At 64.1% G+C, this 57,671-nt stretch carries 41 protein-coding genes and 2 tRNA genes (1 of these 43 running past the window's edge); 20 read left to right on the forward strand and 23 right to left on the reverse strand.

Annotation, left to right across the window (positions count from 1 at the left end; translation table 11 throughout):
- Positions 1-100 precede the first annotated feature (100 nt).
- The 8 genes from POM99_RS13965 to yghU form a co-directional block, all read right to left on the reverse strand.
- Positions 101-262, reverse strand: a complete 162-nt coding sequence (locus POM99_RS13965) for a hypothetical protein (RefSeq protein ID WP_277278866.1) — start codon at positions 260-262, stop codon at positions 101-103.
- A 114-nt stretch (positions 263-376) separates the two neighbouring features.
- The gene (locus POM99_RS13970) at positions 377-949 is read right to left on the reverse strand and encodes a TetR/AcrR family transcriptional regulator (protein ID WP_277278868.1); all 573 of its coding nucleotides are present in this window, start codon (positions 947-949) and stop codon (positions 377-379) included.
- Between the two features lie 45 nt (positions 950-994).
- The gene (locus POM99_RS13975) at positions 995-2,188 is read right to left on the reverse strand and encodes a cytochrome P450 (RefSeq protein WP_277278870.1); all 1,194 of its coding nucleotides are present in this window, start codon (positions 2,186-2,188) and stop codon (positions 995-997) included.
- A 115-nt stretch (positions 2,189-2,303) separates the two neighbouring features.
- Positions 2,304-4,673: a TonB-dependent receptor gene (locus tag POM99_RS13980; protein ID WP_277278872.1), complete on the reverse strand. Its 2,370-nt coding sequence runs from the start codon at positions 4,671-4,673 to the stop codon at positions 2,304-2,306.
- A gap of 166 nt (positions 4,674-4,839) precedes the next feature.
- Positions 4,840-5,007, reverse strand: coding sequence for a hypothetical protein (locus tag POM99_RS13985; RefSeq protein WP_277278874.1), 168 nt, complete (start codon positions 5,005-5,007; stop codon positions 4,840-4,842).
- A complete protein-coding gene (locus POM99_RS13990; protein ID WP_277278876.1) occupies positions 5,004-5,453 on the reverse strand; it encodes a hypothetical protein in 450 nt (149 codons plus the stop codon). The genes POM99_RS13985 and POM99_RS13990 overlap by 4 nt, the downstream gene beginning before the upstream one ends.
- Positions 5,454-5,803: 350 nt before the next feature.
- A tRNA-Gln gene (locus tag POM99_RS13995) sits at positions 5,804-5,878 on the reverse strand.
- Positions 5,879-5,957: 79 nt separating this feature from the next.
- Positions 5,958-6,836, reverse strand: coding sequence for a glutathione-dependent disulfide-bond oxidoreductase (gene yghU / locus POM99_RS14000; RefSeq protein WP_277278878.1), 879 nt, complete (start codon positions 6,834-6,836; stop codon positions 5,958-5,960).
- Positions 6,837-6,927: 91 nt separating this feature from the next.
- Between yghU and POM99_RS14005 the strand changes: the two genes are divergently transcribed.
- On the forward strand, positions 6,928-7,965 hold the full coding sequence (locus tag POM99_RS14005) for a DNA topoisomerase IB (RefSeq protein ID WP_277278880.1): 1,038 nt from the start codon (positions 6,928-6,930) through the stop codon (positions 7,963-7,965).
- Here the strand turns inward: POM99_RS14005 and POM99_RS14010 are convergent.
- Entirely contained in the window at positions 7,962-8,633 is a 672-nt protein-coding gene (locus POM99_RS14010) for an HAD family hydrolase (protein ID WP_277278882.1), read from the reverse strand. The two genes, POM99_RS14005 and POM99_RS14010, sit on opposite strands and share 4 nt — an antisense overlap.
- A 61-nt stretch (positions 8,634-8,694) precedes the next feature.
- On the opposite strand from POM99_RS14010, the gene glmU reads away from it, so the two are divergent.
- The 3 genes from glmU to POM99_RS14025 are packed head-to-tail and all read left to right on the forward strand — an operon-like array spanning position 8,695 to position 10,962.
- Positions 8,695-10,068, forward strand: coding sequence for a bifunctional UDP-N-acetylglucosamine diphosphorylase/glucosamine-1-phosphate N-acetyltransferase GlmU (gene glmU, locus POM99_RS14015; protein ID WP_277278884.1), 1,374 nt, complete (start codon positions 8,695-8,697; stop codon positions 10,066-10,068).
- The gene (aac(6'), locus tag POM99_RS14020; RefSeq protein ID WP_277278886.1) at positions 10,065-10,508 is read left to right on the forward strand and encodes an aminoglycoside 6'-N-acetyltransferase; all 444 of its coding nucleotides are present in this window, start codon (positions 10,065-10,067) and stop codon (positions 10,506-10,508) included. The genes glmU and aac(6') overlap by 4 nt, the downstream gene beginning before the upstream one ends.
- A 4-nt stretch (positions 10,509-10,512) precedes the next feature.
- A complete protein-coding gene (locus POM99_RS14025; RefSeq protein WP_277278888.1) occupies positions 10,513-10,962 on the forward strand; it encodes a DUF3291 domain-containing protein in 450 nt (149 codons plus the stop codon).
- Positions 10,963-10,971: 9 nt separating this feature from the next.
- On the opposite strand, the gene POM99_RS14030 is transcribed toward POM99_RS14025, so the two are convergent.
- Positions 10,972-11,625: a tetratricopeptide repeat protein gene (locus tag POM99_RS14030; protein WP_277278889.1), complete on the reverse strand. Its 654-nt coding sequence runs from the start codon at positions 11,623-11,625 to the stop codon at positions 10,972-10,974.
- A gap of 164 nt (positions 11,626-11,789) precedes the next feature.
- Here POM99_RS14030 and POM99_RS14035 point away from each other — a divergent pair, with 164 nt between their 5' ends.
- The 3 genes from POM99_RS14035 to glmS are packed head-to-tail and all read left to right on the forward strand — an operon-like array spanning position 11,790 to position 14,245.
- Positions 11,790-12,038 (forward strand): ribbon-helix-helix domain-containing protein, encoded by a 249-nt coding sequence (locus tag POM99_RS14035; protein ID WP_277278891.1) that lies wholly within the window; start codon positions 11,790-11,792, stop codon positions 12,036-12,038.
- Positions 12,038-12,403 (forward strand): type II toxin-antitoxin system VapC family toxin, encoded by a 366-nt coding sequence (locus POM99_RS14040; RefSeq protein ID WP_277278893.1) that lies wholly within the window; start codon positions 12,038-12,040, stop codon positions 12,401-12,403. Before POM99_RS14035 ends, POM99_RS14040 begins: the two co-directional genes overlap by 1 nt.
- A gap of 18 nt (positions 12,404-12,421) precedes the next feature.
- A complete protein-coding gene (gene glmS / locus POM99_RS14045; RefSeq protein ID WP_277278895.1) occupies positions 12,422-14,245 on the forward strand; it encodes a glutamine--fructose-6-phosphate transaminase (isomerizing) in 1,824 nt (607 codons plus the stop codon).
- Positions 14,246-14,292: 47 nt separating this feature from the next.
- Here the strand turns inward: glmS and POM99_RS14050 are convergent, their stop codons facing one another.
- From POM99_RS14050 to traA, 3 genes are all read right to left on the reverse strand, one after another.
- The gene (locus POM99_RS14050; protein WP_277278897.1) at positions 14,293-20,982 is read right to left on the reverse strand and encodes a calcium-binding protein; all 6,690 of its coding nucleotides are present in this window, start codon (positions 20,980-20,982) and stop codon (positions 14,293-14,295) included.
- 901 nt (positions 20,983-21,883) lie between these two features.
- Positions 21,884-22,642: a DUF6118 family protein gene (locus tag POM99_RS14055; RefSeq protein ID WP_277278899.1), complete on the reverse strand. Its 759-nt coding sequence runs from the start codon at positions 22,640-22,642 to the stop codon at positions 21,884-21,886.
- Positions 22,643-22,653: 11 nt separating this feature from the next.
- Positions 22,654-25,548 carry a Ti-type conjugative transfer relaxase TraA gene (traA, locus tag POM99_RS14060; RefSeq protein WP_277278901.1) on the reverse strand — a complete coding sequence of 965 codons (2,895 nt, stop codon included), beginning with the start codon at positions 25,546-25,548 and terminating at the stop codon, positions 22,654-22,656.
- Between the two features lie 173 nt (positions 25,549-25,721).
- Here traA and POM99_RS14065 point away from each other — a divergent pair, with 173 nt between their 5' ends.
- Together POM99_RS14065 and POM99_RS14070 are read left to right on the forward strand one after the other, a co-directional pair.
- Complete coding sequence (locus POM99_RS14065) at positions 25,722-26,024, forward strand: conjugal transfer protein TraD (protein WP_277278903.1); 303 nt, start codon at positions 25,722-25,724, stop codon at positions 26,022-26,024.
- 22 nt (positions 26,025-26,046) lie between these two features.
- Positions 26,047-26,319 (forward strand): conjugal transfer protein TraD, encoded by a 273-nt coding sequence (locus POM99_RS14070; protein WP_277278906.1) that lies wholly within the window; start codon positions 26,047-26,049, stop codon positions 26,317-26,319.
- Between the two features lie 7 nt (positions 26,320-26,326).
- Here the strand turns inward: POM99_RS14070 and POM99_RS14075 are convergent, their stop codons facing one another.
- From POM99_RS14075 to gabT, 5 genes are all read right to left on the reverse strand, one after another.
- The gene (locus POM99_RS14075) at positions 26,327-26,695 is read right to left on the reverse strand and encodes a single-stranded DNA-binding protein (RefSeq protein WP_277278908.1); all 369 of its coding nucleotides are present in this window, start codon (positions 26,693-26,695) and stop codon (positions 26,327-26,329) included.
- Between the two features lie 378 nt (positions 26,696-27,073).
- Positions 27,074-28,510, reverse strand: a complete 1,437-nt coding sequence (locus POM99_RS14080; protein WP_277278910.1) for an aldehyde dehydrogenase family protein — start codon at positions 28,508-28,510, stop codon at positions 27,074-27,076.
- Positions 28,507-29,688, reverse strand: coding sequence for a CaiB/BaiF CoA transferase family protein (locus POM99_RS14085; RefSeq protein WP_277278912.1), 1,182 nt, complete (start codon positions 29,686-29,688; stop codon positions 28,507-28,509). The genes POM99_RS14080 and POM99_RS14085 overlap by 4 nt, the downstream gene beginning before the upstream one ends.
- Positions 29,688-30,890, reverse strand: coding sequence for an acyl-CoA dehydrogenase (locus POM99_RS14090; protein WP_277278914.1), 1,203 nt, complete (start codon positions 30,888-30,890; stop codon positions 29,688-29,690). Before POM99_RS14090 ends, POM99_RS14085 begins: the two co-directional genes overlap by 1 nt.
- 20 nt (positions 30,891-30,910) lie before the next feature.
- The gene (gene gabT / locus POM99_RS14095) at positions 30,911-32,200 is read right to left on the reverse strand and encodes a 4-aminobutyrate--2-oxoglutarate transaminase (protein ID WP_277278916.1); all 1,290 of its coding nucleotides are present in this window, start codon (positions 32,198-32,200) and stop codon (positions 30,911-30,913) included.
- Positions 32,201-32,347: 147 nt separating this feature from the next.
- On the opposite strand from gabT, the gene POM99_RS14100 reads away from it, so the two are divergent.
- From POM99_RS14100 to POM99_RS14130, 7 genes are all read left to right on the forward strand, one after another.
- On the forward strand, positions 32,348-32,797 hold the full coding sequence (locus POM99_RS14100; protein WP_277278918.1) for a helix-turn-helix domain-containing protein: 450 nt from the start codon (positions 32,348-32,350) through the stop codon (positions 32,795-32,797).
- 20 nt (positions 32,798-32,817) lie between these two features.
- Positions 32,818-32,931, forward strand: a complete 114-nt coding sequence (locus POM99_RS22575; RefSeq protein ID WP_277279085.1) for a cupin domain-containing protein — start codon at positions 32,818-32,820, stop codon at positions 32,929-32,931.
- Positions 32,932-32,959: 28 nt separating this feature from the next.
- Positions 32,960-34,027, forward strand: coding sequence for an AraC-like ligand-binding domain-containing protein (locus tag POM99_RS14110; RefSeq protein WP_277278920.1), 1,068 nt, complete (start codon positions 32,960-32,962; stop codon positions 34,025-34,027).
- Between the two features lie 132 nt (positions 34,028-34,159).
- Positions 34,160-35,917 (forward strand): caprolactamase subunit beta, encoded by a 1,758-nt coding sequence (capB, locus tag POM99_RS14115; protein WP_277278922.1) that lies wholly within the window; start codon positions 34,160-34,162, stop codon positions 35,915-35,917.
- The gene (gene capA, locus POM99_RS14120) at positions 35,914-38,010 is read left to right on the forward strand and encodes a caprolactamase subunit alpha (RefSeq protein WP_277278924.1); all 2,097 of its coding nucleotides are present in this window, start codon (positions 35,914-35,916) and stop codon (positions 38,008-38,010) included. Before capB ends, capA begins: the two co-directional genes overlap by 4 nt.
- Before the next feature lie 200 nt (positions 38,011-38,210).
- Positions 38,211-40,574 carry a TonB-dependent receptor gene (locus POM99_RS14125; RefSeq protein ID WP_277278926.1) on the forward strand — a complete coding sequence of 788 codons (2,364 nt, stop codon included), beginning with the start codon at positions 38,211-38,213 and terminating at the stop codon, positions 40,572-40,574.
- Between the two features lie 357 nt (positions 40,575-40,931).
- Positions 40,932-41,162, forward strand: a complete 231-nt coding sequence (locus tag POM99_RS14130; RefSeq protein WP_277278927.1) for a helix-turn-helix transcriptional regulator — start codon at positions 40,932-40,934, stop codon at positions 41,160-41,162.
- On the opposite strand, the gene POM99_RS14135 is transcribed toward POM99_RS14130, so the two are convergent.
- From POM99_RS14135 to POM99_RS14145, 3 genes are all read right to left on the reverse strand, one after another.
- Positions 41,143-42,387 carry a tyrosine-type recombinase/integrase gene (locus POM99_RS14135; RefSeq protein ID WP_277278929.1) on the reverse strand — a complete coding sequence of 415 codons (1,245 nt, stop codon included), beginning with the start codon at positions 42,385-42,387 and terminating at the stop codon, positions 41,143-41,145. The genes POM99_RS14130 and POM99_RS14135 overlap by 20 nt on opposite strands.
- A 172-nt stretch (positions 42,388-42,559) precedes the next feature.
- Positions 42,560-42,636 (reverse strand) — tRNA-Pro (locus tag POM99_RS14140).
- A gap of 89 nt (positions 42,637-42,725) precedes the next feature.
- Complete coding sequence (locus POM99_RS14145; RefSeq protein WP_277278931.1) at positions 42,726-44,822, reverse strand: penicillin acylase family protein; 2,097 nt, start codon at positions 44,820-44,822, stop codon at positions 42,726-42,728.
- Positions 44,823-45,063: 241 nt separating this feature from the next.
- Here POM99_RS14145 and POM99_RS14150 point away from each other — a divergent pair, with 241 nt between their 5' ends.
- From POM99_RS14150 to POM99_RS14160, 3 genes are read left to right on the forward strand one after another with little or no spacing between them, the layout of a single operon-like run.
- Positions 45,064-47,502: a CHAT domain-containing protein gene (locus POM99_RS14150; protein ID WP_277278932.1), complete on the forward strand. Its 2,439-nt coding sequence runs from the start codon at positions 45,064-45,066 to the stop codon at positions 47,500-47,502.
- On the forward strand, positions 47,502-49,367 hold the full coding sequence (locus POM99_RS14155) for a ShlB/FhaC/HecB family hemolysin secretion/activation protein (protein WP_277278934.1): 1,866 nt from the start codon (positions 47,502-47,504) through the stop codon (positions 49,365-49,367). The genes POM99_RS14150 and POM99_RS14155 overlap by 1 nt, the downstream gene beginning before the upstream one ends.
- A gap of 3 nt (positions 49,368-49,370) precedes the next feature.
- A complete protein-coding gene (locus tag POM99_RS14160; RefSeq protein ID WP_277278935.1) occupies positions 49,371-52,733 on the forward strand; it encodes a beta strand repeat-containing protein in 3,363 nt (1,120 codons plus the stop codon).
- 151 nt (positions 52,734-52,884) lie between these two features.
- Here POM99_RS14160 and POM99_RS14165 read toward each other — a convergent pair whose 3' ends face one another.
- The gene (locus tag POM99_RS14165) at positions 52,885-54,612 is read right to left on the reverse strand and encodes a flavin-containing monooxygenase (protein WP_277278937.1); all 1,728 of its coding nucleotides are present in this window, start codon (positions 54,610-54,612) and stop codon (positions 52,885-52,887) included.
- Positions 54,613-54,662: 50 nt separating this feature from the next.
- On the reverse strand, positions 54,663-56,855 hold the full coding sequence (locus POM99_RS14170; protein WP_277278939.1) for a TonB-dependent receptor: 2,193 nt from the start codon (positions 56,853-56,855) through the stop codon (positions 54,663-54,665).
- 247 nt (positions 56,856-57,102) lie between these two features.
- Here POM99_RS14170 and POM99_RS14175 point away from each other — a divergent pair, with 247 nt between their 5' ends.
- A protein-coding gene (locus POM99_RS14175) for a TetR/AcrR family transcriptional regulator (RefSeq protein WP_277278941.1) crosses the window boundary here: on the forward strand, positions 57,103-57,671 show its 5' portion. The gene runs 109 nt beyond the window's last position; 569 of the gene's 678 nt are visible here — the first part of the coding sequence; the start codon lies at positions 57,103-57,105; its stop codon lies off the right edge, out of view.

The following is a 57,671-nucleotide window of genomic DNA, read 5'->3' on the forward strand; positions in this document are numbered from 1 at the left end:
TGACGGCGCGCGACGGCATGCGCGGGCCCCTCCCATGGACTACCGGGATAACCGCCTGCCAGACCGATAGGGGGGTCAGTTTTACGCGCCGATCAGGGGGTCAACTTTGAACGCCGATTGACAACGCCTCGGCTTTGGCGATGGCTGCTTCCATGCCTTCCTGTTCGGGCTCAGGCCGCATCGCGGCATCGGTTGCAAGACTGCGAAGCCCGATGGGTCTGGCCATGAGGGCTGGATCGCGCGTCGCCATCAGCATGGCCATGATCGCCCGGCCTTCGGGCGTAATCGTGGCGTCGCCGAGCCAGTCTCCTTCGTCTGACTGCGATTGGGTCTTTGGCTGATTCCAAGACCCGTTATCAGCCTTAGGCAATCGCGCTCACCAAGCGGATTGTAAGAGGCCTTCCATCATCGGGGCGGCCGTCTCGATCGATGGCTGCAGCCCGGCTTCGATCCATGCCAGCAAAAATCCGCTGATCGCGCTGGCGATAAGAGCGATGCGCAGAGGTTCGGGTGCTCTCCGGGCGTTGTCCGATGGCGCCGGTAGCAGCGTTATAAGGCGAGAGATCTGGGCTCGGAAGATCGTTACAGCGTTCGTGCCGCCCGAACCGTCCAGCAGTGCGGCATAGAGCTTAGGCCGCGCCGCAATCGCTTCCAGCGAGTAGATCGTTGCTGCGCGCATCACGCCAATACTCGGTCCGTGGATGCGCCAGTGCGCCTCGGCGAGTTCGAACTGCCGATCGAAATCGATCGCCATGCGATCGGCGAGCAGACCAGACACATCGTCATAAAGACGATAGAATACCGGTCGTCCGACACCCGCCTCGCGAGCGATCTCACTGACGGTGATATCCTGTAGCCGGGTCGTTTCGAGCAGCCTTTCGAGTGCGGCATGGAGCGCATCGCGGCTACGCGATTGCCGTAGATCGAGGGTGTCTGCGTCGACGGCCATACTCTGTTCTTAGTCGACGCGGACGCGCGCCGACAAGCCGCATCGTCACGCGACCGACGCGAAGGAGCAGCGCACCGGCAGGCCGCGCAGGCCTGTGACGAATGTCGCCTGCGTGTAGGCTGGCGCGCCATCTGCCTCAATCCGATCGACCCGCCGGACGAGTGCGCGGAAGAACGCTTCGATCTCCATCTTGGCGAGAAACTGGCCGAGGCATTGGTGCGGGCCATAGCCGAAGGCGAGATGATTGTTCGGCGTACGATCAATACGGAACGTCTGCGCATCGGGGAACACGGCTTCATCGCGGGTCGCCGCGCCATAATGCAGCATGATGTGGTCGCCCGGCCGGAACGTCACGTCGCCCAGAGTGTACTCGGCGGTGACGTTGCGGAAAAAGTGCTTCACCGGTGCGCAAAAGCGGATCGCCTCGTTGGCGAAGCTCTTTACCAGCGCCGGGTCCTCGCGCAGCGCAGCGATGAAATCCGGCTGATCGATGAGCGCCTGGATGCCGGCGGCTATGGAGGCGGCGGTGGTATCATGGCCGGCGGTCGCGACGATGACGTAATAGCCGAGCCGCTCTTCCGGACTGAGGTCATGCTCGTTGGGCAGCCCGCGGGCGATGATCGTCGAGACGTCGTCGCGCGGGTTGGCACGGCGGTCCTGCGTGATTTCGTCGAAGAAGGCGATATAATCACGTTTTACAGCAATCGAATGCTCGACAAGCGACATGCCGGGACGGCGCACTGCGGGATCGGACGCGCCGAACAACTCGTGCGTAAGCTTGAGCATCCGCGCTTCGTTGGCTTCGTCGATCCCGAGCACCGTCATCGCGACGCGCAGCGGATACCAGAAGACGATGTCGGCGGCGATGTCGCACCGGCCGCCCGTGGCCATGAGCCGATCGACGAACGCGGCTGCGAGATTGTCCACCATCCCTTCGAGCCGGCGGACGTTCTTCGGCAGGAAATAGTCCTGCGTCATCTGCCGGAGTTCGTAGTGTCGCTCGCCATCGAGCACTACCAGCGTCTCGAAGCCGGCTTCCACGCCGAACAGCGCCATGTTCGCCTCCTCGGCGGCGATCGGCAATAGGGTGTTGCGCGGGCCAGCGTTGAAAATGGCCGGCTGACGTTCGATCTCGCGGATGTCCGCGTGGCGGGTCACGACCCAGAACGGCCGATATCCCTCGGCTTCCACACGTGCAATCGGATGCTCGGCGCGCAGCCAAGTGAAGAACGCCTGCATCTGTGCCTGATCGCCGTAGAGAGTTGGGTCAACGATCTGTTCGGCGCGAAAATCGGACATGGGCAATGCTCTACATGATGGGAGGGGGCACCGATCTCGGCTGCCCCCAGTTCGATCAGAAAGTGGCGCGAAGGCGCAGGCCGTAAGTCCGCGGCGCGCCAAGATAGCCGTTCTCGTCGCCCGTCTGGAGCGGGGTGGCGAACGTCTGGGTGAAGTACGTTCTGTTGAACAAGTTCTGCACCCACCCCTCGACTGTCAGGTTCGACGATGGCACCTTAAAGCCGAGGTTGGCATTGACAAGGCTAACCGCTCCCTGCCGAGAGGTGGTGGCGGTGTTGATCAGCTGGGTGCTGGTGTATTGATATTGCACGCGTCCGGTAAGGTTCACATCGGGTGACACCGATTTATCGAGATTCAGCGCGATGTTGCCGCTCAGCTTCGGCGCGAAGCGAAAGCGTGAGCCGGACAAGGCTGCGTCGATGTTTGGATCGGCGGCGTATTTGGCGTGCGGAATGTAGGTGCCGTCAATCGCCAGCGTCAGTCCATCAGTCAGCTCGAACAGGTTTTCTATCTCGACGCCGTAGTCCTTCGCCGCCCGCGCGTTGAGCACTGTGAAGCGCAGCCCAACGAACTGCGCGATCTGAAGGTTCGACAGATCGTAATAGAAGAAGGCAATGTTGGTGCGTGCGCGGCGACCCAGATATTGGAACTTGCCGCCAAGCTCGAACGCATTGACCGTTTCCGGCTTATAGATCGGGCTGAGTGGCGCCTGTGCGGTAGCGTTGCCGAAGAAGCCAGCCCGGATCGCCGCGGGCAGTGCGTTGTAAGCCGCAGCATTATTGATCAGCGTACCAGCGCCGTTCGCGTCGATGTTGACGCCGCCTGCCTTGAAGCCGCGGTTGTATGTCGCATACAGCATCACGTCATCGACCGGGCGGAACTGCAGGCCAAAGGTGCCCGATAGTGCCTTGTCAGTGGTGCTGCGATTATAGGCCGGGCCGGGCTGGGCACCGAGCAGCTTGAACACTGCGAGCGGGTTGGGATCGAAATAGGGGTTGCTGAAGCTGCCGCGCTTCTTCTCCATTGAATAACGCAGTCCGGCGATGACGTTGGCGCGCGAGCCAATCGCAAAATCCATGTGCGCGAAGGCGGCATAGGATTTAGCCGAGCCGCGCATGTCTTCGGTTGCCCATGGGCCGACCGGCGCCTGCGCTGTGCCTGCGGGAATGCCGGCCGCGCCGAGCAGGATATCCCAATAGGTCTGTGCCTGGACAGCCCATGGTAGGACGCGGCTCATGCGCAGCTTCTCGTCTGAGAAGAAGCCTCCAAGCACCAAGTCGGCGTTAAGCGCCTCGATCTTGGAATTCAGCGTCAGTTCTTGTGAGAAGAAGCGGCTCTGGAAGGTTTCGTAATAGCGGAAGATATCCGCACCGCTGAAATCCGGATCCATGTCGCGCTGATCGAGGCTGAAGCGGCGCAGCGCCGTCACCGACTTCAGCGAGCTGTTGCCGAGGTTGATGTCGATCAGTGCGGTGCCGCCGTAATCTTTGATCGTTTGGCGACCGTTGCCGTTCAACGTCTGCTGAAAATCGGAAAGCCGTGCGGACGGCAATTTGAGGCCAAGCGCCTGGGTCAGGGCATTGACCAGCGGCTGCGTCGGCCCATCCGTGAAGCCTGACGTAGCATAGCAACAATTGCCGCCACCGCGGGAGTAATCAGCGATCAGCCGAATCGAGACGTCGCTCGACGGCTTGAAGAGCAATTGCCCCTTCACCGCCTGCGTCTTGTCACCGTTCAGGTCGCGGCCAGTCTGCGCGTCGGTGTAGAAGCCCTTGCGGGTCGAGGCGAGGCCGGCGATGCGTACCGCCAGCGTATCGGATAGTGGCACGGCCGCAGCGGCGCGAACGAGCACCGTTTCGTAAGTCCCCACCGTCATATCGACAAGCATCTGGCTCCGGTCGGTTGATGGCGCGGCGGAGGAGAGCAGCAGCGCGCCCGCGGTGGTGTTCTTCCCGAACAAGGTGCCCTGCGGGCCGCGCAGTATCTGGAGATTGTCGATGTCTAGGAAGTTCTGCAACGCGGCGGCGGCGCGTGTGCGGTAGACGCCGTCGATGAAAACGCCGACCGAACCTTCGAAACTGCGGCTGTTACCGGTGGTCCCAAGGCCACGGATGATCACGTTGGCGGTCGACGAGGCAATGTTGGTCGCGCGGAAGGTGATCGACGGGCTGATCGCTTGGATATTCGCAATGTTGTCTACCCTCGCGGTCGCCAACGTGTCGGCATTGGCAGCGGTGATCGCGATCGGCACGTTCTGAAGGTTTTCGGCACGGCGCTGGGCTGTGACAATGATTTCGGCGAGGCCTTGGTCTTCGGTTGCCGTGTCGGCGGCGTTTGCGGGGGCAACCGCTCCCTGAGCATGAGCAGCGGTCGAGAGACAGATGCCGGCGACTGCTGCCAGCAGATAAGCGCGTGAGATCGACATGGTTAAACCTCCCCTTCCGTTGATCCGATCGACGCCGGAATTCAGTCACCTTGTAGCGTCATTCCCGATGCGTTACAAGTGTAACGTAAACTGGGGCGGTGGGAGGTTTGTGTCAGCCAGCCAGCTTGGCGGGCACGTGCCAGTGCAGCACCGCGGCGATAACGCGCTATTCAGCGAGACAAGCAGATCGCGATTGGGATGTGTTGGGTATCGTGTCGATCGCCTTCTTGATCAGCACCAGATGCGCTTTCGAGTAGCGGCCTTCGGTCTCTGATTCGAGGTGATGGCCCGCGAAATCCGCACGAAGTTCGGAGTCAATTCCGGCAAGCTTCATGCTGTCGATTGCCGTGTGCCGCATGGAGTGAATACCTTGGCCCTCCGCCAGATCAGACATGGCCTTGGCGACTTTCGTCCAGCACCGTTTGTAAAAGGCGTCGCCCATCGTGCCTTTGCCGCTCTCACGACCCGTGCCTGGCTGACGACCTTGCGCGCAATCGCCGTGCGAATTGCAGATGGTGCCAGCCCGAGGTCATTCAGCCGGGCGTTAGCTGCCTGACCGGTGTCTTCGCTCTCCAGAGTCTTGGCAAGGTCGGACCATGCCAGGAGAAGGATGGGCGCGTCATCGTCGGCCGGGTCGATCAGAGCCGTGATAAAGTCGTCGACCTTCTTCCCTGCCACGCCATCGCGGCTGGCAATTTCGTCGGCATTCAGGCGCACGGCGAGCGCCTGTTCAATGTCCTCATGATCATCCGGTGGAAAGACCTGCAGCTTTGCGTGCATCAGCTCCAGCCGGTCCCGCTCGACCAGGATCTGGCGCAGATAGATTTCGGCGCGTGTGGGAGGTGAGGCTGTCTCCAGCCATGTTCGCCTTCATGTTCATTGCCAGCCTTTCGCATGCCAGTGCCATCATTGGTGCGAGGACCTTGGCCACTTTGGGGCTGGTCGTGCGCAACGGAAGGCGAAGCCGGAAGGGCTTGTCGGACCCTAAACGTACCTGTCGGCGAAAGTAGTACAGGCCGTCCTTGCGAAGTACGTTCTGTATGCGGCTCATGATTGTGGCACCCTGCCATGGACATGCCCGGCAGGGAAAATACAAGAATCCTAATAAATCAGAGACTTAAGCTATATACTGGCTGGGGCGGCAGGATTCGAACCTGCGAATGCCGGTACCAAAAACCGGTGCCTTACCACTTGGCGACGCCCCAGCGGGAAGGCGCGCTTATAGCGGGCGAGATGGGGATGGGAAGGGGGCACTTGCCCCCTTCGCACCATTTTACAGGGGCATCAGAATCCCTTGACGATGCCCTGCAGCAACTCGGGCGGAAGGGCGTCGAAATCGGCGGCGCTGTGCCGTTCGGCGATCCCTTTCTGGCTGTTGACCAGCCGCCCGCGACGAACCGCGGGGCGCGCGTCGATCTCCGCCACCCAGCGGCCTACCGCTTCGTATTCGTGCATCGAGAGGAAGGTCGCCGCCTCCCCATAGGCTTCGCCGCGATAGATGTTGCCAAGCCAGGTGTAGGCGGCGATGTCTGCGATGGTGTAGTCCTCGCCGGCGAGGAAGCGCGTCTTCTGAAGCTGCTGGTCGGCCACGTCGAACAGGCGCTTGGTCTCCATCGCATAGCGGTCGATGGCGTACTGGATCTTCATCGGCGCATACTGGTAGAAATGGCCGAACCCGCCGCCCATGAACGGGCCGGAGCCGACCTGCCAGAACAGCCACGACAGGCACTCCGCCCGCGCTGCGCCGGATGCCGGCAGGAACATGCCGAACTTTTCCGCCAGATGCACCAGGATCGCCCCGGATTCGAAGATGCGGAACGGTTCGGGACCAGAGCGGTCAACCATCGCCGGAATCTTGGAATTGGGATTGATGTCGACAAAGCCGCTTGTGAACTGGTCGCCTTCGAAGATCTTGATCAGCCAGGCATCGTATTCCGCCTCGGCCACCCCGGCGGCGAGCAGTTCCTCCAGCAGGATCGTCACCTTCTGGCCATTGGGCGTGCCCAGCGAATAGAGCTGGAAGGGATGCTGGCCCACCGGCAGTTCGCGTTCGCTCTGCGCGCCGGCGGTCGGTCGGTTGACGCCGGCAAAGGCGCCGCCGTTCGCACCCTCCCAGGTCCAGACCTTGGGTACTTCATATCCTTCGGGAAGGTTGCCCGACATGCCGATTCCCTTTCGTGAATTTTGTTAGCGTTGCATACAATCTGGACGGACCGCGCAGGAACCGCAAGAGGCCGCGCGTCGTTCGCCGTGCATGCAGACAAAAGCGCCTTCCATCCGATCCCGCAAGCCCGCACTGGTCCATGTGGACGATACGGTGCCCGGCATCCGCAGGATGAAGCGCGGGCGAGGGTGGTGCTATTGGGATGCAGACGGGCAGCGCATCACCGATCGGGAGGAGATCGCGCGGCTGAACCGCATTGCGCTGCCGCCTGCCTATGCCGATGCGTGGTTCTGCCCGCACCCGCACGGGCACATCCAGGCGACCGGGATCGATGCCAAGGGGCGCAAGCAATACCGCTATCACGGCGATTTCCGCACCGCGCGCGAGGCGGAGAAATTTGATGGCTGCGCCGCATTCGGCCGCCTGCTGCCCAAGCTGCGCGCGCGGGTGGAGGCGGACCTTCGCAAGCCGCCGCTAACGCGCGAACGGTGCCTCGCCACCGTGGTCAGCCTGCTGGATACCGGCGCGATCCGCGTCGGGAACGAGGCCTATGCCCGCACCAACAAGAGCTTTGGCGCAACCACGCTGCGCAGGCGCCACGCCCGGCTGGAGGGCGGCACGCTGACGCTGAAATTCCGCGCCAAGAGCGGCAAGATGCGCGAGATGCGGCTGGGCGACCGGCGGCTGGTGCGCTTCGTACGGCGGATGCAGGACCTGCCGGGCCAGCACCTGTTCCAGTATATGGACACCGATGGCGCACCCTGTCCGGTCGGCTCGGGCGACGTCAACGCCTGGCTGCGGGAAACGACACGGGCCGAGGTCAGCGCCAAGCATTTCCGCACCTGGCACGCCAGCGTGCTGGCGTTCGGGATGCTGGCCCGCGCGCAGGAGAAGGTGCGGCTGAAGGACCTTCTGAGCGAAGTGTCCGAACGGCTGGGCAACACGCCCGCCATTGCGCGCAAGAGCTATATCCACCCCGCCGTGCTGGCGCTGGTAGAGCGGCAGGAGGAATGGCGCGCGCAGTTGAAGCTGCCGCGCCCCACGCGCTGGTTGTCGTCCGCCGAACGCGGCCTGATCGCGCTGCTGGAGGAAGGGCCCCGGGCGGAGGAATTGCTGCGCGCGGGCTAGGCCAGCAGGTGCAGCGCGGGGATCAGCTCGTCGTAATGCTCGATCACCGCATCCGCGCCCAGCTGATGCACCGGAATATCGTTGAACCCGAAGGCGCAGGCCACCACCGGCAGGCCTGCCGCCTTTGCCGCGCCCACATCGAACGTGGTGTCACCCACGAAAGCGGCGCGGCCGCCGCCGCAGCGCGAGACCATTTCGTGCAGCATGTCCGGCTTCGGCTTGGCGCGCCCGGGGCCGAGCGTGTCCCCGCCGATCACGGTGGCAAAGCGATGGGTCATGCCCAGCGCATCGAACAGGCGCAGCGCCATGTCCTCGCGCTTGTTGGTGGCGATGGCGATCTTCGCGCCGGCCGCGTTGAGCGCGTCGAGCATCTCGGCCCCGCCCGGGAACAGTGCGGTATGGTCCGCGATGTTCGCCGCATAGAATTCCAGCAGGCTCGCCTGCAGCCCGGCGAAAGCGCTTTCGTCCACGCCGCCGCTTTCGCTCAGTGCGCTGCGAAGCATCTGCGCCGCGCCGCCGCCGATATGGCGCGTCACCTCGTCCAGCGGAACCGGGGGGCGCCCGGCCAGTCCCAGCGCATGGTTGAGCGCGTTGCCAAGGTCGCGCGAGGTGTCGAGCAGCGTGCCGTCGAGGTCGAAACCGACGATGTCGAAAGGAATCTGTGCCATTGGCCCGGCAAGTGGCGTCCCGTTCTGGAAACTGCAAGCTTTTGCTGGCAATGACGCGCGCATGACTGCTTCCTCCCCGGCTGAAACCGCCCCGCTCGCCACCGTTGTCCTCGCCGCGGGCAAGGGCACCCGCATGAAGAGCGACCTGCACAAGGTGCTGCATCCCATCGCCGGAAGGCCGATGGTGGAGCATCTGATGGCCAGCGCCGCCGAACTGGCCCCTGCACGGCAGGTGGTCGTTGCTGGGCATGGGCGCGAACAGCTGGAAAAGGCGCTGGGTGACCGCGCCACGATTGCCGTGCAGGACCCGCAGCTCGGCACCGGCCATGCCGTGCAGCAGGCCGAAGGCGCGCTGCAGGGCTTCGATGGCGATGTGCTGATCCTCTATGGCGATGTGCCCTTCGTCAGCGCCGCAACGATGCGTGCGATGATTGATCGGCTGCATGGCGCTGACAGTCCCGCCGTGGTGGTGCTGGCGTTCGAACCTGCCGATGCCCTGCAGTATGGCCGGGTGATTGCCGAAGACGGCGTCGTGAAGAAGATGGTCGAGCACAAGGACGCGACCGAGGCCGAGCGTGCCTGCACCCTGTGCAACTCCGGCCTGATGGCGGTGCGGTCGGTCGAACTGTTCGGCCTGCTGGCCCGAGTGGGCAATGCCAATGCCCAGGGCGAATACTACCTGACCGACATCGTCAACATCGCCAACGCCGATGGTCGCACCTGCGCCGTGGTGGTCACGCCCGATGCCGATGAGGTGGCCGGGATCAACAGCCGTGGAGAGCTGGCCGAGGCCGAGCGCCGCTGGCAGGAACGCCGCCGTATCCGTGCCATGGCAGAGGGCGCCACGCTGGTCGCCCCGGAAACGGTGTGGTTCGCGTGGGATACCGTGCTGGGCCGCGATGTGACCGTTGAACAGAACGTGGTGTTCGGCCCGGGCGTGAGCGTGGCGGATGGCGCGGTGATCCACGCCTTCTGCCATCTGGAAGGCGCACGCGTGGAAAGCGGCGTTTCGATCGGCCCCTTTGCCCGCCTGCGCCCCGGCGCGGTGCTGGAGGAGAAGAGCCGCGTGGGCAACTTCGTGGAAGTGAAGAATGCCGTGCTGCACAAGGGTGCCAAGGCCAATCACCTCACCTACCTTGGCGATGCCGATGTGGGTGAGGGCGCGAACATCGGCGCCGGCACCATCACCTGCAACTATGACGGCTATTTCAAGCACAAGACCGTGATCGGCCCGCGCGCCTTCATCGGCTCCAACTCCGCCCTGATCGCCCCGGTGAAGATCGGCGCCGATGCCATCGTCGCCGCCGGCAGCGCGGTCAGCCGCGACGTCGCCGATGGCGAACTGCGGCTGGTCCGCGCCGAACAGCTGATCAAGCCCGGCTGGGCCGATGCCTTTCACGATGCGATGAAGCGGAAGAAGGCCGAGAAGAAATGATAGCGATCCTCCCGGCTGGTGTGGAGCACCTCGACCAGTGGGCGCAGTTGCGCCATCAGCTGTGGGACGAGGATCCGGTTGCTGCACACCGGGACGAAGCGGCTGAACAACTGGCCGACGCAGAACGCTTCCTGAACCTTGTGGCGGTGGACGATGGCACTGTTGTCGGGTTTGCCGAAGCGTCGATCCGGCATGAATACGTCAACGGCTGCGAAGGGTCGCCGGTCGTCTTTCTTGAAGGCATTTTCGTGGCGCCCTCGGCGCGGCGTACCGGGCTTGCCCGGCAACTGTGCGCCAGGGTGGCCGAGTGGGGCAGGGCACGCGGGTGCGCCGAATTCGCTTCGGACGCCTGGCACGATGACGTCGAAAGCCACGCGTTCCACGTGGCGGCGGGGTTCGTCGAGACCGAACGCGTCGTCTATTTCCGGCAGGAGCTGTAGAACCGTGGCCATTGCCCAGATCAATGTGGCGCGGTTCCGCGTGGCCAAAAATGATCCCGCCAATGCCGCGTTCATGGCGGCGCTCGATCATGTGAACGCCATGGCTGATGTGGCGGACGGTTTCATCTGGCGGCTGGTGGGCGATGGCAACGACGCCACCGATATCGCCGCCATTCCCGATGATCCCGATTTCGTCGTCAACATGTCGGTCTGGCGTGACGTGCCCGCGCTCGAGGCGTTCGCCTATAGGCAGGCGGACCACCGCGCGGTGCTGACGCGGCGGGCGGAATGGTTCGATCCGATGGAGCCCTCCATGGCGCTGTGGCCGGTGGCCGATGGACACATCCCCAGCGTGGCCGAAGGCATGGCCATGCTGCGCCGGCTTGGCCAGAACGGGCCGGGGCCCGAGGCATTCACGTTCCGCTGGTGGCGCGAAGCCCAGCGCGGCAGCTGACCACTTGGGTCAGCTGGTGCTGCGTGCGGCCTTGCGGCGCAGGCTTTCGATATACTCCAGCTCGTGCCGCGCGGCGTTGCTGTCCGGCTCGTACTTCTGCGATTGCTTCATGTGGCGCTCGGCCTCGTCCAGCTTGCCCAGTTCGATCTCGGTATAGCCCATGCCGCGCAGCGCCCGGGCCAGATAGGCATCGTGCACGGCCTTGTCGGCCATTTCGGCCAGGCCTGCCGCCTTGGCAAACAGGTCGTGCGCCTGCTGCCAATGGCCCATCGACTTGTGCCATTCGGCATATTCATTGAGATACTGCGCGTTGAACGGTGCGGTTTCGTGCGCGCGGCGCAGGAAGGCTTCGGCCTCGGTCGGCCTGCCCAGGTCGATCAGGACGAAACCCTTAAAGAACAGCGCCATGCAATAGGTGCCGTCCACCACAATGGCGCTCCGCGCATCCTTGCTCATGGCATGCTGGCTCAGGATGAGCAGGGTCTGCGCCTGATTGTCTGCGCAATAGACGCCTTGCGTCTTCTGCATCTCTTCCATCGCGGCGATCACCGGGTCGAGTTGCGGGATCACGCCCGGCACGTTTCCACGATCGCGTTCCGACAGCGCGCGCTGGAAGGCGGCGCTCGCCTCCTCGTTCGTCATCGCCCCGGCGGGCGTTGCCAAGCTGGAAAGCGCCGCGGCCGCAACCCATCCCGCAATCCACCGCATCGCCTGCCTCCCCGTTCACCGTCCCGAAAGATGTTGCATGCACAAGCGCGTCTGCAAAGCGCGATCGCAGCCGATTTGCAGGTTGCAATGATATCGCGATATGATATCACGATATCACCATGACCCGCATTCTTGCAGACCTGCCCGAAGAGGACATCGAGAAGCTCGACGCCAGGGCTGCTGCGCAAGGCAAATCGCGCGCGGCCCTCGTGCGCGAAGCAGTCGCCCTCTATCTCGTGCAGAGCGAAAGCGGGAACGACTGGATTCACCGCTATGCGGGGCTGTGGGCTGACCGGGACGATATTCCCGATGGCGTCGAGTACCAGCGCGCCATGCGTGAAGACCGTCGGCCCTACGAAGACATCTAGTGTCAGCGCCGTTCTTCGACACCAATATCGTCATCGACTGGCTGAAGCGTTTGCCTCAGGCCACCAACGAGCTTGCCCGTTACCGCGGGCAACGGATCAGCCGCATCGTGTGGACCGAGGTCATGGCGGGCGAGGCCCTCGAACGGCGGGACCTGGTGCGCGAGGCGCTCAGTCATTTCGATACCGTGGAAATCGACGCCCGCATCGCCATGGCTGCCGCCGATATCCGCTATCGCAGCCGGATGAAGCTCATGGATGCCTACATTCTCGCCACGGCGCAGATCAACGGTTCGATCCTCGTCACCCGCAATACCAAGGATTTCCCGGCCAACCTGCCCGGCATCCGCGTACCTTACACCCTCTAGCGAAAGCGCCTGAACACCATGTGCGGAATTATCGGAATCGTCGGCAAGGAACAGGTCGCGGATCGGCTGGTCGATGGCCTGCGGCGCATGGAATATCGCGGCTATGACAGCGCCGGCGTCTGCACCGTGGAAGGCGGCCAGCTGATCCGCCGCCGGGCGGAGGGCAAGCTCAACAACCTCGTGATCGAACTGGCGCGCAACCCGGCGCCGGGCCTGATCGGCATCGCCCACACCCGCTGGGCCACCCACGGCGCGCCCACCACCAGCAATGCCCATCCGCACGCCACCGGCGAAGTGGCGCTGGTCCACAACGGGATCATCGAGAACTTCAAGCCGCTGCGCGAGGCCCTGATCGCGCGCGGCCGCAAGTTCGAAAGCGAGACCGATACCGAAGTGGTGGCGCACCTCGTGTCCGAACAAGTCGAAGCCGGGCTTTCACCGCAGGACGCGGTCAAGGCGGTGCTGCCCACGCTGCGGGGCGCCTTCGCGCTGGCCATCGCGTTCCGCACGCATGACGACATGCTGATCGGCGCGCGTCTCGGCTCGCCGCTGGTGGTAGGGTATGGGGAAGGGGAGACCTATCTCGGCTCGGACGCGCTGGCGCTTGCGCCGTTGACGCAGAAGATCACCTATCTCGAAGAGGGCGACTGGGTCGTGATCACGCGCGATGGTGCGCAGATCTTCGATGCGGCCAACAACCCCGTCACCCGCGCCATCGTCGCGTCGGGCGCCACCGCCGCCGCGATCGAGAAGGGCAATTACCGCCACTTCATGCAGAAGGAGATCTTCGAGCAGCCGGTCGTCGTCGCCCAGACGCTGCGCAGCTACCTGCGCCGGGTGGACCAGTCGGTCGCCCTTCCGCAGATCGATTTCGACCTTTCCACGATCAACCGCGTCACCATCGTCGCCTGCGGCACCAGCTATTACGCCGGCATGGTGGCGAAATACTGGTTCGAACAGTTCGCCCGTCTGCCGGTGGACATCGATGTTGCCAGCGAGTTCCGCTATCGTGACCCCGTGCTGGAGCCGGGCGGCCTCGCCCTGTTCATCTCGCAGAGCGGCGAGACCGCCGACACGCTCGCCGCGCTGCGCCATTGCAAGGCTGCGGGCCAGACCATCGCCGTGGTCGTCAATGTGCCCACCAGCTCCATGGCGCGCGAGGCAGACCTGCTGCTGCCCACCCACGCCGGGCCGGAAATCGGCGTGGCCAGCACCAAGGCCTTCACCTGCCAGCTTGCCGTGCTGGCGGCGCTGGCCGCCCACCTTGCAGTCAAGCGCGGGCAGGTGAGCCGCGAGGAAGAGGCCGCGATCGTCAACCACCTCGTCGAAACGCCCGCCGCGCTCAACGCCGCGCTTTCGCATGACGAGGAGATCGCCGCGATGGCGCATCTGATCGCCCCGGCGCGCGACGTGCTCTACCTCGGGCGCGGCCCGGACTATCCGCTGGCGCTGGAAGGCGCGCTGAAGCTCAAGGAAATCAGCTATATCCACGCCGAAGGCTATGCCAGCGGCGAAATGAAGCACGGCCCCATCGCCCTGATCGACGAGGCGGTGCCGGTCATCGTCCTTGCGCCGAGCGGCCCGCTGTTCGAAAAGACCGTGTCGAACATGCAGGAAGTCCGCGCGCGCGGCGGCAAGGTCGTGCTGATCTCGGATGCGGAGGGCATCGCCGAAGCGGGCGAAGGCTGCCTCGCCACCATCGAGATGCCCAAGGTCCACCCGCTGATCGCGCCGCTGGTCTACGCCGTGCCGGTGCAACTGCTCGCCTACCACGTCGCCGTGGCCAAGGGCACCGACGTCGACCAGCCGCGCAACCTGGCCAAGAGCGTCACCGTGGAGTGATGGTCCGGACGGGGAAGGATCGCTCCTCCCCCGTCCTTCCCCCCCAATCAGATCAGCACGAAGTCGGTGGCGTCCAGCACCGGCTTGGTCGTCAGCTGCGCGATCTGCACCTGCGCCCCGGCGCCGTTGCCGTCGGCGTCGTAGAACAGGTTGCCGGTCGACTGGTCGTAGATCAGCCGGTGCGCCGCTGTCGTAGCCGCAGTGCCGAGCGTGAACGCCGCCGCATCCAGCGCGCCGGCCGGGCTGCCGGAAAACGCGGTGAAGGCCGAACGCACGATCTCGATATCGTCCACCAGGTGCTCGAAATCGCTGATCGTGTCGCGGTTGGCGCTCGCCTCGTTCACGTCGAAGCGGAAGCGGTCCGCTCCCGTGCCGCCGGTCATGGCGTTGATGCCGCTGCCGCCGATCAGCACGTCGTTGCCCGCGCCGCCCGTCAGCGTGTCGTTGCCTGCCGCACCGTTGATGGTGTTGTCCGCACCGTCGCCGGTCAGCGTATCGGCAAAGCCCGATCCGGTCAGGTTCTCGAACCCGCTGAGGGTGTCCGATCCGCTGCCCCCGGTCGCCTGCGCCGTCGCGATGGCCAGGCTCACCGTCACCCCCGCCGTCGCGCTGGCATAGCTGATGGTGTCCACGCCAGCACCGCCGACCATCACGTTGTTGCCCACGCTGGTGGTCAGCGTGTCGTTGAAGGCTGATCCCGTCACGTTCTCGATCGCGGACAGCGTATCCAGCCCCGCGCCCACCGTGTTCTGTGCCAGCGTGCTGCCCAGGTTCACGGTCACGCCCGCCGTCGCATTGGCATACGTCGCGGTGTCGGTGCCGTTGCCGCCCTGCAGGCTGTCGTCGCCCGCCCCGCCATCCAGCAGGTCATTGCCGTCGCCACCCGCAATCACGTTGTTGCCGGCATCGCCGGTCAGCGTGTCGGCAGAGCCCGATCCGGTCAGGTTCTCGATTCCCGTCAGCGTATCCAGCCCCGCGCCCACCGTGTTCTGCGCGCCTGCGATCGCCAGGCTCACCGTCACCGCCGTGGCGTTGGTGGCATAGCTGGCGGTGTCGATGCCCAGCCCACCGTCGAGCAGGTCATCCCCCGCACCACCGATCAGCACGTCCGCTCCATCCAGCCCATAGATCAGGTCGTTGCCGCTCGCGCCATTCAGCGTGTTGGCCGTGGTGTTCGCGCCGGTGATCGTGTCGTTGAACGCCGATCCGGTGATGTTCTCGATGCCCAGGAACTGGTCGTTGCCGCCCGCGCCGGTGTTCTGGAAGCCGGTGATGGCCATGTTCACCGTCACCGCACCGGTTGAGGCGACATAGGTCACCGTGTCCACGCCGTTGCCGCCGTTGAAGCGGTTCTGCCCCGCCGTGCCGAAGAAGGTGTCGTTGAACGCCGATCCGATCACGTTCTCGAACCCGCTGATCGTGTCGGTGCCGCCGCCGCCAGTGTTCTGCGCGGAAACCTGGCCGAGGTTCACCGTCACCGCCGCCGTCGCATTGGCGTAGCTGACGTAGTCCTCGCCCAGCCCGCCGGCCAGCGTGTCATTGCCGTCGCCGCCCTGGATCGTGTCGTTGCCATCGCCGCCGTTGATCACGTTCACCCCGGCATCGCCGGTCAGCGTGTCGTTGAAGGCCGACCCGGTCAGGTTCTCCACGCCGGTCAATGTATCGCTGCCCGCGCCGCCGGTCGCCTGCGCGCCGGACAGCGCAAGGCTCACCGTCACTGCCGCCGCCGCCGCGGCATAGGTCACCGTGTCGATGCCCAGCCCGCCGTTCAGCGTATCGTCGCCAAGGCCACCCTGCAGCGTGTCCGCGCCATCGCCGCCACTGATCACGTTGTTGCCGGCATCGCCGGTCAGCGTGTCGGCAAAGCCCGATCCGGTCAGGTTTTCAATCGAAACGAGCGTGTCCGTTCCGGCTGATCCGGTCGCCTGCGCCCCGCTGCCCAGCGTCACGCTCACGCCGGTGGCCGATCCGGCATAGCTTGCCGTGTCGCTGCCGATCCCGCCATCCAGCGTATCGTCGCCCAGCCCGCCTTCCAGCACATCGTTGCCATCGCCGCCGGTCAGCACGTTGGCCCCGCCATTGCCGGTCAGCGTGTCGTTGAAGGCTGATCCGGTCAGGTTCTCCACGTTGCCGATCGTGTCCAGCCCCGCGCCGATGGTGTCCTGCGCCGTGGTCAGGGCGAGGGTCACCGTCACGCCCGCTGCGGCAAGGGCATAGGTCACAGTGTCGGTGCCCGCGCTGCCGTCGATCTGGTCATCGCCCGCGCCGCCATCCAGCGAATCGTCGTTCTCGCCGCCAAACAGCTGGTCGTTGCCGTCACCGCCTTCCAGCGTGTCGTTGCCCGCTTCGCCATAGAGCTTGTCGGCTTCGGCATCGCCGCGCAGCGTGTCGTTGCCGGTGCCGCCATACAGGATGTCGAGCCCCGCACCGCCGTTCACCACGTCGTTGTCGGCATCGCCAAGGATCGTGTCGTCGCCGCCTTCGCCCGAAAGCGTGTCCGCCCCGGCATCGCCGCGCACCTCGTCTGCGCCGTCGCCCGCCAGCACGGTGTCCGCGCCCAGCCCGGCCAGGATCACGTTGTTCACCGCCGATCCGGTCAGCGTGTCGGCATAGGCGGAGCCGGTCAGGTTCTCGAAGTTGGCGATCGTGTCGGTGCCCGCCGCGCCGGTGTTCTGCGCGGTGGTCACCGCCAGGCTCACCGTCACCCCGGCCGTGGCGCGGGAATAGCTCAGCGTGTCCAGCCCGCCCAGGCCGTTCATCGTGTCATCGCCCAGTCCGCCTTCGAACACGTTGTCGTTGTCGGTGCCGGTCAGCGTGTCGTTGAAGGCGGTGCCGATCGCACCTTCGATGTTCACCAGCGTGTCGGTGCCCAGGTTCCCGCCAAAGGCGATGGTCTGCGAACTGGCGCTCACGGTAAAGTTCACGGCTGCGTTCGATGCAGAGAAATCCACCTGGTCGAGCCCGTTCTGCCCGTCCAGCGTGTCGTTGCCTTCGCCACCCGCCAGCGCATCGTTGCCTTCACCGCCATAGAGCAGGTCGGTGCCCGCGCCGCCGTTCAGCGTGTCGTTCTCGCCTTCGCCCTGCAGGTTGTCGTCGCCATCGCCCCCGTTCACCGAATCCGCGCCGCTGCCGCCATAGACGGTGTCGTTGTCCGCACCGCCATCGATGGTGTCGTTGCCGCCTTCGCCATAGAGGATGTCGTTGCCGAACTGCCCCTGCAGGTTGTCGTCATCCGCGCCGCCATAGATCTGGTCGGCATCGTCACCGCCCTGGATCGTATCGTTGCCGGCCTCGCCATAGATCGTGTCGGTGCCCGCATCGCCGCCGATGATGTCGTTGCCGGTGCCGCCTGCAAGGTAGTCGTTGCCTTGGCCGCCGGAAATCGTGTCGATCCCGTTGCCGCCGTAAAGCGTGTCGTTCCCGCCGTTGCCGCTGATCGTGTCGTCGCCGTCCAGGCCGTAGTACAGGTTCGCGCTGTCGCTGCCGAAATAGACGTTGGCCTGCGCCGTTCCCACTTCGGTCCGGAAGGGATTGCCGACAAAGTCGGAGATCTGCACGTCGGCGATGGTGCCGGGTGCGAATTCGACGACGAAGTCTGCGGCGGTGAGGGTGAGGTCGCGGTCGAGGTCGACGATCAGCACGGTCTTGGCTGTGCCGCCTGTGCCGATGCGGCTCCACCACACCTGGGTGAAGCCGGTGCCGAGGTCCGATCCGGGCAGGGCCGCGCCATCGAAGTACTGGGTGGAGGCGAGCTCGCCGCGGAATACCAGCGGGGGACCGTTGAAGCCGTAGGTGCCGCTGTTGTAGTAATCGACGAAGAGCTGGAGTTTGTCGCCTTCGGCCCGGTTGAAGTCGGTAATCACATGGGGCGCGGCAAGGCTGCCAAAGGTCTGGTAGCTGTTGCCGATGCGGAACGTGTCCGCTCCGGTACCGCCGGTCGCGGTGTCGCGGGCGTTGGCGTCCGTGCCGAGATAGACGAGGTCGTCACCGGCCCCACCGTTGAGGGTGTTGATGCCCGCGTTGCCGGCGATGTCGTCGTTGCCGTCGCCGCCGTTGACGGTGTCGTTGCCGTTTTCGCCACGCACGTAGTCTGAACCAAGGGCGCCATCGAGGGTGTCGGTGCCTTCGCCGCCATAGACGTTATCGTTGCCGTCGCCTGCGGTAAGGCTGTCGTCGCCGCCGTCGCCATAGAGGGTATCGTTGGCCGCAAGGCCGGTGACCGTGTCGTTGCCGTTACCACCGGCGATATATGTACCGGCGCTGCCGCCGATCAGGATGTCGTTGCCATCCTCGCCATAGATCGTGCCGCCGCCAGCGCCAGCGTTGATGGTGTCATCGCCCGTGCCGCCGGCAAGATAGTCGTCGCCCGCATCGCCGAAGATCGCGTCGTTGCCCGCCTCGCCATAAATCGTGTCGTTGTCGTTGCCGCCGCGCAGCGTGTCCACTCCGTCACCGCCATAAAGCGTGTCGTTGCCGTCATCGCCGTTCAGCGTGTCGAGCCCTGCGGCGCCATAAAGGGTATCGTTGCCGCCTGCGCCCGAAAGCGTGTCGTCGCCCAGCAGGCCATACATCGAGTTGGCGTCGACATTGCCGGTGGCGGTGTCGTTGCCTGCGGTGCCGACATAGGTCCGGAAGGGATTGCCGACAAAGTCGGAGATCTGCACGTCGGCGATGGTGCCGGGTGCGAACTCAACGACGAGGTCGGCGGCGGTGAGGGTGAGGTCGCGGTCGATGTCCATGATCAGCACGGTCTTGGCTGTGCCGCCGGTGCCGATGCGGCTCCACCACACCTGGGTGAAGCCGGTGCCGAGGTCCGATCCGGGCAGGGCCGCGCCATCGAAGTACTGGGTGGAGGCGAGCTCGCCGCGGAATACCAGCGGGGGACCGTTGAAGCCGTAGGTGCCGCTGTTGTAGTAATCGACGAAGAGCTGGAGTTTGTCGCCTTCGGCCCGGTTGAAGTCGGTAATCACATGGGGCGCGGCAAGGCTGCCAAAGGTCTGGTAGCTGTTGCCGATGCGGAACGTGTCCGCTCCGGTACCGCCGGTCGCGGTGTCGCGGGCGTTGGCGTCCGTGCCGAGATAGACGAGGTCGTCACCGGCCCCACCGTTGAGGGTGTTGATGCCCGCGTTGCCGGCGATGTCGTCGTTGCCGTCGCCGCCGTTGACGGTGTCGTTGCCGTTTTCGCCACGCACGTAGTCTGAACCAAGGGCGCCATCGAGGGTGTCGGTGCCTTCGCCGCCATAGACGTTGTCGTTGCCGTCGCCTGCGGTAAGGCTGTCGTCGCCGCCGTCGCCATAGAGGGTATCGTTGGCCGCAAGGCCTGTGACCGTGTCGTTGCCGTTACCACCGGCGATATATGTACCGGCGCTGCCGCCGATCAGGATGTCGTTGCCATCCTCGCCATAGATCGTGCCGCCGCCAGCGCCAGCGTTGATGGTGTCATCGCCCGTGCCGCCGGCAAGATAGTCGTCGCCCGCATCGCCGAAGATCGCGTCGTTGCCCGCCTCGCCATAGATCGTGTCGTTGTCGTTGCCGCCGCGCAGCGTGTCCACCCCGTCGCCGCCATAGAGCTGGTCGTTGCCGTCGCCCCCGCGCATGGTGTCGTCGCCGGCCAGACCATAGGCGGTGATGTTGCCCGCGCTCGCTGCCAGCGTGTCGTTGCCCAGCGTGCCGCGCCACACCGGGAAGGTGTCGGTGAAATCGTCCTGCGTCAGAACGTTGATGCCGTTGATGTAGGTGTAGATGTCCAGTTCCGAGAACTGGCCGTTGTCGTCCACGTCCACCCACAGCTCAACGCGGTTGTTCGCCGCGTCGTACCTCCACGAAACGTCGGCAAAGCCGTCGCCGACAAGCGCGGTGGGCAGCTGGACGCCGGATGATCCATTGGCGCTGAAGGTGAAGTTGATCGCCGTCGCGTTGAACGCGATGCCGCGGCCATAGGCGTAGGATGGCAGGTCGATCCGGTCCCCGCCGATCACGCCCGCGCCTTGGAAATCGGTGATCGTGTCGATCGTCGAAGGCGAGGAATCCGAACGCGGCGAATTGTAGCTAAGGCGGAAGATGTCGTCGCCCAGGCCCCCGGTCAGCGTGTCGCCGTCCAGCCCGCCCACGATGATATCGTTGCCGCCGCCGCCATTCAGCACGTCCTGCCCCGCGCCGCCGGTGATGGTGTCCGCGCCGCTGCCGCCGGTGATGGTGTCGGTGCCCGCGCCGCCCGTGATGGTCATGGCGTTGGTTGCGGCCGAACCGTTCAGGAACAGCAGGTCGGTCTGCCCCTGCCCGCCAGCGTCGATCACGCTGACATTGGTCGCGGCGTTCAGGATCAGCCGCACTTGCCCTGCGCCGATCGCGAACTTCTCAACGTTCAGCACGGTTGCCGCATCGAACGTGATCGCGCTCGCGTAAGTACCGGAAATCGAAAGGATGTCGTAATCCGTGCTGCCGTCGATGCGGTCCAGCGTGTTCAGGTTGGCGCCCACCGTGATGTAGTCCGCGCCGGCCCCGCCGTTCACTGTGTCGTTGCCGGTGCCGGTGATGATCTCGTCATCCCCGTCGTTGCCGTTCAGCGTGTCATTCCCGGCGCCCCCGTCGATCAGGTCGCTCCCGGTGCCGCCGTTGATGGTATCGTCGCCGTCCAGGCCTGAAAGGATATCGTCCCCACCGTTGCCCGAGATGGTGTCGGCGCTCGCCGTTCCGGTGAAGGTATTGGCCAGTTCGTCGCCAACGTAATCAACCATGGGTGCTCTCCCGCTACGTCCGTGGGTCCCGAACGAGAACTTTGCAAAGGCGGGAGACTATTCACCACACTGGATAAGTGAAAATACTTATTGGTCCGATGTGGTTTACATTCTTCTATGCATAATCAATCACATAGACCGTTCGGCCGGATCAATTCGGGACAAGCCTGCAAACCCGCCTGCCGCATCTGGCACAATTCCGCGTCAGTTCCGGACCGTGACGTCACGATTCCGCGCAGTAGCCGACAAGTCATGATGCAGCGAATGTCCGAAAATTTGTTCGGGGTGAGAGTCATTGCATCAGCCCCGGCAGGATGTTCAGGCAATGTTGCTGTCGACGTTCGCCTGACCCGCGCATCGGCTCGTTCAGGCGTTTTCAGCCGCCCTCAATCCGCTTCAACCCGCCCTCAGTCGATTTCAACCCCGTGTCAGTCCTTCTCAACCTATGCCGCGCGGCAGGCGGCGGAGGCAAGCCTGATATCGCATCAAGGCATTGATATAAAAAGGAAAATGGTCGGGGAGACAGGAGCCGACCTTTTGTCCTAAAATTTTGTAATAAAACCAAAAATAGAAATCGAAATTTTGCAGTTACCTTCCCGGTTACCAACAGAAAAATTGGCTGGAAATGGTTCCTTGCTTGCCAATCGAGTCAATTTTTCTGACGGCTCAGCCGTACCATCAATTACGGCACCCTTGCAATTCTGCGAGGCAGTTGGACGCCCTGCGCGCGCAACAGTGCGCCAGCGGGCGTCTGGCAACGAGCGAGGCAAGAGTGCCAGCGGGTCAGCAACAAAGACTCCGCACCCTCAGGAGCGCGCAGCGCGGGACAGAGTGCGTCAACCCAATTTCCCGCTCAATTTCATCAGACCAAATTGAGGGAGCGAGAACCTGAGGGCGGGCTCTACGGACCAACGCGCACTATGCAGTTTGTCGGTGACTTGGCCTTCTGTGCTTGCAACCGGCAGCGATCGATCGCGTTGCGATTGTCGAACGACAGCGTGGCTGCTTGGACTACTTCTTCCCAACGAGCAGGATCAGCAGACTGGAGGAGTTTCGCTCCGGCATCAACGAGAGTTGGCGCGCCGAGCGCGCGTTTCGCCATGCGTTCAGGCAATTGCCAATTGTCTGGCAGCGATCTGGCAATGGGACCTGCCAAGCCAACCCACAACACTACGCCGGTCAGAACGCCGATCCCGACTGCCTTGACTGTCTGCTGGCGCTGAACGGCGGCGGTGCGGACCGTGCCCACGGTCCGTCGCAAGTCTTCACCAGCGGCTCTCAGCTCTGACTGCGCCTGGATCAAGCGGTCGTGATCCGATCGCCGAGCCGCTTCCGCGGCCTGGGCGATGCGCTCGGCCATTGTCAGCGGGGTATGCTTGAGGGCAGGCTCTGCCGCAATCTGCGCAACCGCTTGAGTGACTTTGGCGAGATCGCCAGCGAGCTTGCCAAGTGTAGCACTGTAGTCTGGTGCAGCCATCTCGACGCGCTCGGTGGACAGATGTTCGACAGCGTGGCGCATCAAGGCCATCTGGCGTTCGAGTCGGACAAAGGCCTGGGTGGCGGGGTCAGCTCGCCCATCGACTGGTGCGCTTGATCGCACCCCCGGCTCCGGCTCGTCTTCCGGCTCGAGATCAAGGTCAACGTCATCTGTGTCTTGCATCTCACTTCTCCTTAAAGCCCGATGTCGAACGGGCGGGTACGTTCCTTGCCGAGGGTGTCCGCAAGCTCGAGGTGCAGGCTGCGTTCCGGGCGCTGCTCGAGCCCAAGTTCCTTGGCCTTGCTGCGCAGCTGGATCTCGAGCTCGGGATCGCGCTCAAGCCCCTTGGTCATGCCGCGCATCTGCGCGGCGAGCTTGCGCGCACCAGCCTCATCGCCTTGCTCGCGCAGCTGGGTACGCTGCGCCTCGAGCTGCTTCCAGTCGCCAACGAACCGCTCGGCGCGCAGCACCGGGTCAGGGCGTATCGCGGCCTCGTGATCCATCGCCCGGATCGCGTCCCGGCTGCGGCCAGCAGCGGCATCGCCAACGAGATCCGGACGGCGCGTGAAGGCAGCAGCGAGATCGCGAGTCGCCTCAGGTCGCAGCGCATCGAGCGCCTGCGCTGCGTGGTCCAAGGCTTCATTTTGGTGGGGCAGCACGGGTAGCCCTTGCTCGTGCATCCGGGCGATGTCCTGGAAGCTGCGCGCATAGCGCTCGACCGCGCGGCTCTCGGGGGTTCCGGCCGGCTTCTGGGCAGGCAGGATTTCGAGCCCGTTCTGCCTAGGCCGGAACCCGTCAAAGATGCCGCGTACCTTCTCGGGAACCTTGCGCGCCAGTTCGGCAATGCGTTCGCGGAAGGTGATCCCGCGCCGCTCGGCAAAGGCCTTGACCGGGTCCTGCTCGGCGTGATCGCTGGCCAAGTCCTTGGCGCGCTCGCGCCCCAACAGGCGGACCAGCTTCGACTGGTCGGCAAAATCGTCCTTGCCGTAATGAAGGTCCGTTCCATCGCGATGCCGCGAGAGCGCGACGTAGCTCGCGTGGCTGTCCATGCCGGGCGTGGCCAGCACATGGCTGCGATCGACCGTTACCCCTTGTGCCTTGTGAATTGTTGCGGCGTAGCCGTGGTCGATATGGGCATATTCGCGGGTCTCGAAGGCGACCTTGCGGCCATCGTCAGTGTGCACGGCCATTCGGGAAGATTGCGCTGCCTCGACTGTGCCCAGCGTCCCGTTCTTGATGCAGAGGCCGCGCTCATTGCGGAGGAACATGATCCGGTCGCCGGACGCGAACTGGCGCTCGCCGCGCGCGGTCTCGACAGTGGCATCACCGCCCAGATCGCCCGCCCGCCGCATCCGGTCGCGTGCCATCAGGTTGAGCTCGCGCACCTCGTCGTTGGTGTGGGTCAGGATGATCCGGCTGGCCGATGGATCGGCTTGGCGTGCGCTATCCCATCGTGCGATCAGCGCCTCACGCGCGGCTTCGCGCGTATCGACCGCATGGACCGTGCCATGCTCGTCATAAGCCCTGATCGCTTCACGAGTACGGCCGGTCGCAAGGTGCCGCGTAGCATCGCGCTGCCAGTCGGCATGCTGGCGCCTGATCTCGGTGATCTCGACCCCGCCGTGGCGCTCGTGGAGCGCGCGGAAGGCCGCCCCGGCTTCGATCGCCTGGAGCTGCTGCGGATCGCCGACCAGCACCACTTTGGCGCCTGCGTCGGCAGCGCGGGAGAGCACGCGTTCCATCTGCCGGGTCCCGACCATTCCGGCCTCGTCGATCACCAGCACATCGCGCGCGGTGAGGAGCTCGTTGCTCTTGCTCCACGCATGTTCGAGACTGGCGATGGTGCGCGAGGCGATCCCCGATCCGGCCTCAAGGTTCTCGGCGGCGATGCCCGACAAGGTAGCACCGCGCACCGCGTATCCTGCACCCTCCCAGGCCTCGCGCGCGACCCCGAGCATGGCACTTTTGCCGGTGCCAGCATAGCCTACCACCAACGCCAGGCCGAGTCGGCCGGTGACATGTTCGAAGGCCGCGTGCTGCTCGCCAGAGAGCGTCAAGCCACGCGCCGCGGAGCGCTCCAAGGCACGAACTTGCTGCTCGGGACTGACCACGTGGGCCGCTCGGCTTGAAAGATTATCCGCAGCACTTTGCAACCGCTGCTCGGTGTCGATCATCGCCCGCGAGGTGAACCGCTCCTGCCCGCGTCCATCGATGCCAAGCGCGACGAGTTCGGCGGATTTACGCACCGCGCTCAGCACTGCATCGAACTGTTCCTTGCCGTCGCTGTGGCGGTGGACGAACGCAGCGAGATCGCGCCGGGTGAATGTCGCCAGGTGATGCGTGATGGCGTCAAGGGCAAGGGCCGGATTGGCGATGATCCGCTCCCCATTGCGCTGGGCAATTGCGCGGTGTTCCTCGATCCTTTCGGCTTCGAGTCCGCGCCCGCCGATGCGCGAAGCGGTGGGACCGATCTTGTCCTGTGGTTCAAGCGCAATGCCCTGGTCGGCAAGGCTGCGGTGATCGATCCGCGCGTCGATATCGCGTGTCGCAAGCGCCAGATTGACGTGCTCGGCCCAGTGCTCGCGCCATTGTTCGATGAGCTCGCTGCGGTTCCACTCGCGGACCTTGGCACCGAACTTGTCGCCAACGACTTCGCGCATGGTCAGCATGACGTGAGCATGGGGTTTGGCCTGGCCGTCCTTGCCCACATCCCAGTGCACATTGAGATCGGCAACCATGCCTTCGGCGACGAACTCGGCCTCAACGAACTCGCGGGCGAGCTCGATCGCGTCCTCCTGGCTGAGCTCACGGGGGAGGGCGAACTCGACCTCGCGGGCGAGCTGTGCGTCCTTGCGCTTCTCGGCCTTCTCGACCGCGTTCCACAGCTTCGCGCGGTCGGCGAGCTCGGGGCTGGCGCCCTCGGGGAGCAGCACTTCGGAATGCACGACGCCAGCCTTGCTGGTGAAGTCGTGATCGCGATCGATCCGCTCGTCGTGTAGCCGCTCGCCGGCACGATAGGCGGCGGCGGCCACGCTGCTGCGCCCGCTTGAGCGACCGATCACTTTCGCGCTGAAGTGGAAGATTGCCATAACGGCAATCCAGTTACGCCATCAAAGCCGCGTCGGCACGACGTATAAGCGCGCCCTCTCTCGAAAATTTCTCGCTCGGGACTCAGCCGTATCAGACTGTCCCATTGACCTTGCTGCATTGGGATCAGGCCAGCCGTACAATCGGCACATCACCTCTCAATGGAGCCAAAGGAATGCGCAAACCCCGCGATATTGATTCGGAACTGAAGGCGCTCGCCGACAAGGCGAGGCAGCTCAAGGAGCGCCGCGTGCGCCAGCTGGGCGAGCTAGTCATCACCACAGGTGCTGACGCGCTCGATCCCGACGAGCTCGCCGGTGCGCTGCTCGATGCAGCGGGCAGCGACGCGGCACGCAAGGAGGGCTGGCGCAGACGCGGCGCGACGTTCTTTCAAGGGAAGGGGAGCAAGCCTGCGCGCCGAGCTCAAGACAAGCAGGACGGCGCTGCTGCGCGCGACAGCGGCGCGGCATCGGCTTGAGGCGAGGAAGGCGAGGACCGACATGCGCGACTGGCAAGTCCAACGCCGCGAACGCACCCGCCAGCTGATCGAGCTTGGCGGGCTGGTCGTGAAGGCGGGCCTGGTCGAACTCGCCGACGATGACCGTGCCGCGCTCTACGGAGCGTTCCTCACGGTCGCGGCCAAGCTGCGCGGGGAGGAGGGTGCCAATGCCCTGGTGCTGTTCCGCCGCAAGGGCAGGCGTTCTTTCGGTGCCGAGGCGGAGGAAGCGGAGACAAAGGCAAAGCGCCCCGGCGGACACACCGCCGGGGCGTGAAACGGCGCTACTTGGCGCGCCGCTTTTTGGGTTCTTCCTTGCCGGCTTCCTTGGCCTTGGCGAGGAAGTCGACCTGCTCGGCGATGATCTCGCAGCCATAGCGGATCTGGCCTTCGCTGTCGGTCCAGCGCGAGTAGTGGATCCGGCCAGTGACCATGACCATCGCGCCCTTGGTGACGTGTTCGGCGACGCACTTGCCGACGCCGTTGAAGCAGGTGATCCGGTGCCATTCGGTCTCGGTCTGGCGGTTGCCTTCGCTATCCTTGAAGCTGCGGGTGGTGGCGAGCGAGAGGTTGGTAATTGCGGCGCCCGACGGGGCGGTGCGGACCTCGGGATTGTTGCCGACGAAGCCGACGAGGGTGACGGTGTTCTTCATGAGACTGATCTTTCGAAGCTGATCTTCCGTCCAAGGGACCATCCCTTTGACTGAGCCCCGATGAGGCTGGGCACGGACAGGTCTGCACCGAGCGGAGCGAGGGAAACGTCGCTCGAAGGAGTGGTGCGGGCAGGCATGCGAAGCATGACCACACGGTCCGCATGAGCGCGCGTTGCATGGCCTGGCAGAGTTCGGTCAGGGGTGCGGATTAGTCATTAAAGGGGATGGCGCATTGGGCGGTGGTTGATAACGGTTACGTGTCATTGACACCATCAACACGACCGACGTCGTTCAAAAATGGGATGTCGAATTACAACAAACTCAGGTGACAGCGTTCATTCATAGTCGGTTCCACTGTTAAGCGAAGTGGAATCCCCCTCAGCCACAAAATACGTAGGACGTCTTGATCTGGCTGTAGAACTCGGCGGCGTGGCGGCCCTGTTCGCGCGAACCGAACGATGAGGCATTTCGTCCGCCGAAAGGCACATGATAGTCAACTCCGGCGGTCGGCAGGTTAACCATCACCATCCCGGCCTTGACGCTCTTCCGGAAAGCGCTGGCTGCCTTCAGGCTGGTTGTGCAGATGCCCGCCGAGAGACCGAATTCAGTATCGTTGGCCAACGTGAGCGCGTGATCGAAATCATCAGCGATGATGACCGCGGCGCAGGGGCCGAAAATTTCCTCTCTGGCAACGCGCATGGTGTTCCTGGCATCGAGAAACAGCGCGGGGAAGAGGTAATAGCCGCGATCAGGCCGGTCGAGCAGTTCGCCGCCCCAGACCGCGGCACCTTCCTCGCGGGCAAGCGCGATATAGTCGAGATCGGACTGTAGCTGGCTCGATGAAGCCACTGGCCCGATCGTGGTTGCCGGATCAAGCGCATTGCCGACAAACTGCCGCGACAGATCAGCCTTCATGCGCGCAACGAAAGCATCATATATCCCTCGGGTCACAATGAACCGCGAGGCGGCGGTGCAGCGTTGACCGGTGGAGAAGAATGCGGCGTTGATGCAGGCGGGCACCGCGACGTCGAGATCGGCGTCATCAAGCACAACCATCGGGTTCTTTCCGCCCATTTCTGCCTGCACGCGCTTGAGGCCCGCGCCGCAGGCCGCAATCAGCCGCCGGCCCACGCCTTCCGATCCGGTGAACGAGATCGCTGAAACTGCGGGGTGGTCGACCAGCGCCTGACCGACCTCGCTGCCGCGCCCCATCACCAGATTGACCACGCCGGGCGGGCACCCTTCCTCATGCAGAATTCTCACCAGCGCATGGACGCATCCGGGGACGATGTCGGCCGGCTTGATTACCACGCAGTTGCCCCAGGCGAGCGCGGGCGCCAGCTTCCATGCGGGAATGGCGATGGGGAAGTTCCACGGCGTGATAAGGCCGATAACGCCGACCGGCTCGCGCGTGATCTCGATATCGACACTGGGCCGCACGGACGGCAACAGCTGGCCGCCCGGCCTCAGGCACTCGCCCGCGAAGAATTGGAAAATCTGCCCGGCGCGGCTGACCTCGGCCAGCCCTTCGGCAAGGGTCTTTCCTTCTTCGCGGCTGAGCAGACGGCCGATCTCCTCGCGTTCGGCCAGAAGCCGTGCGCCAACGCGCAGCAGCAAATCGTGACGGATCTGCGGGCTGGCAGTCGACCATGACGGCAAGGCGCGCTGCGCCGCATCGACGGCTGCCGCCACATCCTCGGCACCGCCCTGGGTGTAGCAGCCCACAACCTCGTCAAGGTTGGACGGATTGTAGGTCACGCGTTGCCCCTGGCCGGGCGTGGCAACACCATCGACGATATTGGAGAGTGGAGTCATGCGCGCGATTCCCGGTTCAGCGTTGTCCATTTCTTGCCAGCACGGATCGCGGTGTCATGTTCGCCAAGCTGCGGCGCCGGAACGTCGTTGGCTGCCATCGCGCCGCTCATCACGATCGGTGTCCGGACACCGCGCAGCCCTTCGCCGAGCTCGACGCACATGCCGCGCGCCTGCACTTGCGGATCGGCGAACACCTCGTCGACGCGGTTGATCGGTCCGGCCGGGATTCCGGTCTTGTCACAAGCGGCAAGCAAATCGGCCTTGCGCCACGCGCGCACTGACGCGCCGATCAGTTCTGCCAGCTCGCTGCGATGGGCAACGCGCTCGGCATTACCGATGAAGCGGGGGTCCGCGGGCATGGCCTGCCTGCCGATGATCGTGCAGAACCGGCGGAATTGCTCGTCATTGCCCACCGCAAGGATGAACGGGCCATCGCTGGCCTCGAATACCTGGTAAGGCGCGATATTGGGGTGGGCATTGCCCAGCCGACGAGGGGCCACTCCCGATGCGAGGAAGTTGAGTGCCTGATTGGCGAGCACGCCAACCATCGAATCAAGCAGCGCCATGTCGATGTTCTGCCCGCTGCCCGTCGCATTCCGTTCGATCAGGGCGGCTTCGATTGCGACCGTTGCATAGAGCCCGGTGATGATGTCGGCCAGCGCCACACCGATCTTTTGCGGCTCAGCCTCGGGCGCGCCGGTAAGGTCCATCATCCCGCTCAGGCCCTGAACGACAAAGTCATACCCCGCGCGCGGCGCATAGGGGCCGGTTTGGCCAAACCCGGTGATCGAACAATAGATCAGCCTCGGATTGCTTTCAGCCAGCGCAGCATAGTCAAGTCCGTAGCGCGTCAGCCCGCCAAGCTTGAAATTCTCCACCACCACGTCAGCTTCGGCAATCAGCGCGCGGATGAACTCAAGATCTTCGGCCTTGCGGAAATCGGCGATCACACTGCGCTTGCCGCGGTTGCAGGCATGGAAATAGGCCGCCTCGCGCGTGCCATCGCTTCGGGTGACGAAAGGCGGCCCCCAGGTGCGGGTATCGTCACCGGCGGGGCTTTCCACCTTGATAACATCGGCGCCAAGGTCAGCCAGCGTCTGTCCGACCCATGGGCCGGCGAGGATCCGCGCCAGTTCGACGACGCGAACCCCCTGCAATGGTCTGGCGTGACCGGCCATCAGGAGAATGCCTGAATGCCGGTGATCGCCCGTCCAAGGATCAGCGCGTGGACATCGTGCGTCCCCTCGTAAGTGTTGACCGTTTCAAGGTTCAGTGCGTGGCGCAGGATCTGGAATTCCTCGGAAATGCCGTTGCCGCCGTGCATGTCGCGGGCCATGCGCGCGATATCGAGCGCCTTGCCGCAGTTATTGCGCTTGATCATGCTGATCATTTCGGGCGCCGCCGCATCGCTGTCCAGCAACCGGCCAACCTGCAACGCCGCCTGAAGCCCGAGCGCGATCTCAGTGCTCATGTCGGCCAGCTTCTTCTGGAACAACTGCGTCGCGGCCAGGGGTTTGTTGAACTGGTGACGGTCAAGGCCGTATTGCCGCGCCGCGTGAAGGCAGAACTCCGCAGCCCCAAGCGCACCCCAGGCGATGCCGAAGCGTGCGCGGTTGAGGCACCCGAACGGTCCCTTCAATCCGGCAACGCCCGGCAGGAGCGCGTCTTCGCCCACCTCGACATTGTCCATGACGATCTCGCCGGTAATCGAGGCGCGCAGTGAGAGTTTGCCGCCGATCTTGGGGGCGGAAAGCCCCTTCAGGCCCTTGTCGAGCACAAATCCCCGGATCGCGCCGCCATGCGCCTGGGACTTGGCCCAGACCACGAACACATCGGCAATCGGCGCGTTGGAAATCCACATCTTGCTGCCGTTGAGGACATAGCCGCCCTCGCTCTTGCGCGCAGTCGTGGTCATGCCGCTGGGGTCCGAGCCTGCCCCCGGTTCGGTCAGGCCAAAACAGCCGATCGCTTCGCCGCGCGCAAGCAGGGGAAGGTATTTGCGCCTTTGCTCGTCCGAACCATAAGCATGGATCGGATACATCACGAGCGAGCTTTGCACGCTCATCATCGAACGGTAGCCGGAGTCGACCCGCTCAACCTCGCGCGCGATCAGCCCGTAGGACACATAGCCCGCGCCAAGCCCGCCAAACTCTTCGGGGATGGTTACACCCAGCATCCCGAGCTCGCCCATCTCGGCAAAGATGGCCGGATCGGTGGTTTCGTTGCGGAAAGCCTCGATCACCCGCGGTTGCAGCCGCTCCTGGGCGTAGGCACGCGCGGTATCGCGGATCATCCGCTCTTCCTCGCTCAGTTGCGCTTCGAGGCGCAGCGGATCCGCCCAGTCGAAGGGACCTAGCTCAGGCTTGGAATGGTGGGCCACGATCAGTCTCCTTGGCGTGTTCAGGCAGCGGCGAGCGCGTCCTCGAGCGAGGCCTCAAGCAGATCGAGCGCCTCCTCGACGATGGCGTCAGGCATGGTGAGAGCGGGCAGCAGGCGGATCACGTTCTGGCGGGTGCCGCAGCTCAGCAGCAGCAGGCCACGCGCTTCCGCAGCCGCGACAACCGCACTTGTCATCGCGGGATCGGGCGCATTGCTGGTGCGATCGGTAACGAACTCGATCGCGATCATCGCGCCGCAATGGCGGACCTGCCCGATCCGCTCCATCCCCTGCCGCGCGGCTATCTCGGCAATGCGCCCAGCCATGCGTTCGCCGATCATCTGCGCACGTGAGCACAGATTATCTTCGGCAATCACGTCGAGCACGGCATTGGCCGCTGCCACAGCGACGGGGTTGCCCGCATAAGTTCCGCCAAGGCCACCCGAGTTCACCGCATTCATTACCTCGGCACGGCCAACAACCGCGGCAAGCGGGAAACCGCCGGCCAGCCCCTTGGCCATGGTGACAAGGTCGGCCTTGACCCCCGAATGCTCCATGCAGAACATCTTGCCGGTGCGGGCCATGCCGGTCTGGATTTCGTCCGCAATGAGCAGGATACCGTGCTTGTCGGCAATCTCGCGCAAGGCTTTGAGGAAATCGGTCGGCGCGGGGTTGAAGCCGCCTTCTCCCTGAACCGGTTCGACGATGAACGCCGCGACCCGCGCCGGATCAACGTCGGCTGCAAACAGGTTGTTAAGCCCCGCCAGAGCCTGTTCGACACTGACGCCGTGGAACGCGTTGGGGAAGGGGGCGTGATAGACTTCCGACGGGAACGGCCCGAACCCGGCCTTGTACGGCACGACCTTCCCGGTCAGCGCCATGCCCATCATAGTGCGACCATGAAACGCACCGGTGAAGGCGATGACCGCGCTCCGGCCGGTCGCCGCGCGCGCGATCTTGATCGCGTTTTCGACCGCTTCCGCCCCGGTCGTGACCAGCATGGTTCGCGCCGGACCGCTGACGGGTGCGATGGCATTGAGACGCTCGGCCAGCCGGATGTAGCCCTCGAAGGGGGTGACGTGAAAGCAGGTGTGGGTGAACTGGCCAGCCTGTGCCTGCGCCGCTGCCATGATTTTGGGGTGGCAATGGCCGGTATTTGTCACGGCGATCCCTGCCGCGCAATCGACGTAACGCTTGCCGTCAACGTCCCACAGTTCGGCATTGAGCGCGTGCGCCGCATAGATCTGGCGGGTTCCCACCCCCTGGCTCACGGCGTCGAGATGCCTCGCACGTAGTTGCTCGCTGATCGTCATTGTCTCGCACTCCCGCTCCGTGTCGGTGGACCGACCGAAGCTCAGGGCTAGAATTGCACAATATTCTGTGCAATGAGCTTGGTTGCAGGATCGCTTGGCATAGCGCGCAACACAGCCGCAGCCCGGCCTGCGAGAGGGAGCACTGGCGTGGCGGAAGACCGCTTCGAAGTTGGCAAGAGATTGGCGGAATTGCGTCGATCTGCGGGAATGAGTCAGCGTGAGCTGGCTGCCCGTGCGGGTGTGCCTAATGCCCTCATTTCAATGGTAGAGCGTGACCGATCGAGTCCCTCGGTCGCGTCCTTGCGCAAGATTTTGGGCGAATTCCCGATTTCGATGGCAGAGTTCTTCTCGCCCGAACCAGAGCATGATGAGCGCATTTTCTTCGGCCCCGGCGATCTGGTCGACCTGACCGGCAAGATCTTCTTGCAGCGTGACGACGGTGCCGCTGCGGTAAAGTTGCAGCAGGTCGGGGATGCCCGACAGCACAACCTCCAGATCATGCAGGAACTCTACGCCCCCGGCGCTGACACCGGGGAGCAGATGCTCGAACATGTCGACACGAAGGCGGCGTGGTTCTGTCTGGTGAGCTTGAAATAACGGTCGGCAATCAAAGCAAGGTGTTGCGGGCAGGCGATTCCTACCTGTTCGACAGTGCCACACCGCATCGCTTCAGAAATTGCGGAACGACGGAAGCGCGGGTCATATCGGCCTGCACGCCGCCCTACCTTTAGGCGGGCGCGGCACGATGGAGGGAGTCTAATGGCTACAGCGTTTTTGAACGGTATCGCCCCGGCATGGCCGCTTCCCGAATTGCCCGATGCGCTCCCGGCTTGCTGGGAGCAGCAGCAGATCGCGCGGATCGAGGACTGGCACAGCAAGGTTGGCGATTGCTACTTCCCGCTCGCCGTCGATCGCTACGACCAGTCGGGCGACGATCTGGATGGCTCGATCGTCAACGGCCAGTTGGGCCATTTGCACATTTCTCGGCTGCGCTCATCCCCTGTCATATACCGGCGCGAGCGTCATCACTTCCGGCGGCAGAGCGATCACAGCTTTCTTGTCACGCTGCCGCACGAAGCGCCGGTGCGCTTTAACCAGTTCGGCCGCGAAGTGATCTGCGCGCCCGACGAATTCATTCTTGAAACCAGCAATTCGCCTTACGTCTTCGAATACGATCGCTCTAATGCGATGACGGTGATCAAGGTCCCCGCCAACCTGCTGTCCGATCGCGTGCCAACGCCCGAGGATTTTTGCGCCATGCGCTACAGCGGGCGCGAGGGCACCGGCGCGATGTTTCTCAACATGATCCAGTCGATGATTGCCCAGGTCGACTACCTCAGCGACTCGGTTGCCTTGCGCTGTTCGGAACACGCCATAGATCTCCTGGCGCTAGCCCTGACGAGCAGCACGCCGAACCGCGCGCAGTTTTCCAGCTCGGTCAGGCGGTGCCACCTCGACCGGGTATCGCTCTACGTCATGCATAACCTGGCGGACACGGACCTCTCACCGCAGTCGATCAGCGAAGCCTGCGGACTGTCGGTGCGCTATCTCCACCTGCTGTTCGAACCCACCGGCTGGACGTGCTGGCAGTGGATTAGGGAGTGCCGCCTCAGCCGCTGCTTCAACGCCTTGCTTGAGCCATGTAACGATGCGCGATCGATCGCGGAGGTGTGCTATCGCTGGGGGTTTTCGGACCAGACGACATTCTCACGCGCGTTCAAGAGCCGCTTTGCAATGACCCCCGGTGACGTGCGCCGCCATCGCCTGACACTCCGCCCGCTGCGTGATCCGCGCTTCGAGCTGATTGTGCGCGCGGCAGAGGGATAAGCTGCTGCGGCAACTGCGCGCGTTGTCAAAAGCGAGTGCGCTGCTGCTCATTGAGATAACCGGCTTGGTGGCCAATACTTCGCTCCAATAATTGCCCGCTAGTCTCGCGGGCTTGTTGGAGAGGTTTTGGCAATGGCGGTTGATCCCATCACGCTGGCTGTGGTGCGCGGCGCTCTGGAAACGACCCAGCGCGAAATGACGCTGACGCTGGAAAAGGCTGGGCGTTCGACGGTGTTCACTCTGGCGCACGACTATTCGAACGCACTGTTCGATCATCTCCCGGAAATGATCCTGCAAGGGCAGGACATTCCGATCCACCTCGGCTCGCTGATCCCGGCGATGAAGGCCGTGGCGGCGTTCTATGGCGCCGATATCGCCGAGGGTGACGTGATCTATCACAACGATCCGGCTCATGCGGGAAGCCACATCCTCGATTGCTGCATGTACAAACCAGTTTTCTATAAGGGCGAGCTGGTGTTCTGGACGGTGTGCAAGGGGCACCTGACCGACATCGGCGGTCCGGTTCCGGCCGGCTACAATCCCGACGCCAAAGAAATCTACGCCGAGGGACTGCGCATCCCGCCGGTCAAGTTATGGGAAAAAGGCAAGCGACGCGAGGATGTCATTAACCTGCTGATGACCAACATGCGCGCGCGCCGCGATCAGGAAGGCGACATGAACGCCCAGTACGGCGCGTGCAGTGTGGGCGAGCGCAACCTCATCCGTCTGCTCGACAAGTACGGGGTGGAAACCGTTCGCGCCGCGATCGCCGAGCTAAAGAACATGGCGGACCGCCAGATGCGCGAGATCATCTCCTCGCTGCCTGACGGTGAATATCATGGAAGCTCGGTGCTTGAGGACAGCGGTCACGGGTTCGGCGAGCTGACCATCGAGGCCAAGGTGACGATCAAGGGCGACGAGCTGGCGATTGCCATCAATTCCCCGCCGCAACTGCCCTATTTCATCAACTCTTACCCCGGCAATTCAATCTCGGGTGTCTATCTCGGGCTGATGATGTTTGCCGAGGTGCCGCCGCCCTACAATGAAGGGTTGTACCGCTGCGTCACGGTCGATCTTGGCCCGCCGGGAACGCTGTGCAACGCCGTTGAGCCGGCACCGCATGTCAATTGCACCACCACGCCGATGGAATCGCTGACGGACTCGGTCCGCTGCGCTCTGGAAAAAGCCGCGCCGGATCGGGTTTCGGCAAGCTGGGGCCATACCAGCGGGATCAATATCGCCGGCATGGACGGACGTGGCAAGGTGCCGTCCGAATATGTGACCATGGTGCTTGCCTCGATCATTTCGGGCGCGGGGGCAACCAAGCACATGGACGGCTGGCACTCGTGCGGTCCGCTCTGCTGCTTTGGTGCGCTAAGTTCGGGCGACGTCGAACTGCTGGAGCATTCCTACCCGATCGTCGTCCATCGCTACGGCCTTGCCACCGACAGCGCCGGTGCGGGCGAGTTCCGCGGTGGGTGCGGCACCGTCTGGGAAGTAGAGCCGCTGGGGCATACCATGAGCGTGATCGGCTTCGGCGAAGGGCGGCAGAACCCGACCCTGTCGGCTGCGGGCGCTTACAACGCCATGCCGGAACGCAAGCTTGGCCGACTTGAGGTTGAGCGCGGCGGCGAAGTCGAAAAGCACTTCGTCAACGTCATGGTTGACATCAAACCCGGAGAACGCGCGCGCAACATCAACCCCGGCGGCGGCGGCTATGGCGATCCGCGGCGGCGCCCGCTCGACAAGGTTGCCGACGATGTCCGCAACGGTCTGGTCAGCGTCGAAGCGGCTCGGGCTGAATACGGTGCCGTGATCCACCCGGCCAGCTTTGCCGTCGATCGTGCCGCCAGCGAAGCGCTCCGCGCCGCAGCCATTCCTCAATCTTGAACAGAAGAACCATCGCCATGGACCGCAAATATCGCCTGGGCATCGACGCCGGGGGCACCTTCACCGATTTCGTAATATCCGAGCTTGGCGGGGAAACCCGCCTGTTCAAAGCGCCTTCGACGCCGCACGACGGTACAATTGCAATCCGCGACGGGCTTGGCCAGATTGCCGCCGCGCTGGGCGTAACCCCGGCCGATATCGTCAGTCAGGCCGACCTATGCGTCAACGGTACCACCGTCGCACTCAACGCGCTGATTACCCGCAATGGCGTCAAGACCGGGTTGCTGTGCACCACAGGCCATGAGGATTCGCTGGAAATCCGCTTGGGCCACAAGGAGGAAGGGCACCGTTACGATACCACATACCCGCAAGCGGAAATGTTGGTGGAGCGCCACCTTCGCCAGCCGATCGATGGGCGGATTCTTGCAGACGGGTCGGAATATGCTCCGCTTGACGAACATGCGGTAAGAGCGGCCTGTGAATACTTCCGGGCGCAGGACGTCAAGAGTGTTGCGATCTCGTTCCTTTGGGCGGCGGTCAACCCGGGTCACGAGCAGCGCGCCAAGGAAATCGTCGAAGAGATGCTGCCCGGTATTCCAGCGTGCTGCGGGCACGAGGTCTATCCGCAGATCCGCGAGTACACCCGCACCTCGACCACAGTGGTCAACGCTTACCTCACTCCGGTGATGGACAGCTATGTCGCGCGCATCGACGACCTGTTCCGCGAGCTCGGCGCCACCCGTCCTGTGCGCTATTTCCAATCCAACGGTGGGTTGGCTCTGGGCGAATCGATGCGTAAACGCGCTGTCGCCGCGATCAATTCGGGCCCGGCTTCCGCTCCGCAGGCCGCACTTTACGTCGCCGCGCCATTCGGGATCGACAACTGCATTACAGTCGACATGGGCGGAACCAGTTTCGACATCACCCTGACCCGCGACGGGCAGACCAACGTCAGTAAGGATATCGACTTTCTACGCTACCGCATCGGCTTGCCGATGATCCAAGTCGAGACGCTGGGCGCGGGCGGCGGGTCAATTGCCCACATCAACGCCCAGGGACTGCTCGAAGTGGGACCGCAGAGCGCCGGGGCCAGCCCCGGTCCGGCCTGCTTTGGCAAAGGCGGAACGCTGCCGACGGTAACCGATGCCAACCTGGTCCTTGGGTACCTTGACCCGGACTCGGTCCTCGGCGGCACGATCAACCTCGACATGACGCGTGCGCGCGAGGCGATCCGGGTCCACCTTGCCGAGCCGCTGGGAATTACTGTCGAGCGCGCCGCTTACGGCATCTTCCAGATCGTCAACCTCAACATGGTCAATGGCATCCGCCGTGTATCGACCGAACGCGGCTACGATCCGCGTGACTTTGCGCTGGTTTGTGCAGGCGGCGCGGCGGCTATGCACATCACCGCGCTGGCCGAAGATATGGGCATCAACGATGTGCTGATCCCCAAACTCGCCTCGGGGCTTTGCGCTTTCGGGCAGGTCATTTCCGACGTCAAATACAACCAGATGACGACCCATCTGGCACTGGTCGACAGCGCGATGGATGTCGATGCGCTTAACGCAGCCTACTACCGGCTGGAGGAGCAGGGGCGGACAATGCTGGCGCGCGACGGGTTTACAAGCGCCGCGATTCGGTTCGAGCGCAGCGCCGATATGCGCTATGTCGGCCAGATCCATGAATGTTCGGTGCCTGTGCCCGATGGTACGCTGGGAAGCTCCGAAATTGCTGCGCTGATCGATGCCTTCCACACCCGGCACGAACAGCTTTTCACCTATTCGGAACGGCAGAACCCGGTCGAGCTGGTCAACATCGAGTCCATCTCTGTCGGCCCCGTCGAAAAGATTCGCCGTGCCGACCTCGTCACCGACGGTTCGGACGCAGCGCAGGCACGCAAGGGGCAACGCCAGGCGATGGTCGATGATGAGATGACTTTGATAGCGGTGCCGGTCTTCGACGGCACCACGCTTCCCGTCGATGCTGCCATCGTCGGCCCGGCTCTCGTCGAGGAGCCGACCACAACGATTGTGGTGCGGACCGGATGGACTCTGCGCCTCGACAAGAGCGGCTGTTACCATGTGCAGCGCTGATAGCGCGCTGCACTGGCTGTCAAGTCCTTGTGCGCTGGCAACCGATGAGTTTCGCCAGGAAGTCGCTACTCAATTGCTTGGGAAATACATCAACCTTTGGGAGGGGAATAATGGGCAGGCAACCTAATTGCAGCCGCTGTGCGCGGATGGGACTTTTCGCGACGGCTGCGGCACTTGCCCTAGGCTGGGCTAACCCTGCATTGGCCCAGGACAGCAGTGCAGCCGAGCAGGCCCAGCAGGGCGATCAGACTTTCGGCGAAATTACCGTGACGGCCAACAAACGCGAGGAAAGCTCGCAACGAGTTCCAATCGCCATCACCGCGCTGAGCGGTACACAGCTTACCACCCTTGGCGTCACCAGCAGCGTCGATGTCGCCAAGCTGGCGCCCAGTGTATCGGTTGCAGGCAGCTTTGCCGGGCAGAGTTCGCAGTTTTCGATCCGGTCGGTCACGCAAAACGACTTCAACGACCACGTCGAAGCGCCGGTCGCGGTCTATATCGACGAAGGCTACGTTGCGTTGCAGCAAGGCCAAACTTTCGCGCTCTTCGACGTCGATCGGGTGGAAATCCTGAAAGGGCCGCAGGGTACGCTGTTCGGGCGGAACGCCACCGGCGGTCTGGTTCATTTTGTTACCAAGAAGCCGACCGACACGCTCGATGGTTTCATCTCCGCGGAATACGGCTCGTACAACACCGTGCGGTTCGAAGGCGCGGTGGGCGGACCGCTCTCCAGCGGGATGTCAGCGCGGGCTTCAGGGTATTTTCATCGCAACGATGGCTGGATCAAAAATCAGTATCCCCAGCAAACCTTTGTGCCTGCTGCGTTTCAGCCCAACCTCAACAACGCGCTTGGACTGACCACCAGTCTTCCCGGCCTGCAGAACAGCGGCGCGGACATGGGTGATGACAGCACCTGGGCACTGCGCGGACAACTCAAGTTTGATCTCGGCGAAGGCAACCTGCTGCTGACCGCCTTTGGCGGCGAGACAAAGTCGGCAACCGGTGCCTATCAGTCAGTGGCGACCATTGCCGTGCTTGATGCTGCAGGCAACCAAATCAATACGCTGGGCGTGTCGCCGACCAATGCCTACGGCAATTTTCAGATGATCGGCCCCGGCAACGTCAACGTCGCCAGTCCCTCGGCCCCGGCAGTCTATGGTGGTTTGCGCCCTGTCGCAGGTGGCGACTTCTATGGCTATATCGACCCTGATGGTCGCGGCCCGATCACGTCGTCGGATTTTTCTGTTCCCGACGCCAACGTGGTGAAGACCTGGGGGGCTAACGCTAACCTCAAGCTGCCGCTCGGCGCGGTCAACTTCACTGCGATCAGCGACTTCAAGAAGTTCGACAAGAATTTCACCCTCGACCTTGAAGCCAGTCCTGCCAGCCAATTCACCTACCTTGCCGAGGCACATGCCAAAAGCTTCACGCAGGAGCTTCGCCTCGACGGCGAAAGCGATGCAGTGAAGTGGGTAGCAGGCGCCTATTACCTGCACATCGACAACCGTTCGATCAACGGGCTGGCAGCGATCGCCAACAGCGCGACCGGGTCCTATTTCAATCAGCCGCGCATCGTTGACCTGACCACCAACAGCTACTCGTTGTTCGGTCAGGCCGATATCAAGCTGGCCCAGGACCTTACCCTTACCGCTGGGCTGCGTGGGACGCGCGAGAACAAGGATTTCGACTTCGAAGTTCGTTTCACGCCGAATATCGACCCGATCCACTGGAATCTCAACAATGCGGTCTTCGTGCCGGGCTTTACCCGCGCCCCCTACAGAAAATCGACCGGCGAAACGCTTTGGACCGGCAAGCTCGGGCTGAGCTGGCAGGCCAACCCGGGAACGCTGGTTTACGCCAGCATCAACCGCGGGGTGAAAGCCGGCAGTTTCAACTCGGGTGATGCGACCATAGCCGACGCGGTCATCCCCTACAAGGCCGAGGTCCTGTGGGCCTATGAGGCCGGTATCAAGACCGAGTTGCTCGACCGCAAGTTGCGCCTAAATCTCGGCGCTTACCACTACGACTACCAGGACTATCAGGCATCGCGCTGGCTCGGGCTGGCGAACCTTATCACCAACAATGATGCCGTGATCAATGGGGTCGAGGCCGAACTGACGCTCACCCCGACCCGCAACTTCACCATGAGGGTTGCAGCCGGCTATAACGATGCGACGGTAAAGGGCGTCGTCGTTGGCGGCGTACCACGCAATGTCCGGCCAACCTTTGCGCCGAAGTTCAATTTGTCAGCCTTTGCCCGTTACACCGTGCCCGAAGTTGCGGGCGGTGATCTTTCATTCCAGCTCAGCCTGACCCACCAGTCATCGGCGTACCACAACCTTGCCAACTTCGATGCCGACCTGATGTCGGGCTACTCTCTTCTCGACGGGCGCGTCACCTGGGTGTCCACCGCCAGCGGATGGAAGATCGACGCCTTCGTCAACAACATCGCCAACAAGCACTACACCGTGGTCGGGTTCGACCTGGCGCAACTGTGCGGTTGCAATGAAGAGGCGCAGGGTAAGCCGCGCTGGTTCGGGGTAAGCCTGCGCAAGGATTTCTAAGCCGATTTCCACCCACTCGGCCGCGCGTCATCTGGCGCGCGGCCAATTTTTTTGCGCTTGACCCGTGATACGCCGCCTTTTTCTCGCTGATGCCACGGACAACTTTTCCGAAGGCAGGGTGTGTGAGAACTGCAACACAAGAATCGAAATAGGGCGTGTGAATCATAATGTCTTGCACCGGCGCGGTCAGTCCAATTGCCTCCCCAGGCTTCCATGGAGGTCCCATATCTTGCCAGCTTCGTAGGGACGCTGGTGTGGCATTGCCATTGAACAGAATTTTTCGGTCTTGCATCGCCACTAATTGTTCCTATTATGTTCTTACAGGAGGGGTTGAGCTGCCAATAGTGGAACTACCCCATGTCGAATACCGAACGCATCATCCGCCTGAAAACTGTGCTGGCTCGCACGGGGCTTTCGCGCTCCACGCTTTATCGAAAGATCGCCGAGGGGACATTCCCCGCGCAGGTCAGGATCAGCATCCACGGTGCCGGTTGGCATGAGTCAGCTGTCAGCAGCTGGATTGCCGATCCGGTTAGCTACGGCCGCATCCAACGTCACGCTGAGCGGATCAATCAGCCTGCGCTCTGATTGCCTTGGTGGGTCCGGCCAGTTCAGCACTATCGAGATAGCTGGACCACCAGGCCATCATTTCCCGGCGCTGCTTGAGATAGCGTGCCGAGTTGTAGGCTGCGCGAACGCCTCGCTGGACGTGGGCAAGCTGCATCTCGATCCAGTCGGGCTCGAAGAGGCCCGACTCGTTGAGGACAGTGCTGGCCAAGGCTCGGAAGCCATGAACGGTGGCCTTTCCGCGCAAGCCGATGCGGTACATGACATCGAGCATCCTGTTCTCGCTGATCGTGCAGCTCTTGCTGCTTGCGACCGGGAACAGGTACTTGCCCAGCCGCTCGTTGCCGGCAGCGCGGAACGGATTGGCCTTCTCAATCTGGTGTAGCAGCTGCACGGCCTGCGGGGAGAGCGGGACGACGTGCTCGGTGCGCATCTTCATACGGTTGGGTGGCAGGCGCCAGATCGGCTCTGTCGTGTCGAGACCTTCGAATTCGCTCCACTCCGCAAAGCGGGTTTCCTGCGTGCGCACCATGGTATGTATGGTCCAGCGCAGTGCTAGGTGGCTCATATCCTCGCCCTGATCCTGGTTCAGCCTCGCGAAGAACGCGGGAAGGTCCTTGGCCTCAACCTTGGTCCGGTGTTGGACCGGAGGCGGCTTCTTCATTGCCGGAGCAATGTCGCGGCTCGGATCGCTGCGACACTTGTCCATCGCGATCGCAAAGCGAAATACCTCGCTGCAATAGTTGCGCACCCGGTGAGCCATCTCGATCGCCCCGCGTGCCTCGATCTTGCGAAGCGCGACCAGCAGCATCTGCGGATCAATCTCGGCAATCGCTTCGTGACCGAGCGTAGGGAAGATGTCCTCGCGCAGGCGGGTTTCGATGATTTTTGCATAACGAGGCGACCAGGCGCAGCGGCGTGCCTCGATCCATTCCATAGCGATGGTCTCGAAGGAGTTCTCGGACGCCGCTTTCAGTGCCTGCTTCGCAGCCTTCCTCACCGCTGAGGGATCGCGACCGGCAAGAAGATCGAGCTTGGCCTCATCGCGCCATTTGCGGGCATCGGCGAGTTTGACGAGAGGGTAGGGGCCTCCAGAGAGGAGCTTCTGCTTGCCATGGAATCGGTAGGCCAGCCGCCAGTGCTTGCTACCCTCCGGCGTGACGAGAATGAAAAGTCCGCCCCCATCCGACTTCTTGATCGGGCGAGGGCCAGGTTTCAGGGCGCGGATCGCTGTGTCGGTGAGCATGTTGGTAACTGAAAAGACAGTACCACCTTACCAAGACGATTACCAGCTTACCAACGGGCTGGCTTGGGATTGGATGAAGCTGGATGGGATCAATAACTGGCCATAAATTGCTGTAAATTAGCCATTTATGGGAAGAATAGAGATTTATCGGGAATGGCTGAAATCAGGTTTTTGGTCGGGGAGACAGGATTCGAACCTGCGACATCCTGCTCCCAAAGCAGGCGCGCTACCGGACTGCGCCACTCCCCGACCGGGGGCGTCCGGAGTGGTCCGGAGCGAGGCCGCGCATGGCACCGTGCGCGCGGCAAGTCAATCGGACCGTGCGCTGCACCGGCTGGTTATCGCCGGACCAGCGTCCTGGTCGACGTGACGTGCCCCGCCAGCTCCTCGGGATAGAACCACACCGGGCGCAGGTCTCCCGCGGCATAGCGGGCGGTCTGATCGGCAAAGTGGGGGGAGGCGGGATCGCCGCTTTCGCCGCCGGCGCTGACCGCCACGGCGCGCAGGCGCGGCCCGAACTCCACCGCCGCGACAAAGGAATTGCCCCGGCTGCCGTAATAGCGCTTCGTGCCGGGATAGCGCTGCGCGCCGAAGGCGGCGAGCGAGCCCCATGTCGCGGCGGTGAAGGGGATCGCCGTGCTCGGCTTCGCATCGTCATAGGTGAGGTCGATCGCGCCCGAGAGGCGCTGGAAGCGGTTGATCTCGCCCCACGGCACCTGCCAGCTGCCGAAGTCCGCCTGCAGCCGGTCCACCGCGGCGCGCAGGGCGGCGAGCTGCTGTTCGTCGCTCGCACGCGCGGTCAGCCAGTCCCATTGTCCGATCTCGGCCGCTTCGGCCTCCTCCGCACCGACTTTCCACAGCGCTTCGCCCCAGAACACGGCGAGACTGGTGGCGGTGGACTGCGCGGACCAGCGCTTGTCCCAATCGCGCAGCAGCGCCACTGGGGCGTCAAGCGCCGGATCGGGATGGCGGGCATGGGCCGCCACCAGCCCCGGCACCATCTTGTCGAACGCCGGCAACCACGGGTCATAGGCTGCCTTGACCAGGCTATCGAGCGTAAAGGGGCTGCCTTCGGCCAGCACGCGTTCGGCATGCGGCCCGCGCGCGGTTTCGCCCACCTGGTCCATGTAGATGGGAAAGGCGCCGCGCACCGGGCTGTCGGCCCCCGCTGCGCGCCACGGCCAGTTGTTGACGTTGAAGGCCCAGCCGTTCTTCGGGTTCAGCACCTGCGGCAGTTGGGAAAGCGGGTGCAGCCCCTGCCAGTCGGTGCGCGGGTCGCTGCCATCCACCGGCCTGCGGTAATCGAAGCGCTGGTCACGCACCGGCATGAACTGCGGGTGGAGATAGGCGGTCTCGCCCTTGCTGTCGGCGAACAGGGTGTTGTTGCTGCTGTTCGCCTGCAGCGCGGCCACTTTCAGGAAATCGGCAAGATCGCGCGCCTTGGTGCGCAGGAAGCTTTGCTGCAGGGCCGGGATCGGCCGGTTCATCAGCGCGAAGGCGATCCACTTGCCCTCGCTTGCGCGCACGATCGGGCCGTGGTGGGTGGCATAAGTGGTGAAGGTCCGTTCGGCCAGCGTGCCATCGGCACCCCGCACCTTCAGCGTCACCTGTTTGGCCGTAACCGGGCGCAGCGCCTTGCCATAGCGATAGGCGGGCTCGCCGTTCGGCCCGGTCTCGATCGTCTCGGCAAATTCATCGACATTGTCGACGGTGCTCGATGTGTGCATCCACCCGGCCTGCGCATTGAAGCCCTGGTAGATGAAGAACTGCCCCCACGTGGCCGCGCCATAGACGTTGAGCCCTTCGTCGCTGGTCACCTGCTGTTCGGACCGGAAATAGAACGAGGTGTGCGGGTTGATCAGCAGCAGCGCGTGCCCATCCTTGCTGTGCGAAGGGGCAATGGCGATGCCGTTGGACCCTTGCGGATCGCGATAGTCGATGCCGCGCTCCAGATCGGTCATCGCCACCTTCCGCCCGCCATAGAACGCTTCGAGCTGGCTCAGCGGCACGCGCTCGATATCGCCGCCGATCGATCCTTCGGTGAAGCTCAGCGCCATCCACGGCTCCCACCGCGTGATCACCTTGGGCTTCACCTGCGGATGATCGGCGAGATAGGCGTTGAGCCCAGCCGCCCAGGCATCCATCAGCCGCTTCAGCCATGCCGGGCTGCGCGCATAATCGGCCTGCAACTGCGCGGGATCGACCCACAGCCGCTGGCGCAGATCCTGCCACAGCGCGCTTTCGCCCTCAGCCTCGGCCAGCCGGCCCAGGCTGACAAGGTAATTGCGCTCTATGCGGGGAAAGTCGTCCTCTGCCTGCGCATAGATCATGCCATAGACGGCATCGGCATCGGTGCGCCCGTGGACATGGGCGATGCCCCAGGTGTCCCGCCTGATCGTGACGGTGCCGGCATGGGCCGGAACCGTCGCCGCCATTGCAATCAACGCAATTCCCACCGCCAGACCCGGCCGCATCGCACTCTCCATCACGCTTTGATCGCCATGCTACGCCCGGCCATGATCAAGGCAAGACGGGGCGCGTGCGCCCGCAACAAAAAAGGCGCCGGGCGCTCTGTTCCAGCGCGGTTATGTTGCAATCGGAAGTGGAACCGAAAGCGCATTGCGTTCTCTCGGTTTCTGGTATGCTGCCTGCCGGGGGAACGTTTCCGGGGGCTTTATGGATCGCTTGCCATGCGGGTTGGCCGATTGGCGTGCGCTGTTCGCCTGCGCCTGTGCGTCCCTGTGGCTGGCGGCGAACCCGGCCCATGCCGCCGAACCTTCAACCACGCCAATCGCCTTTTGCGGGGCTGCGGCGTCGAGCGAGGGCCTGGCGGGCCAGCCTGCGATCCCGGCCGATCTCCTGGCGCAAACAACCTCCACGGTCGAGGCGAACCTCGCCATGGCGGGCGACCCGATCGTCGCGGCAGACCATGCCATCGCCCTGATCGCTTCGGCGCTGCGCCCCTATCCGGCAAGCGCCGGCGGTCTTTCGCCGGATGTCATGGCCGCCTTCTGCACCGCCGCAGGCGAGGCCTATCGCCTGGGCAAGGGGGGCAGCCCGCTGCAGGCGCGGCTGCTGCTCGGTCTGGCCTATCGGCTGGCTGGCAACGCCCATCGCGATGATCTTGCCGCGCTGGCCGCCTATCGTCTCGGGCTGGTGGCGATGGACGGAGCGACGGCAGGCAGCCGGGGCGCACGCCGCGCCATGTTGCGCAGTCCCGATGCGCCACAACAGCAAGAAGGCGAAAAGACCGGCAGTTGCGGCCTGATCAGTGGCCCCGCCGCGCTGATGCCGCAGGGCGCTCTTGCCTCGGTCAATGCGCTATCATGCGCCATTGCCACGGCCCGGTCGGCGCAGGCGCTTGAAACCGGGGCGAAGGCGAGCCTGCGGCTTGCCCGCTACTGGCTGGATCACGGGCGCCGCACGCCTGCGGACCAGCAGCACTCCCTTCGCGAGGCGGCCAAAGTCTCGCTGAATGCGCTGGGCGACGCGGCCCGCATTTCCCAGCCCGTCCTGCGCGCTGAAATGGTTGGCCGTCTGGCCGAGGCCGCGCTCGATACCGGCCTCGCCACGCAGGACCCGCGGCTGCGCGCGGCCATCGCGCAGCTGGACCGCGATGGCGCCGATGGCCCTTCGCGCGCGCAGGCCGGCGCCCTCAAGGCCCGGCTCACCCTGGCCGATGGCGATGCCGTGACGGCGCGTACGCTGTTGCGGCAGGCGATCATGCTGGAAAGCGGATCGGCCCTGCCGATGCGCCTGCCCGATTGGTACCTGTTGCTGGCCCAGGCCGATCCAGTGGGCCGCAGTGCGCATCTCACCGCCGCGTTCCGCGCGCTCAACGCCGTGCGCCCGCTGCTGCCCCGCTTTGATGCGGCGACGGCGCAATCCAATTTTACCCTGCGCGTGCAGCCGGTGTTTGAAGCTTTGCTGGCGGATCGGCTGGCGGATGGCGCGGGCGATCCCGACGATCCCCTGCGTATCGCCGAGGCGCAGGGGCTGGTGGAAGAGTACCGTCAGGCCGAACTGCAGAGCGTGTTCGGCAGCGAATGCGTGGCCGCGCGCGCGCCGATCCGCCCCGCCGAACTACATGAGCACGAAGTTCTGCTCTATCCGGTGCTGCTGCCCGATCGCGTCCTTCTGATCTATGCGGTCGGCGGGGTGAGTGGCGATGGCGCGGCTCCCCGCTATCACCTTTTGGCGCAGAAGCCGGGCGTCGGTCGGTCCGACGTGATCGGGCTGGCCAATGCGATGACCGACTCCGTCAGCTATGGCGGCGACGACAGCTGGCGCGCTCCTGCGCGGCGGCTTTATGACATTCTCGTCGCACCCGTCGCCGATAAGCTGGGGCCCGATGGCACGCTGGTTGTCATCCCCGATGGTCCGCTCAGCGCCCTGCCGTTCGCCGCGCTGCTGGATGAAAGGCAGCACTTCCTGATTGAACGGGCCACGGTCGGCACGGTGCCTTCGCTTGCCTATTCGCAGCCAGGCGCGCCATTGCGCGCGCAGCAGGCGGGCGTTGTCGCGGCGTCGCTGGCCAAGGAAGTCATCCTGCCGGTCGGCACGTTCCCCGCGCTCGCCGGCACGGGCGAGGAAGCCCGCTTTGCCGTGGTGGGGCTGAAGCACGGCCAGCTGATCGAGAATTTCCATCGCGCCGATCTGGTCCATGCGCTGGCCGCGCGGCAGACCGACGTGCTGCATCTTGCCACTCACGCCAGCTTCAATGGCCGTTCGGACCGGTCCTATATCGTGGCCGATGGCGAACAGATCCCGATAGCGGACCTGCGCAACCTGATCGCGCAGAACCAGGCACGGGGTGAACAGCTCGATCTGCTGGTGCTCAGCGCCTGCGAGACTGCCGTCGGGGACGATCAGGCCAGCCTCGGGCTGGCGGGCGCGGCGGTGCAATCGGGCGCGCGCAGCGTGCTGGCCTCGCTGTGGCAGGTGAACGATGCGGGCACCGCGCAGCTGATGAAGGCGTTCTATCAGGGCCTTGCCGCCGGCAAGGGCAAGGCCGCAGCGCTGCGCGACGCCCAGCGCCAGCTGATCGCGCAGGGGTTTGAACTGGCCGATCCCGGCGTGTGGTCGGCCTTCATCCTGCTCGGGGCGTGGCGGTGATGGTGCGCCCGCCCTGCATCGCGCTGGCCGCCACGATGCTCGCGGCCAGCCCTGCCTGTGCGCAGGTGGTGGCCAGACCTGACCGCGCCGTGCCGCCGCTGCAGACGCCGGCCTATCCCGTCGCGCCCTCGGCTCCCGTCGCCGCGCAACCTTCCGCCGCCGCGCCGGAAGCGGGAGGCAGCATGTTGCTGAAAGACGTGGGCGTGGCGCAATCCGGCGGTGGCATCGCCATGCCCGCCGCAGACTGGCAGCCAACCACCGATGGCCCCAGCGGCCTCGCGCTGTTGCACACGCCGGGCGCGCCGCTCGATGCCGCATGGATCCGCCGCCAGTTTGCGGCCAACGGCATGCTGGGCGCACAGGCGGGGTTTGATCGCATCGTCGCGCTCGTCCAGCTGATCAATCTTGCCTATCTCAACAACGGCTTCGCCAATTCCGGCGTGCTGATCGAAGGTCGTACCGAGGACGGGGTGCTCAACCTGCGCCTCGTGCTGGGGCGGCTGGTCGCGCCTGCCGGGGCAGACGCCATTGCCGTCACCTTCCGCAGTGGCCGCGCCAAAGGGCTCGACGCCGGCTATATCCGCCATCGCATGGCCTCGGCATTGGCCGAACCGCTTGACGTTCGCGCCATCGAGCGTGATTTCCGCCTGCTGTCGGATGATCCCGCGATCCGTACGGTCAACGCCAGCATCGTGCCCGGCGCCCGTCCAGGCGAAGCCTCGCTCGCCATTGAAGTCGATCCGCAGCCGCGCTTCGACCTGTTCATGACATATGCCAACAACCGTTCGCCCAGCGTCGGCGGGCAGCGGCTTGGCGTGGGTGGCTCGATGCGATCATGGCACCAGCCGGGCGATGTGCTGGGGGTGCAGTATGGCAGCACCCGCGGGCTCACTGATTTCACCGCCAGCTATACCACGCCGTTGTTCGGCCAGGGCTGGTCGCTGTCGGTGCGGGGCGGCTTCAACAACGCCTCGGTCGTCGATGCGGCGCTGGCCCCGCTCGATATCCATTCCCGCGAATACTATGTCGAAGGCGGTCTGTCCCGCACCGTCCTGTCGCGCCCGCTGATGCCGGGGAAGGTGGCTGGAATGTGGCACCCCGCGCTGGCCGCCTCGGTCGGCATGGTTCTCGTCCATCGCCGGGTAAGGAGCACGCTGCTCGGCCAGCCATTCTCGTTCAGTCCCGGTTCGCGGGACGGGCGTACCGAATACGATGCGCTGCGGCTGAACTTCGATTTCACCCGCCGCTCGCTCGGCACGGTGTTTGCGGCCTCGCTCACAGGCTCGCTCGGTCTTGGCGGCACACGCTCCACCCCGCCGGGGGCATTTACGCCAAGCCCGCATTTCACCGCGGCGCTGCTCCAGCTCAACTACGCGCGCCGCCTCACGCCCAAGCTGCTCGAACTGCGGTTGCGCTTCGCCGGGCAGGTGGCGGGTGGGCTGCTCTATGCGCCGGAACGCTTTTCGGTGGGCGGGGCCGATACGGTGCGCGGCTATCGCGAAAGCCTGCTGCTGGGCGATCAGGCGGCGGTCGCCTCGGTCGAACTCGCCCGGCCGTTCGATCTGGCAGGCATGCGCGGGGGCCGCTCCGCGTTCCGCTGGGGCGCATTCACCGCCTCGGTCTTTGCCGATGGCGCGGCCATGCACAACCGCGCCGGGCCCCAGCCACTGCCGCGCGCGGTGGCCAGCGCAGGGGCGCGGCTGGTGTGGGCCCCGGCGGACTGGCTCACGGCCAGCGGCACCTTCGGCCAGCCGCTGCGCCATGTCGAAACCACCGGCAGCCGCAACCTGCAGGATCGCGGCTTCGCCTTCCAGATCGTGCTGCACCCGTTGGGCCTTGCCCGCGCGTTCCGCAGGGAGAATTGAGCGATGCAGAGCCTGCCCGCCCGCGCCGCGCTTGCCCTGGTCGCGTTCCATGCCTTGCCCGTCATGGCCCAGACCGCCACCGTCATCGTGCCCGACGCCGCCGCCAGCGCGCTTTCCACCGGCACCACCGCCCTCCGCACGGGCAGGGTCACCACCATCGACGGAGGCACCCTTTCGGGCGGCAACCTGTTCCACAGCTTCACCAGCTTCAACCTTGCGCAGGGCGATACCGCGCGCTGGACCACCACCCTTGTCGATCCCGCGCGCGTCACCACCGTGGTCAACCGCGTGACCGGTGGCGACGTCTCGCGCATTGATGGCAGGATCGATTCCAACGCGCTGCCCAATGCGGCATTCTTCTTCATCAACCCGGCGGGCGTGGTGCTCGGCCCCTCAGCCCGGATTGACGTGCCTGCCGCAGCACACTTCTCCACCGCGCAGTCGCTGAAGTTCGCCGACGGTTCGGAATTCGCCATCGCCACGCCAGGCGGCTCGCGCCTCAGCCTCGCCAGCCCGCAAAGCTTCGGCTTCCTGGGCGGGCAGGGCAACATCACCATCCTCACCCGATCGCAAACCTCAATGCCGGCCAGCCTCGATCTGTCCGCCGCCAACGTCAGGATCGCCGACGCGAGGGTTTCGGCTCCATCGCTGCGCATCGCGGCTGTGGGGCAGGGCACCGCCGAAGTGCCCCTCACGGGCGTGCCCGCTCAGCTCTCCGGCCATGTCACCATCACCGATTCCCGCCTGACCGCCGGGGCAGGGGGGCTGCAGATTGCGGGCGGCACGATCTCCACCGTGTTCACCACGCTGGCGATGCGGACCACCGATGCCGTGCCCACCGCCAACCTCACCCTGAAGGCGGACCGCATTGCCTTGCAGGCGAGCGAGGTCAGCACGCTTTCGACTGGCGCGGCTCCATCCGCCGCCATCCGCATTGATGGGCGACGCGTCATCATCGCCGACGGAACCATGATCCGCACCCGTGCCACGCGCGGAGGCAGCGCTGGTTCGATTGCGGTCGATGCGGCATCGCTTCTGGTCGATACGGCGGCGATCACATCCTCTACCGCGCGTTCCGGCCACGCCGGGGCCATCGACATCGGCGTGTCGGGCAATGCCGACCTGCGCAACACCGAGGTCAGCTCCACCGCGCTCACGGGCTCCACCGGCAATGCCGGCGCGGTCACGCTGCGCACCGGCACGATGACCGTGTTCGGCAGCGCGATCGCCTCCAACGTGTTTGATCGCACGCTGGGCCGTGCCGGGCTCGTCTCGGTAACCGCCGATGCGCTGCGGCTCGATGGTGGCACCCTGATCGGGTCGTCCACACTGGGCAGCGGCGCGGGCGGCTCGATCGCCGTGACCGTGAAGGGCGGGCTGCGGCTCTATACCCAGTCCGCCATATCCGCCGATACGCAAGGCGGCGGCGCGGGCGGCAACGTGCAGGTCGATGCTGGCACCGTCACCGTCGATGATGCGCTGATCTCCGCCGATGCCTATGCACAAGGCAATGCGGGCGCGCTTTCCGTCATTGCCGACAGCGTTACCATCAGCAATGGTGGCAATATCAGCTCCGATGCGCGCGGGCAGGGGGCAGGTGGCGCAGTGGGCGTCAACGCCCGCCGCGTTACCGTCGACAGCGCCTTCATCTCGGCCGACAGCTATGACAGCGGCAACGGCGGCACGATCACCCTGTCTGCGGGCAAGCTGGTGGTGGAAAACGAAGGCAAGGTCCGCTCCGCTTCGTTCGGCGCCGGCTCGGCGGGCGGCATCGTGGTGGCTGCGCAAAGCCTGCTGGTCAACAACACCGGCTCGATCTCGTCAGATTCCTTTGACACCGGCTCTTCGGGCACCGTTGCGGTCGAAGCGGAACGACTCACCGTGGCCAACAACAGCTACATCACGTCCGACGGAGTCAGCGCCGGTGGCGCAGGCGCGGTTTCGGTCAAGGCGGGCCAGCTGCTGCTGATGGGCAGCTTCGTCGGCGCGGAAACCTATCAGGACGGCGCCAGCGGCGAAGTGGCGGTCGTGGCGGACAGCATCGTGCTCGATGATGGCAGCATCGCCAGCCGCGCCCGCCCTGGCTCATCCGGCAATGCCGGAACCATCCGCATCACTGCCGGATCGGTTTCGGCGCGCAATCTGGGCTTCATCACGTCCGAAACCTTTGGCCCTGGCCAGGCTGGCGATATCGTGCTCACTGCAGATCGCCTGCTGTTGCAGGACGACAGCTTCATCGCATCCAATTCCAACGGTGCGGGCACGGCCGGATCAGTCTCCGTCACCGCCGGGCGCGCCAGCCTCGCTTCGGGTGCAGAAATCACCTCGAGTGCGAACGATGCCGGCTCGGGCGGCGATGTCTCCGTCACCGCCGACCTGCTCACTCTCGCCAATGGCCAGATCGGCACCAGCGCCGCCCGCACATCCACGGGCGATGCGGGCGACGTTTCCGTCAACGCCGGCCGGCTGGACATCGTGCACGGCGCCATCACGTCTGACGGGCTGGGCCGGGGCGGGGCGGGAACGATTGCGGTCAATGCCGGTGCGCTCGCCATGGATGGCGGTGCGATTTCGGGCTTTTCGGCCGCGCGCGCCCGCGGTTCTGGTTCGGTCCTGCTGACGGTCGATGGCGCGCTGTCGATGGCCAATGGCGCCACGATCACCGCCTCTTCCGCCAATGCCGGCACCAGCGGCACGGTGAACGTGACGGCCGATGTCCTCACCGCCACCGGTGAAGGCACCGCCATCACCACGTCCAACACCTGGCCCGGCGTGGCAGGCCAACCGGCGGGCGCGGCGGGCGCGGCCGGCATGATCGACCTTGCCGCGCGGCGCATCACCATCGCCGATGGCGCGGTCCTTTCCAGCAATTCGCTGTCCGGCCCGGCGGGAGACATTGCCGTTGCCATGCCCCGGACCGGCATCTTCCTCCTCGTCGGCAGCAAAGCACCGGGGGTGGTCACCACCTCTTCGGGCCCCGGCACAGGCGGGCGCATCATCATCCGCAACCCGCTCGCGCTCGTTTCCAACGGCGGCAGCATCCTTGCCCAAGGCCAGCTTGGCGGCGCGCTGCTCGAACTCGGCTCGCGCTATTTCATCCAATCGGCCGACCGGGCAAACCTGATCGCGGTGGACGGCGCCATCCGCATCGATGCCAATGTCTACGATGTCAGCGCCGGCACCGCGCCGTCCTCGCTCGATTATCTCGATGCGTCCAAGGTCCTGCTCGGCCAATGCGCCTCGGCCCGCGCCACTGGCGAGACCAGCCGCATCGGCTGGCGCAACACCGGCCCTTATGCCGCCCGCCCCATCCGCACCCGCATCACCCTGCAAGGCCTGCCCGCCACGCAGGCACCGATGTGCTGATCATCCAAGGAAAGAGGAGTGCGGCAGGATTTTCTGCCAAGCGCGCCAGGCCAAGGGTTTCCCGAGGCTCAAGCCGTCTCTGGTCGATCCACAGTCTCACATCCTTGTCACCGGCGACCCCCGCGGAGCGCGTGAAGATCAAGCGTGGTCTTCAGGCCCGTACGATGCCTTCAAACCGCGCCTTGAGCTGGAGACCGAGCAGTTTGCAGTAGAACCTCACTTGCGCGAGGTTGCCGCCCATGAACCACAAGCCGTCCTGTGCAGTCGGCTTCCACATGTTGCGCAATTCGCCTTCCCATGGCCCCGGATCGCCTTTGAAGCCCGAGCCATAGCCCCAGCATCTGCCGATCTTCGCTGCGACATCCTCGCCGATAAGCCGCGCGACCCATTCCTCCATTGCGCCGAAGCCGGTGGCGTAGACGATGACATCCGCCTCGATATGACTGCCATCGGCGAAGGCCATTCCGGTTTTGGTCAGATGCGTGATCTCGCTGCCGGATTTCAGCGCTATGCGGCCGTTGGCGACCATTTCGCATGCGCCGACATCGATATAGTAACCTGACGCCGAACGCAGGTACTTGCCGGAGATGCCTGCGCCGTCCTCGGCAAAGTCGAGCTTGAACCCGGCCTTCTCAAGCCGGTCATAGAAAGGAGCCTCGGCCTTCCGGATCTCGGCCCAGGCCTGGCGGTGGACCTGCTCCTGCAAACGGATCGGCACCGAGGCCGTCAGAAGGTCGGCCCGATCCGTGGTGATGCCGGCTTCGACTGCTTCCTGGGAAAAGACCGGCTTGAGCAGAACGTCGGTCATGGTCGACTGGCGAACGATGTGAGTGGACGAGCGCTGGACCATGGTGGCCTGCGCGCCATGTTCGACAAGATCCGCGCAGATGTCGTGCGCGCTGTTGTTCGCGCCGACCACAATTACCCGCTTGCCTGCCATCCCCGCGCCGCCGGGGTGGGCGCTGGAATGGTATTGCTGGCCCTGGAAGAGGTCTTGTCCGGCAATTTCGGGCTGCCGGGCAAAGCCGGCATTGCCAAGTGCCATCACCAGCTGGGTCGGTTGCAGCACTATGTCTTCGCCGTTGCGGCGCACAGTGGCATGCCATGTTCCAGCAGCGGCATCGTGGCGTGCGGAAACCAGTTCGGTTTCTGTCCAGACATTGAGCTCCATTGCATTGGCATAGAACTCCAGCCAATCGCCCATCTTGTCCTTGGGGGTGTAGACCGGCCAATGATCGGGAAACGGCAGATACGGCATGTGATCGTACCAGACCGGATCGTGCAGGGTCAGCGACTTGTAGCGCGAGCGCCACTGGTCACCCACCCGGGGATGCTTGTCGATCAGCAGGTGCGGCACGCCAAGCAGTTGCAGAGTGGCGCCGATGGCGAGGCCCGACTGCCCGGCGCCGACAACGAGCACATACGGCTGGCGCGTGACGCCCATCTCGGCGCGTTCTGCCGTGCGGAGGTCTGCCCAGTTGCGGCCCTGCGCATCGCCCACCATGCCGGTATGGCGCCGGCTGCGCACGGGAAATTCATGGCCACGAAGGTCATCCAGCACGGTGAAGAATGACAACGCCTTGCCATCCACCAGTCTGAGGTAGCCTTGGCACGTTCCTGCCGCAGTCTCGAACGAGATGAAGCCTTCGCTTGCTCCGGCGTCGGCAGAGGTCACCCAGTTTCGCGCTCTGGTCAGTGCAACCTGCCTGCCGGCGAATGCCGCTATTGCGGCGGTGCCCTCGTGTGTGGCGAGCGTCCAGTCGAACGCCAGAAAATCTCGCCATAACCCGGTTGGCAGGAACAGATCGGCAACCGCCGCGCCATCCTCTCGCCCAAGGGCCAAATCCAGGCTCGAAAGCCAGCCTGCCACGTCCGACACCGCTATTCTCCCCGTTCAACTGCCTGTGTAACCAACACGCGCCCGTACCGTCAGAAATGCGCGCTGAGCTGAACGCCGTAGGTGCGCGGTTCGTTGTAATTGACCTGGTCCTGCGTGATGACCGGGAAGATCGCGGTGATGTATCTGGTTTTGGTGAGGTTCTTGCCGAACACCGCGATGTCATAGCGCCCGCCCGGCGCACTCCAGGCGAGGCGTGCGTTGAGCAGGCCATAGCCCTTGACCTTGGTCGCTGTGGCGTTGTCGGGATAAAGGAATATCGGAGAGGTGTAGGTGCCATCCACGTTGGCACGAACTTCGCTGCCGTTCGCCAATGGCACGGTCAGGCGCACGCCCCCTGATGCGGCGAAAGCAGGTGCATTGACCAGACGGTTGCCGGCAAGGCTGGCGCCGCCAAGGGCCGTGAACGTCTTGTACTTGCTGTCCATCAGTGTGAAGGCGCTGAACAGTTCGAGATTGCGCACGGGCCGCGCGGTTACTTCGGCCTCGAGCCCGTAGATTCGCGCATTGCCGGCATTGAGCTTGCGCTGGACCGGCACTGGCCCGCTGAGATCGAACACGAACACCTGAAGGTCGCGGTAGTCGTAGTAGAAGGCCGAGGCATTGAACCGCAGGCGCCGGTCGAGGAGGTCGGTCTTCACGCCAACTTCATAGGCGTAGAGTTTCTCGGACCGGAACGGTGCAAGCTGTGCGATATCCGTTGATGCGCCACCGGCAAAGCCGCCGCTGTTGTATCCCTTTGAGAACGAGGCGTAGACGAGCGTATCATCGACCTTGTAGTTGAGTGCTGCACGCCAGCTCAGGTCATTGAAGCTCTTGCGCCCGTCAAAGCTGACCAGCGGGACGGTCACGTCGGAGTAGGCCGTCACCGGGACGATCGTGCCCAACGCATCGAACAGGCTTTCGAACTTCATGCGGATGCGATCGTGCGAATAGCGCAGCCCCAGCGTGGCGGTGAGGCTGTCGGTAAGCTTGTAGTCGCCCTGGCCAAAAACCGCATAGCTGTCTGTCTTCTGGGTATAGGGATAGCGCAGCAGCCCAAGCGAGTTGACGGGGTCGAAACCACCCAGCGGCGCGCTGGGATCGCGCAGGCCCCGCAGCAGATCGAATGAACTGTCGGTCTTCAGGTTGTCATGGAAGTAGAAGCCGCCAACAATCCAGTTGAACGTGTTCTCGCCCACTGATTGCAGTCGCAGTTCCTGGCTGAACTGGCGGGGGCGATCTTCGGAATAGGAGCTGATGACCTGGTTGGGACTGGCGTCAGTATCCTCCAGTGTGGCACGGTTGACCTGCTCGTAGGCGGTGATCGTGGTCAGTTGGACATTGCCCAGCGTGAACTGGCCGGTAAGCGACGCGCCAAACACGTTGATGCGCTCCTTGCCTTCAACATCGTAGTCGCCAGCGTAAGGATCACCATCGGTGTCGGCATAGCCGAAGCCATCGGTCGGGGTGCCATCGGGCAGGAAGGCGGGATTGCCGAAGAAGTCCACACCCTGGCCGCGATGCTGGAACTGGCGCGCACCGCCACTGTTGCGGCCGGTGTGGACGGTGATCCTGATCAGGGCATCCCCCGATGGCGTGAAGTCGACAATGCCCCGTGCCGCCCACAGGTCAAGATTGTTGACCCGGTGGCCGGTGAAGCGATTGAAGGTGGTGCCATCGTTGCGGTGATAAAGGCCTGAAATGCGTGCCTTCAGCTTGTCACCAGCAATTGGCCCGCCAATCCCACCTTCAAGCCGAACTTCGTTGAACCGACCGTAGAGCGCCGAAAAATCGCCGCTCAACGTATCGGTTGGCTTGCGTGAATTGAAGCGGATCGCGCCTGCCGTGGTGTTCCGGCCATAAAGCGTGCCCTGCGGCCCCTTCAGCACTTCGATACCGTCGGAATCAAACACGTTGAACAGCTTGCCGGCGTTGGCTCCGATGAACACGTCATCGACATAAATGCCCACCGCGCCAGTCGTGTTCGAATTGAAATCGCCGATGCCGACGCCGCGAATGAACAGCGAAGTGGTTGATGCGGCTGTGCCGGCCTGCATCGAAAGGCTGGGCACCAGCATGGTCAGGTCACGCGGGTCACGCACTCCGGATTCTCGCAGCGCTGCTCCGCTGACCGCGGTGATTGCGATCGGCACGTCCTGCACGTTCTGTTGCCGCCGTTGTGCGGTGACAACGATCTCATCAATGGCCCCGCCGTCCTTCGCCCGTTCAACTCCCTGGGCCATTGCAACGTGCGGACATGCTGCAAGGAGGGTGGATGAGGTCAAAAGCGAGAGCGCCGTGCGACGACGAAAAAATTTGACCATTATATGGATTACTCCCCTGCAGCCCATGAGGCGCATCTCAAAGAACGCACCATACCGCCGATACTTCCAATGACTCTCGGGAGCGGTCAAGCAAAAATTTTATAAAAATCCGGTTTAGGCCCAAGACGCACCTTGCGCGGCGTGGCGTGATTGATACAATCGCCGAATGATTGAAGCCTTGACCATTACCCCTCCGGCAGAGCGCAAGCAGGAAATCCGCCGGCCGCGCCAGGAGCGCAGCCGTCAGCGCGTGGAGGCGATTCTTGATGCGGCGGAGCGGCTGCTCGAAAGGTTGGAGCCTGCCGATATCAGCATTTACACCCTGGCAGAGGAGGCGGGGATTTCGGCTCCTTCGATCTACCACTTCTTTCCGGATGCAAGTCAGGTCTTCCTTGCCCTGTCGGAGCGCATCCAAGGCCTTTTCGTTGACAGGCTCGCACGTCAGCCACTGGGGCCTTTCACGTCGTGGCAGGAGCTGTTGGGTGCTCGCTTCGGAGAGGCGCGGGACTACTACAACACGCATCCCGCGGCGCGCAGGCTGCTTCTCGGCTCGGGCCTGTCAGCAACCATCAGGGCCCGCGACCTCGATGTCGATCGGCAACTCGCGATGCACAGCATCGAAGACTTCCGACGTCATTTCCACATGCCCGATCAGCCCGAGCTGGTTGAGAGGTTCACGGAATTGCTGGTGATCAACGATGCGATGTGGACGCTGTCCGTCCATCGCCATGATTG

The organism is Novosphingobium cyanobacteriorum, assembly GCF_029436685.1.
Lineage (GTDB): Bacteria > Pseudomonadota > Alphaproteobacteria > Sphingomonadales > Sphingomonadaceae > Novosphingobium > Novosphingobium cyanobacteriorum.

Bases quoted from the DNA above. Each gene is read 5' to 3' on its own strand.
- POM99_RS14055 (WP_277278899.1), bottom strand. From the start codon at position 22,642: ATGCAAGACACAGATGACGTTGACCTTGATCTCGAGCCGGAAGACGAG.
- glmU (WP_277278884.1), top strand. From the start codon at position 8,695: ATGACTGCTTCCTCCCCGGCTGAAACCGCCCCGCTCGCCACCGTTGTC.
- POM99_RS13985 (WP_277278874.1), bottom strand. From the start codon at position 5,007: ATGAAGCTTGCCGGAATTGACTCCGAACTTCGTGCGGATTTCGCGGGC.
- POM99_RS14170 (WP_277278939.1), bottom strand. From the start codon at position 56,855: ATGGCCCAGGGAGTTGAACGGGCGAAGGACGGCGGGGCCATTGATGAG.
- POM99_RS14110 (WP_277278920.1), top strand. From the start codon at position 32,960: ATGGCTACAGCGTTTTTGAACGGTATCGCCCCGGCATGGCCGCTTCCC.
- POM99_RS14145 (WP_277278931.1), bottom strand. From the start codon at position 44,822: ATGGCGGCGACGGTTCCGGCCCATGCCGGCACCGTCACGATCAGGCGG.
- POM99_RS13990 (WP_277278876.1), bottom strand. From the start codon at position 5,453: ATGCACGCAAAGCTGCAGGTCTTTCCACCGGATGATCATGAGGACATT.
- POM99_RS14005 (WP_277278880.1), top strand. From the start codon at position 6,928: ATGCAGACAAAAGCGCCTTCCATCCGATCCCGCAAGCCCGCACTGGTC.
- POM99_RS14155 (WP_277278934.1), top strand. From the start codon at position 47,502: ATGGTGCGCCCGCCCTGCATCGCGCTGGCCGCCACGATGCTCGCGGCC.
- POM99_RS13980 (WP_277278872.1), bottom strand. From the start codon at position 4,673: ATGTCGATCTCACGCGCTTATCTGCTGGCAGCAGTCGCCGGCATCTGT.
- POM99_RS13965 (WP_277278866.1), bottom strand. From the start codon at position 262: ATGGCCATGCTGATGGCGACGCGCGATCCAGCCCTCATGGCCAGACCC.
- POM99_RS14085 (WP_277278912.1), bottom strand. From the start codon at position 29,688: ATGGCCGGTCACGCCAGACCATTGCAGGGGGTTCGCGTCGTCGAACTG.
- POM99_RS14080 (WP_277278910.1), bottom strand. From the start codon at position 28,510: ATGACTCCACTCTCCAATATCGTCGATGGTGTTGCCACGCCCGGCCAG.
- POM99_RS13970 (WP_277278868.1), bottom strand. From the start codon at position 949: ATGGCCGTCGACGCAGACACCCTCGATCTACGGCAATCGCGTAGCCGC.
- POM99_RS14135 (WP_277278929.1), bottom strand. From the start codon at position 42,387: ATGCTCACCGACACAGCGATCCGCGCCCTGAAACCTGGCCCTCGCCCG.
- gabT (WP_277278916.1), bottom strand. From the start codon at position 32,200: ATGACGATCAGCGAGCAACTACGTGCGAGGCATCTCGACGCCGTGAGC.
- yghU (WP_277278878.1), bottom strand. From the start codon at position 6,836: ATGTCGGGCAACCTTCCCGAAGGATATGAAGTACCCAAGGTCTGGACC.
- POM99_RS14050 (WP_277278897.1), bottom strand. From the start codon at position 20,982: ATGGTTGATTACGTTGGCGACGAACTGGCCAATACCTTCACCGGAACG.
- capB (WP_277278922.1), top strand. From the start codon at position 34,160: ATGGCGGTTGATCCCATCACGCTGGCTGTGGTGCGCGGCGCTCTGGAA.
- POM99_RS14130 (WP_277278927.1), top strand. From the start codon at position 40,932: ATGTCGAATACCGAACGCATCATCCGCCTGAAAACTGTGCTGGCTCGC.
- traA (WP_277278901.1), bottom strand. From the start codon at position 25,548: ATGGCAATCTTCCACTTCAGCGCGAAAGTGATCGGTCGCTCAAGCGGG.
- POM99_RS14160 (WP_277278935.1), top strand. From the start codon at position 49,371: ATGCAGAGCCTGCCCGCCCGCGCCGCGCTTGCCCTGGTCGCGTTCCAT.
- POM99_RS14075 (WP_277278908.1), bottom strand. From the start codon at position 26,695: ATGAAGAACACCGTCACCCTCGTCGGCTTCGTCGGCAACAATCCCGAG.
- POM99_RS14150 (WP_277278932.1), top strand. From the start codon at position 45,064: ATGGATCGCTTGCCATGCGGGTTGGCCGATTGGCGTGCGCTGTTCGCC.
- glmS (WP_277278895.1), top strand. From the start codon at position 12,422: ATGTGCGGAATTATCGGAATCGTCGGCAAGGAACAGGTCGCGGATCGG.
- POM99_RS14070 (WP_277278906.1), top strand. From the start codon at position 26,047: ATGCGCGACTGGCAAGTCCAACGCCGCGAACGCACCCGCCAGCTGATC.
- POM99_RS14010 (WP_277278882.1), bottom strand. From the start codon at position 8,633: ATGGCACAGATTCCTTTCGACATCGTCGGTTTCGACCTCGACGGCACG.
- POM99_RS14065 (WP_277278903.1), top strand. From the start codon at position 25,722: ATGCGCAAACCCCGCGATATTGATTCGGAACTGAAGGCGCTCGCCGAC.
- POM99_RS13975 (WP_277278870.1), bottom strand. From the start codon at position 2,188: ATGCAGGCGTTCTTCACTTGGCTGCGCGCCGAGCATCCGATTGCACGT.
- POM99_RS14035 (WP_277278891.1), top strand. From the start codon at position 11,790: ATGACCCGCATTCTTGCAGACCTGCCCGAAGAGGACATCGAGAAGCTC.